Below are 55,874 nucleotides of genomic sequence, written 5' to 3'. Positions count from 1 at the left end.
GCCAAAGCCGATCAGAAAGACGCAAGGCACCATCAACCACAGGCTGTGCACCGTGAACGGATAGGCCAGCAGCGCCAGCCCCGACAGCGCGATCAACCCGCCTGCGGTGCGCAAAAGCCCGCGGTCGGCCACCCGCCCGGTGACCAATGTGCCCAGCACCATGCCCAGACCGAAGACCAGAAACACCAGCGGCTCGGCCCAGGCGGGGGCCTGCGTCACCTCCTGCAAGGTATTGGCAACATAGGTATAAACCGCAAACAGCCCGCCAAAGCCGATGGCCCCGGTCGCCAGCGTCAACAGCACCTGACGGTTGGCCAGCGCCGACAGCTCGCGCAGCGGGGCGCCGCGCGCGCCGCCCGCCTGCCCGGCCGGCGCAAACCAGGCCACCAGACCCGAGGTGGCAAAGGCCAGCCCTGCCGCGATGCCAAAGCCCCAGCGCCAGCCGATCCCCTGCCCGAGCAGGTTCGCCGCCGGCACCCCCAGCAAGGTCGCCACCGTCAATCCCAGCATGACCATGGAAATCGCCCAGGTCCGCCTCCCCACCGGCACCAGACCCGCCGCCATCAGCGCCGCCACCCCGAAATAGGCCCCATGCGGCAGGCCCGACAAAAAGCGGAACAGCAAGAACAACGCGAAATCCGGCGCCAGCGCCGCCGCCAGATTGGCCACCCCGTAAAGCGCCATCAACCCGACCAGCATCGTCTTGCGCGCCAGCCCCGATCCCAGAACCGCCAAGAGCGGCGCCCCGGCAACCACTCCCAGCGCATAGGCCGAAATCGCCTGTGCCGCCGTCGCCGGATCAACCCCCATCTCGGCGGCATAATAGGGCACCAGCGACATTGCCGCGAATTCCACCGTGCCAATCGCGAAGCCGCCCATCGCCAGCGCGGGAATGACAATGCCGATCCGCGGCGGCAACGGCGCCGCCCCGGCGGCGGGCGAAATCATCGTCATCGGACTGTCCTGTCTGTTTGCGCGAACATCACATCTCGCCCGGTGGCGGCGCCCCGGCAAGGGGCGCGGCGGTCATAGCAGCCATGCGGCGCGCACAAGCCCCGCCAGATCCCCCGCGCCCGCCCTTGACCCTGGCTGACCAGTGTACGCAGCCACGTCGGGCCGGAAAGCCCCCGCCTGTGCATCATCTTGCCCCAAATACCCACACGCCCCAGCCACCCGACACCGCCGCAGGGCCACCGCGCCACCCCAGGCCACAATCTGACGAGCCACCCGTCATTTTGACGTGTTTTTCGTCATTCTGACAGCGCACCTTCCCCGCTTTCGCTTTCCCCCGCGCCCCCCATGGGGTATTGGCCTCACGCCCGCGGCGGATGTCGCCGCGGGCATCCAAGTCAAGGAGGCCATGATGGGCTACAAGGTCGTTGTCGTGGGCGCTACGGGGAATGTGGGCAAGGAAATGCTCAACATCCTTGCAGAGCGTGAATTCCCCGTGGACGAAATCGCGGCGCTGGCGTCGCGCAAGTCGCTGGGAACCGAAGTGAGCTTCGGCGACCGAACTTTGAAGACCCAGGATCTGGACACCTTCGACTTCACGGGCTGGGACATCGCGCTGTTCGCCATCGGCTCGGATGCGACCAAGGTCTATGCGCCCAAGGCGGCGGATTCGGGCTGCGTGGTGATCGACAACTCGTCGCTCTATCGCTACGACCCGGACGTTCCGCTGATCGTGCCCGAAGTGAACGCCGATGCGGTGGTGGGCTACACCAAGAAGAACATCATCGCGAACCCCAACTGCTCGACCGCGCAGATGGTGGTGGCGCTCAAGCCGCTGCATGACCGCGCGCGCATCAAGCGGGTCGTCGTTGCAACCTATCAGTCGGTGTCCGGCACCGGCAAGGAAGCCATGGACGAGCTGTGGAACCAGACCAAGGGCCTTTTTGTTCCCGGTCAGGAAGTCGAGCCCAAGGTCTACCCCAAGCAGATCGCTTTCAACGTGATCCCGCATATCGACGTGTTCCTGGATTCCGGCGAGACCAAGGAAGAATGGAAGATGGTCGCGGAAACCAAGAAGATCCTGGATCCCAAGATCAAGGTCACCGCGACCTGCGTGCGCGTCCCGGTCTTTGTCGGCCATTCCGAGGCGATCAACATCGAGTTCGAGGACCATCTCGACTGGGAAGAGGCCACCGACATCCTGCGCGAGGCGCCGGGCGTGCTGGTCGTCGACAAGCGCGAGGCGGGTGGCTACATCACCCCGATCGAATGCGTGGGCGAATATGCCACCTACATCAGCCGCATCCGTCAGGATTCGACCATCGAGAACGGGCTGAACCTGTGGTGCGTCTCGGACAACCTGCGCAAGGGCGCCGCGCTGAACGCCGTTCAGATCGCCGAGGTTCTGGGCCAGCGCTGCCTGAAAAAGGGCTGAGCTTTCCCGAGAAAGTCAGAGGGGGCCGTCCGCAAGGGCGGTCCTTTTCCTTTGGCGGCAGCCCTGTCGTCACTGTCGGATGCCTCCGGCGGGGGTATTTATGGAAAGGTGAAGCCACAGGCGCGCGCTTCCCCTTCATCTTTCTCCAAATACCCATGCAAGGGTGCAAGCGGCGCCTCGGCCGGGACAGCGGGCGGCGAGAACAACCTGCCCCGCCAGCAGCATCAAGCCCCTATCTCTCGCCGCTTCCGCTCATACCACGCCAGCCAGTCACCCACCGCAAGCCGCATTGCCTCCAGCGCGGCGGCGCCCACCGCCTCGCCCACGGCCGTGTGCAGCCCGGCATGGGGCACGCGGCCGGCATGGCAGGCCAGCACCACGCAATCCGTGCCGGTGCCGGTGGCCTGTCCGGTTGCCAGGTGCAGCCCTGCCCCGATCACGGCCGCGGTTCGCGCCTGGACCGCGATGCTCATCGCCTCCAGCTGGGCCGCCTCGGACAGGCCGCAGTCGACCGCGACGAACAGGTTGATCGTGCCATATTCGGCCGGATGCCAGGGCAGGCGCGCGCCCACCGCTTCGGCATTCGACAGGCCTACGGTAGCGATGGCATGGGCGGCGATCCCCTCGACCTCGGTCCGCCCTTCGCGCCAGCCGCCGATATCGCGCGAGGTCATCAGCCCGACCGCCCCCGGCGCGCGGTCCGCCATCTGGCCTGCGAACCAGCCAAGCGCGTCGAACTCGGGGGTCAGGTCGGCATTGCGCACCTCGCGCCACAGGACGCGATCGGACAGGGTCAGCCCGCCCCCCACCGGCGCCCAGCTGAGCATCCGCATCGGGCGTACCAGCCGGGCCTCAAGCCAGGGGCGATCCAGCGTGACGGCAATCATGGAAACACCGACAGCGGCATCAGCACCGGGCCGTCCGCCACCGCGCGATAGGCACGGATGCCAAAGGTGCCTGCCAGGGTCGCATCGTCCAGCACCGCCATCGGCGCTCCGTCGGCCACCACGCGGCCACGGTCCAGCACGACGATCCGCGTGCAATGCCGCGCCGCCAGCCCCAGGTCGTGGATCGAGGCGACAACGCCCCGCCCTTCGGCCGCCAGTGCCGCAAAGACCTGCATGGTGCGGATCTGTTGGGCCGGATCAAGGCCCGCCACAGGTTCATCGGCCAGCACCAGCGGGGTTTCCTGCGCCAGAACGCGGGCGATCAGGGCCCGCGCCAGCTCGCCCCCCGACAGCTCCTGGACGTTGCGGGTGCGCAGAGGCTCCATCCCCATCCGCGCCAGGGCCTGGGCAACCGCGGCGCGGTCCGCCGCCTGCATCCGCCCACCATGGGGCACCCGGCCAAGCGCGGCCAGCACCTCGACCGAGACCGGCCAGGCCACCTCGCGGGTCTGGGGCAGAAAGGCCGCATGGCGCGCCCGCTGTGCCGCCGGCATCCTGGCCAGCGACGACTGCCCGCCATGCTCGACCAGCCCCAGAGCCGCGCGCATCAGGGTTGTCTTGCCCGCGCCGTTCGGCCCGACCAGCCCGACGAACTCGCCGCCCGCCAGCGACAGGCTGGCGCGCTGCACCACCGGCACCCCGCCGCGCGCGACGGTCAGATCGCTCAGCTCCAGCAGGTTCATTCCAGCCCCCGGCGCATCCGAAAGATCAGGTGGAAAAAGAACGGCGCCCCGACGATCGCGGTCAGAACGCCCAGCTTCAGATCGCGGTCCGGGGCAATCACGCGGGTGGCGATGTCGGCCGCCAGCACCACCGCCGCCCCGCCAAGCGCCGAGACCGGCAGCAGCGCCGCAGGCCGCCCGCCGACCAGCGGGCGCAGCACATGCGGCACCACCAGCCCGACAAAGCCGACCGCCCCCGCCACCGCCGTCGCCGCCCCCACCAGCGCCGCCACCCCCAGCACGACCTGCGCCCGCAACCGGCGCAACGGAATGCCAAGCGCCGCCGCCGCATCCTCGCCCAGCGTCAGCGCATCCAGCCCCCGGCCAGTGCCCATCAGCAGCAAGACCCCGACCGCCATCACCGGCGCCGCCAGCCAGACATGCAGCATGGACCGATCCGCCAGCGACCCCATCAGCCAGAACACGATTTCCGCCACTGCAAAGGGGTTGGGCGACAGGCTGAGCACCAGCGAGGTCAGCGCCCCCGCCAGCGCCGACAGCGCCACCCCCGCCAGGATCAGCGTCAGCGCCCCGCCGCGCGGCCCGGCCAGCACGAACAGCAGCCCGACCGACAGCCCCGCCGCCAGCAGCGCCGCCAGCGGCAGCGCCGGGGCAAAGGCCGCCGCAAGGCCCGTCTGCAGCGCCAGCACCGCCCCCAGCGAGGCCGCCGGCGATACGCCGATCAGCCCCGGCTCGGCCAGCGGGTTGCGCAGATAGCCCTGCATCGCCGCGCCCGACAGCCCCAGCGCCGCCCCCACCATCAGCCCCAGCAAGGCGCGCGGCAGCCGGATCTCACGCATGACCAGCACGACCGCCTCGCCCTCGCCCGTCAGCAAGGCGCGCAGCTGGTCCGGCACGCCAACCGCCGCCGGCCCGATCAGCAACGAGGCCGCAAACAGCACCAAGACCAGACCCGACAAGGCGATCACCGTCTTCATGCTGCCGTCCTTTGCCCGCTCGGTGCCGCAAGCTGCCACTGGCGCGCGCACAGCCGGGCACCCCCCGGATACCTTGCCCAGGCGATCATGGGGCCAACTCCTTGCGGGCATCCGCCATCACCGCAACTGCCCGCAAGATCTGCGGAAGCCCGCAAATCCACTCGCCATCCGAAACCATCCGCGCCGCAGCCCGGCCCCGCAAGGCCTCCAATGCCGGATGGTGCAAGATCTCTTCGGATCGTGACGCGCCAGGATAGGGGGCCGAGGTCACGATCATCTCGGGCGCGGCCAGCACCAGCCGCTCCAGCGGCAAGGTGCCACCGCCCGTGACGCCCGCCTCTGCGCCGACATTGGCAAACCCGGCCACGGACAGGATGTCATCGGCCAGCGTGCCAGCGCCGGTCGTATAGCCATTGGGATAATACAGCGCCGCCCGCGCCGCCCGCCCGCCATGGGCGCGCAAGGCCTCCAGCCCCGCGTCGAACTGCGCAACAAGCGCCTCGGCCCGCGCCTCCTGTCCCAGCGCCGCCCCCACGGTGCGCAGATGCTCGGGCACATCGGCCAGCCGCCGCGCGGGGGGCAATTCCACCACCCGAACGCCCAGCCGACGCAACAGACCGACCGATGTGCGCGCGCTATAGGTGCTGGCCAGCACCAGATCGGGGCGCATCAGGAAAATCTGCTCGGCCCCGCCGCGATTGGCCGGATAGGCCGCCGCCTGATCCGCCATCACCGAGGCACGCGGATCGCTGACAATATGCGATACCGACACCAGCTGCCCCGGCTCGGCCAGCAACATGGCCAGCTGATCGGTGCACAGGTTCATCGACACCACCCTCTGCGGCGCCGCGACCGCGGCCGATGCCGCCAGCAGGGTCGCCACCAGCGCGGCCAAACCCCTTTGCCTTTTTGAAAATACCCCGGGGGAAGGCGCCGGTGCAACCGGCGCGCTGGGGGGCAGCGCCCCCCCGACCACGCGGATCACCCGGCGCCCCCGCATCTCAGAAGCGTGTCTTCAGGCCGACATAGACCGCCCGGCCCGAGGTGCCATAGCCCGGAACCGTCTGATAGGCCGTGTCGAGCAGGTTCTCGACCCGCAAGCTCAGATCCATCGTCGGGGTCAGCGCATAGCCAAGGGCCGCATTCACCACGGTGAAATCGGCCACATCCGTGCGCCCCGCCGAATGGCGCAGCGCCAGCGTGCCGCTCAGCCGGTCAGACAGCTTGGCATCCAGCGTCAGCCCCAGCGTGTGCCGCGGCACCCGTGCCAGCTGCGCGCCCGCCGGGGTGCGCGCATCGGTATAGGTATAGGCCAGCGCCAGATCGGCCCGCGCGCCAATCGCCGTGCGCCCCGACAGCTCAAGCCCGCGCCGTTTGGACCGCCCCGCAACATTTTCGTAAAGGTTGGTGAAACCGGCCGGCAAGGGGGTCGCACAGGCATTGGCCCACATGCCGCAATAGGTGATCGCATTGTCCACATCGATATGGAACAACGTCAGACCAAAGCGCGCGCCGCCGGCGAATTCATAATCGGCGCCAATCTCGAAGCTGCGGCTTTTCTCCGGGCTCAGCGCGGCATTCCCGGCAATCCCCCAGGTCGGATCGCCATGTTGCTCGTAAAGCGAGGGCGCCCGGAACCCGGTCGAGGCCGCGCCCCGCAGGACAAGGCCCGGCGCTGCCTGCCAGGCCAACGCGACACGCCCGCTGCCATGCCCGCCAAAGCGCGAATTATGGTCGCGCCGCAGGCTGGCCGAGATGTCCAGCGTCTCGACCGGCCGGAACAGGCCCTGCAGGAAAACCCCGGAAATCCGCGTGCTGCCCCCGCCCGGCAACGAGGCATTGACGGCGGTCTCCTTCATGCTGTCCGCGCCATAGACCAGCGTGAAGGCATTGGAAAATTCAGTAGTGCCCTGATAGCTGAACCCGGTGCGCGCCCCGACAAAGCTGCCGCTTGGCACCCCGGCGGCGAACTGATCGCGCGTCACGCGGTAGCGGGTCATATCGACCACATGGGTCGAATTGCCCACTGCCCATTCCCCGAAAAGCCGCGCGCCCCACTCGCGGCGCTTCTGGGAGTTCGCCGCATCGGCGCCCCAGCCATCATACTCGCTGTCAGTCGTCTGGCCAAAGGCCGAAACACCAAAGGCAAAGGTCTCGCTGACCGTGTAGCGGGTGCCGAACGACAGCCGCGTCGCTTCCATCCCGTCGGCTTCCAGCCCCGGGGTGCGCGGCAAGGTGTCATAGGCCGAAAATCCGTCGGTGCGCCGATGCGACAGGGTGAAAAAGCTCTCCACCTTGTCCGTCTTCCAGCCCAGCGCATAGCGCGCCGCGATGGTGCCACGGCTGCCGCCTTCGATCGCGGCCTCCTGGCTCAGACCGTCCTTCAGCGCCTTGCGACTGGTGATGTTGATCACCCCGCCCACCGCGGCGCTGCCCCACAGTGCCGATTGCGAGCCGCGCAGCACCTCGACCCGGCCGATATCGGCGGTCGACAGCGCGCCAAAATCGAACTCATTCGCGATCCCCGTGGGATCGTCCACCCGGATCCCGTCGATATAGACCGCGACATAGCGCGGCTCGGCCCCGCGGATGCGCAGGCTGGCGGTGGTGCCCGCCGGCCCCGACTGCACGACCCCCACACCCGGCAGGCGCGCCAGATAATCGGCCAGCTGGCTGTCACCAGCCTTTTCCAGATCCTCGGCCGTCACGACAGAGATCGACACCCCGGTGCGCGAGGCTTCCTCGGGGCTGCGGGTGGCGCTCAGGACGATCTCGTCCAGCAAGACGGTTTCGGCATTGGCGGCGCTGACCTGCACAAGGGGCGCTGCGGCAAGAAGGGCAATCAAGGAGGCGGCCTGACGATGCATGGCGGGCTGTCCTGTTCCGGTCGGGCCCATGGGCCCGGTTTGACGAGATGTCATTGGAAGGCACGCCCCCCGCCGACGGTGAGTGCGTCACCACGGGCGGGTTACCGCCTCCGCCCGCGCACCCCGCGCGTCGGAAAGGTGATCACCTCGGCAGGTCTCCTGGCTCGCGGGTCATCGCTCTGGCCAACCTTCCCGAAGCATTGCGCCCCAGTGGCATTCCTGGCCGTCGCTCACCGCCTACAGTTGCGGGGGCAGCCGCGGATTGGGCCAGATGGCCGGACCGCGTTCCCTTTTCATCCGCCGGAGAACCGGACGGAACCGAAGTGCGACCTGAATAGGCGAACCGCCCAAGGTGTCAAGGGCACGCGCGCGCGCCGCCTCGGCAAACCGGGGCAAAGGGAATGGGCTGCCCGTCTTTCGCCTTGATCCAAATATCCCGGGGGGAAAGGCGCGGAACGCGCCTTGGGGGGCTGGCCCCCCCTGCCCGGCCAAAACTAGCCGGACGCCGCGCATCTGGTGCATCTGGAGGCCGCGCGCGGCGGGGGGCCAGCCCCCCGAGGCACCGAATCGCCCCCCGAGACGCACTCGCCTGCCCCCCGGGATATTTGGATCAAGGCGAAAGACGGGCAGCGAAAGGCGAGGCACGCGCCGCTGCGCGATGGTCGGGGTCAGCTGTGTGGCGGGCGGGCAATCGCCGCTCAGGCGGGCACGGGATCGGCGATCCGTCCGTCGACCAGCCGCACCACACGATCGCAGCGGTCGGCCAGCTCGCGCGCATGGGTGACCAGAACCAGCGTCGCCCCGTGCCTGTCGCGCAGGCCGAACAGCAGGTCCATGATCGCCGCTCCGTTGACCCCGTCAAGATTGCCCGTCGGCTCGTCGGCCAGCAGGATGCGCGGGCGCACCACGGCCGCACGGGCCAGGGCCACGCGCTGTTGTTCGCCCCCCGACATCTGGGCCGGGTAATGCCCGGCCCGGCGGCCAAGGCCGACCGCGTCAAGTTCCGCCGCCGCGCGATCGAAGGCATCCGCGACACCGGCCAGTTCCAGCGGCACCGCGACGTTTTCCAGCGCCGTCATGGTGGGAATGAGGTGGAAGGACTGAAACACCACCCCCATATTGGCCATGCGGAACCGGGCAAGCCGGTCCTCGTCCATCGTTGTCAGGTCCTGGCCCAGCGCCAGAACCTGCCCCCCGGTGGCGCGTTCCAGCCCGCCCATCAGCATGAGGAGTGACGATTTGCCAGACCCGGACGGCCCGACCAGCCCCAATGTTTCACCTTGGCCGACATCCAGCGTGATGCCCTTGAGAATTTCCACCGGACCGGCATTGCCGTCCAGCACCAGCCGCGCATCCCGCAAGGAAAGCACCGTGTCGCCCATAAGCCCCATCCTGTCCGTTCTCCGTTCCGTCCGATATGGGGCGGCGCTGGTGGTTCTCAACCTCTCGCTGGCGTTTGGCGCGCCAGCTGTGGCCGATCCGCAGCGCCTTGTCGCCCTGGGCGACAGCCTGACGCAGGGTTATGGCCTGCCCGAAGGCGATGGGTTCGTGCCCCAGCTGGCCCGCTGGCTGGCAGATCAGGGCCGCGATGTGGTGATCAACAATGCCGGCGTTTCGGGCGATACCACGGCGGGCGGGCTGTCGCGGCTGGACTGGACGCTGGCGGAACCCGCCGATGCGATGATCGTCACGCTGGGCGGCAACGACGTGCTGCGCGGCCTTGATCCGGCGGTCAGCCGCGCCAATCTGGATGCGATTCTGGCAAAGGCTGGCGAGCGCCAGTTGCCGGTCCTGCTGGTCGCCATGGATGCGCCGGGCAATTATGGCCCCGACTATCGCCAGCAGTTCGACGCGATCTACCCCGAACTGGCCGCAACGCATGGGGTCTTGCTGGCGCCCAGCTTCCTGTCCCCCTTGCGCGAGGGGGGCGACGATGCCGCGACGATGCAGAAATACCTGCAAGCCGATGGCATCCACCCCAACCGCGAGGGCGTGGCCAGGATTGTCGCGACCCTTGGGCCCCGGGTGATCGAGCTGCTGGACCAGGCGCGCGGGCAGTAAGGCTCTGGCATCCGGCGGCCGGATCGGCAAGGATGCCGCCGTTCAGGAAACGGGGGACAGGATGCTCGACCGTCTGCGCGCCATTACCGGCGCAGGCAATGTGCTGACCGGCGAGGATGCCGCGCGCTATGGCCGCGACTGGACCGGCGCCTACAGCTGGTCGCCGCTGGCCGTGGTGCGCCCCGGATCGACGGCCGAGGTTGCCGCCGTCATGGCCACCGCCCACGAGGCGCGGGTGCCGGTGGTTCCGGTCGCCGGCAATACCGGCCTTGTGGGCGGCACCAAGGCGCCCGGCGCCCTGATGCTGTCGCTGGAACGCATGACCCGGATCCGCGCGCTGAAGCCCGAGGCGCGTATCGTGGTGGCCGAGGCCGGCGTCGTGCTGGCCCGCCTGCACGATGCGGCGGCCGAACAGGACCTGCTGTTCCCGCTGTGGTTCGGCGCGCGCGGATCGGCCATGCTGGGCGGCGCGCTGTCGACCAATGCCGGGGGGTCCAACGTGCTGCGCTATGGATCCACCCGCGGGCTGTGCCTGGGGCTGGAAGTGGTGCTGCCCGATGGCCGGGTGCTGAACCTGATGCAAGAGCTGCACAAGGACAATTCCGGCTATGCGCTGAAGGATCTGTTCATCGGCGCCGAAGGCACGCTGGGCATCATCACGGCGGCCACGATGAAGCTGGTCCCGGCCCCCCGCGCCCATGCCACGGCGACCCTGGCCGCCCCCTCGCTTGCGGCGGCGCTGTCGGTCCTGAACCGGCTGCAAGAGGTGACGGGCGGTCTGGTCGAGGCCTATGAGTTCATGCCCGGCGGTTACATGGACCGGCTGGCCACCATTCGCCCCGATCTGGGCCAGCCTTTCACCCCGCGCCACGAGGTGACCATTCTGGTCGAGCTGGGCGCCACCGCCCCGCGCGATACCGAGCCGCGCCCCGACGGGTCCATCCCGCTGGTCGATCTGCTGGAAGACACGCTGGCCAGCCTGATGGAGGACGGCCATGTCCTTGACGCCGTCGTTGCCCGGACCGAGGCACAGCGCGCCACCATGTGGGCCCGGCGCGAGGCGGCGGCGGAACTTGCGCTGACCCATGGGCCGGTGGTCGATACCGATGTCTGCGTGCCGCTGGACCGGGTGCAGGATTTCCTGACCCGCATGCCCGTGCGGCTGGCCGCGCTGGACCCCAATGCCACCGATCTGACCGTCGCGCATCTGGGCGATGGCAATCTGCACTATACCGTGTTCCCCTCGCAGGATGGGGCCGAGCTGATGGACGCGATCCGCGCGGCCATCGAGGATGTGGTCGCAGAACTGAACGGCAGCTTTTCGGCCGAGCACGGGATCGGGCTGTCCAAGCTGTCCTCGATGCGCCGGCGCAAGGATCCGCTGGCGCTGGAAATGATGCGGGCGATCAAGGCGGCCTTTGATCCCCTGAACCTGATGAACCCCGGCAAGATCTTGCCGGATGCGACCGAGGAGACGCGCGCATGACCCAGCAAACCCGCCAGATCGTCCTGGCCTCGCGGCCCGAGGCCGAACCAGGGCCGGAAAACTTCCGCATGGAACAGACCACCCTGCCTGCGCCTGGCCCCGGCGAGGTTCTGGTGCGGGTGATCTGGATGTCGCTCGACCCCTATATGCGCGGGCGGATGAGCGCGGCGAAATCCTATGTCCCGCCCATCGAGGTGGGCGCCCCGATGACTGCGGGCTGCGTGGCCGAGGTGATCGCCTCGGGCGATGCGGGGCTCAAGCCCGGCGATCTGGTCGAAGGGCGGATGGCCTGGGCCGAACATGCGCTGGTCCCCGTCTCCGAGGTCAAGCGCATCGACCCGGCGGCCGCGCCGCTGGCCGCCTGGCTGGGCGTGCTGGGCATGCCCGGCATGACGGCCTGGACCGGCCTTAACCGGATCGCACAGGCCAAGGCGGGGGAAACCATCGTCGTCTCGGCCGCGACCGGCGCGGTCGGCAGCCTTGCCGCCCAGCTGGCCCGGCGCAAGGGGATGCGGGTGATCGGCGTCGCAGGCGGGCCGGACAAATGCGCCCGCGCCGTGGCCGAATACGGCTGCCACGTCTGCCTTGATCACCGTGCGGCGCCCGATGCGCGCGCGCTTTCGGACCAGATCAGGGAAGCCGCGCCCGATGGCGTCGATGTCTATTTCGAGAATGTCGGCGGCAAGACGCTCGAGGCCGTGCTGCCCCGGATGAACATCCATGGCCGCATCGCCGTTTGCGGCACCATCGCCTGGTATTCGGGCGTCGACAATCCGCCGCCCCTGCCGCCCGTGTGGCGCACCATCCTGACCCGCCGCCTGCGGATCGAGGGGTTCATCGTCTTTGACCACTACGCCCATACCCCGGAATTCCTGGCCGAGGTGCAGCCCCTGGTCGCCGCCGGCGAGATCCGCTGGCGCGAGACCATCGCCGAAGGGCTGGACAACGCGCCCGCCGCCTTCATGGGGCTGCTGCAGGGCAAGAACGATGGCAAGCAACTGGTGCGCATCGGGGCCGATCCGGCCTGATCCTTTGCCGCCTCTGCCCCTTTGGCGCAAACCGGGGGGCAGGCCCGAACGCCGCGCCCTGCCGGGGCGCCCCCGGAGTGCCTGCGGCCTGTCCCGAAGGGATCCGGGGCATGACGAGCCGGGCATGACCGGATCGGGATTCACTTGGTGCCGGGGGCTGCCCCGGCGCTTCCGTCTTTGCCCAGGGGCCCCAGCATGCAAGACCGCCTGACCCAGCTTGAAATCCTTGTCGCCCACCTGACCCGCACAGTCGAGGATCTGTCCGACATCGTTGCCCGCCAATCGCGCGAGATCGACACGCTGAACCGGCGCGTCGGCCTGCTGATGGAACGCGAGGCCGAGCGCGAGGCCGAAGGCGGCGCGATCCCGCTGGCCGATCAGCGCCCGCCGCACTGGTAAGTCGCGCCCCCGCGTCCGGCACGGGCCGGGGCGCCCCCCTGCGCCCGACCTCCCGCCCGAGGCACCCCAGACCGGCGCCAGCGCACTGACAGCCCTTGCACTTCCTTGCGGTTGATGATGCTTTGCGCCCGAAAGGACCGCGCATGGCCGACTGGCGTTCTGGACTGATGCGGGGGCACCGGCTGCCCCCCGTGCTGGCGACCTTCGCGCTTGGCGCGGCAGGGGGGCTGGCAGGCTGGGCTGCGGGTCTTCCGCTGGGTGTGCTGCTGGGGGCGATGATCAGCGTGGCGCTGGCGGCAACCGCGCGGGTCCATCTGTTCGGCGCGCTGCCCGGTGTGCCGCCGCACTGGCGCTATGCGCTGATCCCGATCATTGGCGTGTCGATCGGGGGCAGCTTTCCGGCCGATTTCATCGCCCAGGCGCTGCACTGGTGGCCCACCATGCTGGCGGTGCTGGCCTTTGTGCCGCTGGCGCACTGGGCGTCCTATCACATCTACCGCCGCCTTGGCCGCATCGACCCGCCCACCGCCTTTTTCGCCGCCATGCCCGGCGGTTTCATCGAGGCGCTGGACATGGGCGAGAAACAGGGCGCCGAAATGCAGATGCTGGTGATGCTGCAATTCCTGCGGCTGATCCTGTGCATCGTGCTGGTCCCCATGAGCTTTTCGCTGGTCACCGGCCATGCCGTCGGCAGCGGATCGGGCGTCACCTTGCCCGGCGCGCGCCTGCCGCTGGGCTGGCACGACGGTCTGATCCTGCTGGGCGCCGGGGTCATCGGCTATCTTGGGGCACAACGGCTGAACTTTCCGGCCGCCGTCCTGTCGGGGCCGCTGCTGCTCTCGGCGCTGGCCCATGCCTCGGGGCTGACACAGGCGACGCCGCCCGCGTGGATGATCGTCGTCACGCAATGGGTGGTCGGCACCACGCTGGGCACCCGCTTTGCCGGGCTGGAGCTGCGCCGGCTGTGGCTGGCGATCCGCCTGTCCACGGTGGCGATTGCCGCCTCGATGCTGATCGCGATGGCCATTGCCATCGCACTGTCCGGCCCGGTCAAGGAACCGGCCTCGGCCGTCATCCTGGCCTTTGCCCCCGGCGGGATCAGCGAAATGGCGCTGGTCGCCATTTCGCTGCAGCTCTCGGCGGTCTATGTCACGCTGCACCATCTGGTGCGGATCGTCCTTGCCGTGCTGGTCGCCCGTGCCGGCCTGCGCTTTCTGCCCGCCCATGAAGGAGCCCCCCGATGAACGACGCCCCGCTCAAGGGACTGAAGGTGGTCGAGCTGGCCCGCATTCTGGCCGGGCCATGGATCGGGCAGACGCTGGCCGACCTTGGCGCGCAGGTCATCAAGGTCGAGGCGCCCGAGGGCGACGATACCCGCCGCTGGGGCCCGCCCTTCATTGACCGCCCGCGCGCCGATGGCACGACGGAAAAGGTTGCCGCCTATTTCCACGCCGCGAACCGGGGCAAGACCTCGGTCACCTGCGATTTCGGCAATCCCGACGACATGGCCCGGCTGACCGCGCTGATCGACGGCGCCGATGTGGTGATCGAGAATTTCAAGCTGGGCGGGCTGAAGAAATTCGGGCTGGATTATGAAACCCTGGCCGCGCGCAACCCCGGCCTTGTCTATGCCTCGGTCACCGGCTTTGGCCAGACCGGCCCGCGCGCCGCGCAGCCGGGCTATGACTTCATGGTGCAGGGCCTGACCGGCATCATGGACCTGACCGGCGAGCCGGATGGAGAGCCGCAAAAGGTGGGCGTCGCCTGGATCGACGTGTTCACAGGGCTTTACGGCGTGATCGCCGTGCAGGCCGCGCTGGCCGAGCGCGCGCGGTCCGGGCGCGGGCAGCATCTGGACCTGTCGCTGATGGATACCGGCGCCGCCGTCCTGGCCAATCAGGCGACCAACTATCTGCTGGGCGGCACGGTGCCGCACCGTCTGGGCAATGCGCATCCGAATATCGTGCCCTATCAGGTGTTTCCGGCCGCTGACGGCCATCTGATCATCGCCTGCGGCAATGACCGGCAGTTCACGGCCCTCTGCCGCGTTCTGGGGCTGGACTCGCTGTCCGCCGATCCCCGCTTTGCCAGCAACCCCGCCCGTGTTGCGCACCGGGCCGAGCTGGTGCCGCTGATGACCGCCGCCACCAGCGCCCGCCCCCGCACCGATCTGATCGCCGCGATGGAACGCGCGGGCGTCCCCGCCGGCCCGATCAACACCGTGGCCGAGGCACTGGACGATCCGCAGATCGCCGCCCGCGCGATGCGCATCGCCCCCGAGGGCATCCCCGGCCTGCGCACGCCGATCCGGTTTTCCCGCAGCCCGCTGGTGACGGAAAAGGCAGCCCCTGCCCTGGGCGAGGGCCGCTGGTCCTTTGACTGATCAGGCGATCGGCTTCAGACCTGCCTCGATCGTCGCGCGCTGCCGCTCAAGGAACGGCGGCAAGGACAGCGACTGGCCCAGGGCGTCCAACGGTTCATCGACCGTGAAGCCGGGGGTATCGCTGGCAATCTCGAACAAGGTGCCGCCCGGCTCGCGAAAATAGAGGCTGCGGAAATAATACCGATCCACCTCGCCCGAGCTGCGGATGCCATGCGCCGCGACCCGCTCGGCCCAATGCCGGATGCCGTCCGCATCGGGGGTGCGAAAGGCGACATGATGCACCCCGCCAGCGCCCTGCCGCGCCCGTGGCAGACCAGGTTGGACCGCAACATGCAACTCGGCCGCCGCGCCGCCCGGCCCCATGGCAAAGACATGCACCCGCGCGCCGTCCAGATCATAGGCCCGCTCTTCACGCATGTTCATCACACCTTCCAGCACCGCCCTGGTCGGCGCCAAATCGGGCACGGACATGGTGATCGGCCCAAGGCCGCGGATCTGATGCGCTGCCGGCACCGGGCTGCCGCCCCAGGGATGCGCCGGGCCACTGTCATCGGCCACCAGCCGCAAGCGCTGCCCCTCGGGGTCCTCGAAATCCAGCGAGGCGCGGCCATCCAGCAGCCGCACCTTGCCGCCCAGCCGGCCCGCCCAATAGTCCAGCGCATCGCCCGACACCCGCAGCCCTGTGCGGATCACCGACCGCCCGCCGCGGCGCTCGGGTCCGGCTGCCCCGTCGAAAAAGGTGATGTCGCTGCCAGGACTGGCCAGCCCGTCGGCATAGAACAGATGCCAGACCGAAGTGTCATCCTGATTGACGGTCTTTTTCACCAGCCGCAGGCCCAGCGTTTCGGTATAGAACCGCTTGTTGCCCCCGGCATTCGCGGTCACGGCGGTCAGATGGTGAATGCCTTGCAGGTCCATGATGGCCCCCTTTGCTTTCCCTGACCCCAATATGGCACCGCGATCGCAGCACACCAGCCGTCAGACCGGCCGAACACCCTGTTCAGACTCGCACAGCCAATCCTTTCGCCTTGAAGCAAATATCCTCGGGGGGAATTGGCCGGAACGGCCAAGGGGGGCAAACAGCCCCCCGCGCCATCCCCATACCGCGCACCGCCTGAATGATGCGGCATCCGCACCTTACAGCCAGCGGCGCGCCGCGGCCTCGTCCTCGGCGGTCAGCGCATGCCCTGCGGTCAGCGTCTGGACCGTCACATCAGCCCCAGCCGCCCGCAAGGCGGCCGCCAACGGCGGGGCATCGGCGACATGGGGATCGCGGGCGCCGGTCAGCATCAGCACCCGCGCACCGGCCAGATCGGCGGGGGGCGGCGTCTCCAGCGGTTGCACGGCGCGCAGCAAGACGGCCCGGCGCACGACGTCAGGACAGATCTGAAGGATCGCCGCCAACAGATTGGCACCATTGGAATATCCCAGAAACGCCATGCGCCCTGTCTCCAGCCCATAGCTGACCTGCGCGCCCCGGATAAAGGCGGCAAAAGCCTCGGCCTCGGCCCCGATGTCGGCTTGATCGTAGCGGGTCGGCCCCATGCGGCGGAACCAGCGGTTCACGCCTTCCTCGGTTGACCGGCCCCGCACCCCCAGCAAGGTCGCGCGCGGCGCGATGCGATGGGCCAGCGGCATCAGGTCGGCCTCGTTCCCGCCCGAGCCATGCAGCAAAACCAGCGTCGAGCCATCCGGGTCGGCCGGACGATAGAAGCGGTGGACAAAGGGCAGATCGCGCATCGCAAACCGCTCTTCGCCAGGCAGGGCGAACTGGGGCAGCAGCACCCGCAGATCCTCGGCCCGTGCAGCATCGCCCGGCGGCACCATCAGCACCCGGCCCAGCCGGTCCGGCGCCTCGTCCACCGCCATGCCGGGGCCATCGGTGGCATATTCGATCAGCGTATCCCCAGGCTCGCGCACATAAAGCGACAGGAAATACATGCGGTCATGCACATGGGTCGGGCCGTAATCGGCCAGCGCCAGCCGCATTGCCTGCACCGCCGCCACATCGGGGGCACGAAAGGCGACATGATCGGCCACCCCCGCCCCGGGGATCGAGCGCACAAAGCCCGAAGCCGCGCGCAGATCCACCACATCGGTCTCGGACACCAGCCGCTGCACCGCGCCCGACACCGGACCGGGGCGATAGCCGAAACGGGCCAGAAAGCGTGCCGAATCCTCGGCCATGTCGGTCAGCAGGGTGACACCGCGAAGCCGCGGAAAGGTCCCGCCGCTGACACCGACCAGCTTGACGATCATCCCGTCAGGATCCTTCAGCCGCAGCACCGGCTCGCCAAATTCGCGCACCGGCCCTTCGACAGGCACGCGGGCGGAAAGCGCGCGGGTCAGCCAGTCGCCGATACTGTCCATCGGCACCGCCAGCGCAAGTTCCGCAACCTGCCCCAACCCCGTGCGCCCGCGCCCGCCCGATTGCCAGACCAGAAAGCTGACCAGCGATCCGGGGCTACCCGCCTTGTCGCCATAGAACAGGTGCAGCTGTTCGGCATCTTCATAGCCCCCCGTCTGCTTGACCAGATCAAGGCCCAGGAAGCCGACATAGAAATCGACATTGGCCTGCACATCGGCGGTGATGCCGGTCACATGATGAATGCCGGTGGTCATCGGGGCTCCTTGTCTGTCGGGCGTCCGGGCCGGATGGGCAACCGGGACAGCTGCGATGCCAGACCGGCCTTTGTCGGCGGTCGGGCCATCAGGATATGGCGCCTTGATGGCCACATCGCAACGGACAGATGGGGAGTTGCGCGCGATGACCCCGGTGATGACCGCACGGCAAGGCTTGAGCGCGGGCGCCTGAATTTGCAGCACAATGGTCAGCATTCCTGACCCTGATCCACTTTCCTGCCCCGCCCCCCTTGACGGCGCACGGCTTCGGCGCCATCTGCGCGTGAATGAACGTTCACTCCCGCCGAGATCGACCATTGCCCATGATGTCCTTGTCCGCGCCTGCACCGATTGACCATGCCCCCCGCCCGCGCGAGGCCGAGATCCTTGAAGCCGTGCGGCATGTCTTTGCCGAAAAGGGCTTTGACGGGGCCTCGATGCAGGATCTGGCCCGTGCCGCGGGCATGAGCGTCGGGAACTTCTACCGCTATTTCCCGTCCAAGGCCGCGATGGTCGAGGAGATGATCCGCCACAACCTGCGCGATGCGGAATCGCAGTTTGCCCGTGTCGTCACCGCCCCCGATCCGATCGCGGCGCTGCGGGTGGGGCTTGCCATGCGGGTCAATGCCGCGTCGCAATTTTGCAAGGATGCGCCGCTGCGGGCAGAAATCACCGCGGCTGCGCTGCGCAAACCTGAACTGGCGGCGGTTGTCGGGCGTATAGAGCTTGAAATCACCACCTATCTGGTGCGCGCCTTTGCCATCGCCACGGAACTGGACCTTGAAGATGCCTGGGCACGCTTTGCCTCTCATGCCCGTCTGATCGTGATGCTGATCAAGGGAAGCAGCACGCGCCTGCATGTGCATGATGCCGATGGCGAGGCGCTGACACAGCTGATCTTGCGCCAGATCAATTCCTTGCTAGACGAAGTTGCTGCCGCCTGCCCGGAGAAAGCCAGAAAATGACCTTCCGCCCCGTAACCCGTTCGCTTCTCGTTCTGGCCCTGGCAGGTGCCGCCGGACTATCCCCGGCCGCAACCCTGGCCGAAACCGCCACTGCGGCCACGCCCGAGGCAGCGCCTGCCCCGGTGCTGCCCGCGATCACGGTATCCCCGGTCAAGGTGGCCCAGCTGTCCGACCGCATCTTTGCCGGCGGTCTGGTGCAGGCGCTGGAAACCGTGCAGGTCGCCCCGCTGATCGAAGGCCAGCCCATTCAGGAGCTGCTGGCCGAGATCGGGGACAAGGTGGCCGAGGGCCAGGTTCTGGCCCGCCTGTCCAAGACCACACTGGAGCTCAGCCGCAGCCAGCTGCGCGCCTCGGTCGCCGCTGCCCGCGCCACTGTCGCCCAGGCCGAGGCCCAGGTCGTCGAGGCCGAGGCCGCCGCCGCCGAGGCGCAGCGCGTGGCCGACCGCGCCCGGTCGCTGCGCGATAGCGGCATCGCTGCGCAGGCCTCGCTGGATCAGGCGCAGACCAGTGCGCTGGCCGCCACCGCCCGCGTCACCGTCGCACGCCAGTCATTGGAGGCCGCGCGCGCCCAGACCACCAGCGTCGAGGCGCAGCTTGCCAATGTCGAGCTCAACCTGACCCGCACCGACGTGGTCGCCCCGGTCGCAGGCGAAGTGGTGGCCCGCAACGCGCAGGTCGGGTCCATCGCCTCGGCGGCCGGGCAGCCGATGTTCACCCTGATGCGCGATGGCGCGCTGGAGCTGCGCGTGGAACTGGCCGAGCGCGATCTGATCCGCGTGGCAGCGGGCCAAAGCGCAACGCTGCGCATTGCCGGCAGCCCGCGCACCATCGCAGGCACCGTGCGCCTGGTCGAGCCGACGGTCGACAAGACCAGCCGCCTGGGCCATGCCCGCATCCGGCTGGACGAGCCCGGCGTTCTGATCGCCGGCATGTTCGCCGATGCCGAAATCCTGGTGACTCAACACATGAGCCTTTCGGTCCCCGTCACCGCCGTCAGCACCGGCACCGATGGCACGACCGTGATGCGCGTCGATGCCCAAGGCCGGGTCAGCCGCACCCAGGTGGAAACCGGCATCCGCGATTCCGGGCTGGTCGAGATCGTCTCGGGCCTGTCGGACGGGGATCGGGTCGTGACCAAGGCAGGCGCCTTCGTGCGCGATGGCGACCGGGTGAACCCGGTTCTGGCCGAAACCAATTGAGGGTGCAATGAACTTTTCCGCCTGGGCCATCCGTAACCCTGTCGCGCCGATCCTGGCGTTCTTCATCCTGCTGCTGCTGGGGTGGAATTCGTTCAACACCCTGCCGATCACGCGGTTTCCCAATATCGACGTGCCGCTGGTCTCGGTATCGATGCGCCAGACCGGCGCCGCACCGGCCGAGCTGGAAAGCCAGATCACCAAGGAAATCGAGGATGCCGTTGCCGGTATCTCGGGGGTGAAGAACATCTTCTCCAAGGTGCAGGACGGGGTGTCGACCACCTCGATCGAATACCGGATCGAGGTCCCGACCGACAAGGCCGTGCAGGACACCAAGGATGCCATCGACCGCATCCGCGGCAACCTGCCCGCCAGCGCCGAAGACCCGATCGTCGCGCGCATCGACGTCGAGGGCGCGCCGATCCAGTCCTTTGCCGTCTCGGCCCCCGACATGACCATCGAGGAACTCAGCTGGTTCGTCGAGGATACGGTCAAGCGCGCCTTGCAAGGCCAGCCCGGCGTTGGCCGGATCGACCGTTACGGCGGCGCCGACCGCGAAATCCGCATCGAGCTGGACCCGGTCAAGCTGGACAGCTGGGGCGTGACGGCCCAGGCGGTCAGCAACCAGTTGCGGCTGACCAACACCAACCTTGGCGCCGGCCGTGCCGAGGTGGGGGTCAGCGAACAGGCGATCCGCACCCTTGGCAATGCCGATACGGTGGAGCGCCTGTCGCAGACCATGATCCCGCTGGGCGGCGGGCGTTTCGTGCGCCTGTCGGAACTGGGCGAGATCAAGGACACGTTCGAGGAGCTGCGCAGCTTCTCGCGCTTCAATGGCGATCAGGTGGTGACCTTTGCCATCTACCGGGCCAAGGGCGCCTCGGAGGTTTCGGTTGCCGAGGTGGTGGCCAAACAGCTGGACATGCTGCGCGCGGCGCACCCGGATGTGTCGATCACGCTGGTCGATGACACGGTGTTCTACACCTATGGCAACTACGAAAGCGCACTGCACACGCTGATCGAGGGCGCGGCACTGGCGGTGCTGGTGGTCTTTGCCTTCCTGCGCAACTGGCGTGCCACGCTGATCGCGGCGGCCGCGCTGCCACTGTCGGCCATCCCGACCTTCTGGGTGATGGACCTGCTGGGCTTCTCGCTGAACCTGGTGTCGTTCCTGGCAATCACGCTGGCGACGGGGATTCTGGTCGACGATGCCATCGTGGAAATCGAGAATATCGCCCGACACATCCGCATGGGCAAATCGCCCTTCCGTGCCTCGATCGAGGCGGCGGATGAAATCGGGCTGGCGGTGATCGCGACCACCTTCACCATCATCGCGGTCTTTGCGCCGGTCAGCTTCATGCCTGGCATTCCGGGGCAGTATTTCCGGCAGTTCGGCCTGACGGTGGCGATCTCGGTGTTCTTCTCGCTTTTGGTGGCGCGGCTGATCACCCCGATGATGGCCGCCTATCTGATGCGCGACAAGGACGCCGCCCATGACGACGGCCACAAGGACGGCCCCTTCATGCGCGGCTATCTGTGGTTCGTGCGCCGCTCGACCACGGGCAGCTTCCTGTGGATTCCGGCCCGCTATCTGACGCTGGCAACCGGCATTCTGGTGCTGATCATCTCGGTCCACTTCATGCTCAAGGTGCCGGGCGCCTTCATGCCGCCCGAAGATGTCAGCCGCATCTCGGTCAGCGTCGAGCTGCCACCCGGCACCACGCTCGAGGAAACCGACCGAACCACCTCGGCCATGGTCGCGGCCATCGAGGATGTCGAGGGGATCGAGAACATCTATGTCCTGGGCGGCGCCTCGCCCAAGGGGGACATGGACGTGCGCCGCGCGGCGATCACCGTCGTTCTGGAAAAGCTGGACCACCGGCTGTCCTATCGGCTGGCCACCGTGGCGGGAAAACTGCCGCTGGTCGGGCCGATGGTTCCCAGGATGGAAAGCCACGGCCGCACCCGCCCGCAAAACGTGATCGAGGCCGAGATCTTTGCCCGCCTTGCCGCCATCCCCGATTCCCGCGCGGTCAAGCTGAACGACCGGGGCGAGCGTGACATTTCCTATTCCGTCCTGTCGCAAAGCGAGGCCGACCTCAACGAGGCCGTGCGCCGGCTGGAAGAGGCCCTGTCGGGCGAGCCGCTCCTGGCCAATGTCTCGTCCGAAGGCGCGCTGCCGCGGCCCGAGCTTCAGATCACCCCGCGTCTTGACGAGGCTGCGCGGCTCGGGATCAGCACCGCCGCGATTGCCGAGGCCGTGCGCGTCGCCACCATCGGTGATCAGGATGCGGCGCTGGCGAAACTGTCGATCGACAATCGCCAGGTGCCGATCCGCGTGCGGCTGAATGATGCCGCGCGGTCGGATCTGGCCCGGATCGGCGCGCTGCGGGTGTCGAACGGCGCGGGCGTATCGGTGCCGCTGTCGGCGGTGGCCGATATCCGCATCTCGCAAGGGCCGGCATTGATCGACCGCCTGAACCGCGAACGCCGCGCGGTGATTGGCGCCAACCTGCCCGTGGGCGTCGCGCTTGGCACGGCCACGGACCGGATGAAAGAGATCATGGCCTCGGTCGAGCTGCCGCCCTCGGTGCGCGTCAAGGAGGCGGGCGACGCCGAGGTGCAGGCCGAGCTGATGGTCAGCTTCACCAATTCCATGGTGATGGGCCTGCTGTTCGTCCTGTCGGTGCTGATCTTGCTGTTCAAGTCGGTGATCCAGCCCTTCACCATCCTGCTCTCGCTGCCGCTGGCCATTGGCGGGGTTGCGGCGGCGCTGATCCTGACCAGTTCGGCCCTGTCCATGCCGGTGCTGATCGGGATGTTGATGCTGATGGGGATCGTGACCAAGAACGCCATCCTGCTGATCGACTTTGCCATCGAGATGCGCGTTCAGGGCCTCGAGCGGATGAAGGCCGTGATCGAGGCCGGCCACAAGCGCGCCCAGCCGATCGTGATGACCTCGATCGCGATGTCGGCGGGGATGCTGCCCTCGGCGCTTGGCGTGGGCGAAGGCGGGGCCTTCCGCGCGCCGATGGCAACCGCGGTGATCGGCGGGATCATCGTCTCGACCGTGCTCAGCCTTGTGGTGGTGCCGGCCTTCTATCTGATCATGGACGATCTGTCGCGCCTGATCGGCCGGCTGTTCCGCGGCGTCGTCGGCACCAAGGAAGACGAGCTTCCGGCGCTGCCCCCCGAGGAACTGACCCGCCGCCTGACAGAGGCCGAGGCCGAGCGCGAAAGCCTTGCCGCGCGGCTTGACCGGCTGGAGCTGACCTTGCGCCCACCGCCGCGCAAGGGGCTGAGCGAAGCCGCAGAGTGATCCGCAGACTGGGCAACATGGGGGCGGCGGTGGCAACACCCCGCCCCTTTTCGCATCCCCCGCCACCTGATATGGCGCGCCAGAACCGCAAGCCCCGTGCCTTGTCCCGCACACCCCATCAGGCAGGCAGCACGCCCGCCCCGGCGGCTGCCGACGCGGCCTTTCATCTGTCCTGAAATATCCTCGGGGGTGAATGCGCGCCTTGGCGCGCAGAGGGGGCAGAAAGCCCCCTGCCCGGCCAGCCCCAGACCGCCCCAGATGGGCGCAAAACAAAAGGCGCCCCAAGGGGGCGCCCTGTCAGGCCATGCGGGCCCGGATCGGCCTCAGGCCGAGGCTTCGGTGATGAACTTCACCGCGTCGCCGAAGGTCTGGATGGTCTCGGCAGCATCATCCGGGATCTCGATCCCGAATTCTTCTTCGAAAGCCATCACGAGTTCGACCGTGTCGAGGCTGTCAGCGCCCAGATCGTCGATGAACGAGGCATTCTCCAGCACCTTGTCTTCTTCGACGCCCAGGTGCTCGACAACGATCTTCTTCACGCGGTCCGCGATGTCGCTCATGGTTCTTCCTTTCTAGGGCGGGGCTTTCAGTCCCGCAGTCTGTCCCATATCGTCCGCAGGGCCGGTGTTTTCAACTCTTCGGAGTCACCTGCGATCCGGCAGGGCTATAGCATGTTCGAAGGGCGCCGCAAACTGTTTCCGCCGCCCTGCGGCATGGTTACACCATCGCCATGCCGCCGTTCACATGAAGTGTCGCGCCTGTAACATAGGCCGCTTCCGGGCTGGCCAGATAGAGCACGGCAGCGGCGATTTCCCGCGCATCGCCCATGCGGCCGGCCGGGATCTGCTGCAAGATCCGGCCCTTTTGCTCGTCGTTCAGCTTGTCGGTCATGGCGGTGGCGATAAAGCCCGGTGCCACGCAGTTGACGGTGATCCCGCGGCTGGCAACCTCTTGGGCGAGCGACTTGGACATGCCGATGATGCCAGCCTTGGACGCAGCGTAATTGCCCTGGCCGGGGTTGCCGGTCACACCGACGATCGAGGTGACCGACACGATGCGGCCCCAGCGCGCCTTCATCATGCCGCGCAGGCAGCCGCGCATCAGGCGGAAGCTGGCGGTCAGGTTGACGTCCAGCACCGATTGCCATTCGTCATCCGACATCCGCATGAACAGGTTGTCGCGGGTGATCCCGGCATTGTTGACCAGAATGTCGACGCGCCCGCCCATCAATTCGGCCGCCGCCTTGGGCAGTTCCTCGACCGAGGCACTGTCCGACAGGTTGCAGGTGGCATAATGCGCCCGCTCGCCCAGCTCTTCCTTGAGCGCGACCAGAGGGTCGATGCGGGTGCCTGAAAGCGTCACCGTGGCACCCGCGGCGTGCAGGGCGCGGGCCACCTCGGCGCCGATGCCGCCCGAGGCGCCGGTGATCAGCGCGGTCTTGCCGGTAAGGTCGAACATGGGATCCTCCGTGAGGGTTTTGACTGTGTTAGCCTGCCGGGCGCCTTCGCTCAACCGCCCGTGCAGGTTGGAGGGGGAGACGGGGGGCCGTCTGCCCCCCTCTTGGCCCAAGGGCCAATTCACCCCCCGAGGATATTTGGATCAAGGCGAAAGGATCAGGGCAGTGACGGGGTGGTCAGGCCCAGCCGGGCGGTCAGGGCCGACAGGATGGTGCGGTTAGCCGGCGACCAGTCGGCCGCGCGGGCGGCGAACAGTTCGGCCTGGCTGCGCAAGATCAGCCCGTCGGACAGGATTTTCAGGTGGTTGGCGCGCAGCGTCTCGCCCGAGGAGGTGATATCGGCGATCGCCTCGGCGGTGAGGTTCCTGACCGTGCCTTCGGTGGCGCCCTGACTGTCGACAAGGCTGTATTCGGCAACCCCGGCCTCGCGCAGGAAGTCGCGCACGAGGCGGTGGTATTTGGTGGCAATGCGCAGGCGCTGGCCGTGGCGGGCGCGGAACTGGGCCGCGACCGCATCGAGATCGTCCAGCGTGTCGACGTCGATCCAGCAGTTCGGAACGGCGATGATCAGATCGGCAAAGCCAAAGCCCAGCGGCGCGACCTCGGCCACCTGTTCGGGCCAGTCGGCCAGTTTCTCGCGGATGAGATCCGTGCCGGTCACGCCAAGGTGGATGCGCCCCGCCGCCAGTTCGCGCGGGATTTCGCCGGCCGAGAGCAGCACCAGCTGCACGCCATCGACACCGTCGACCCGGCCGGAATATTCCCGCTCGTCGCCCGAGCGGCTCATGGTGACGCCGCGGGCGCCGAACCAGTCGAAGGTCTTTTCCATCAGCCGCCCCTTGGACGGCACGCCGATCTTGAGGCTCATGCGCGGGCCTCCTTGAGGGTGGCGACGACGCCGGGGCGGATGATGCCGCCGACCGCCGGGATTTCCCGCCCCTGCCCCAGCACCCGCGTCAGCGCGTCATAGCGCCCGCCGGTTGCGACCGGGGGCAGGCCGGGGCGGTCGGAATGGAAGGAAAAGACGAAGCCGTCGTAATATTCCAGCAGGCTGCGGCCGTGGTTCGGTTCAAACGTCACCTGGCTGAGCCAGACGCCCGCGCGTTCCAGCGCCTCGAGCCGCTGGGCCAGACGTTCGACCGCCGGGCGGATCGCCGGCATGTCGACGCCCAGATCCATCAGCCGCTCCAGCGCCTCAGGGGCGGGGGCGGACAGACGCAGCAGGTCGTCGATCAGATCGGCCTCGCGCGCGGGGATCGCCGGGGCGGCGGCATCTTCCAGCAAGGCGGCGGCGCGTTCGGCAATCTCCCAAGGCTCGCGCAGGCCGATCTGGGGCCCGGCGGCCGCCATCAGATCGGCGGGCGTGCCGGTGGCGAGCTTTTCCAGCAGCTTGATGCGCGCCGCCGGCGCCGGAGTGCAGCCCGAATAGCGGTCAAGCAGCGCGCGAAAACGGCGCGGGCGCCAGATATGGCGCATCAGCGCGGCCTTGCGCCGCGGGGTGGCGGTCAGCCCCTCGACCGCTGCCATCAAAAGGCCGATGTCGCCCATTGCCGTCCGAAGGCGCAGGGGGGCCAGCAGATCGTCGAACAGGGCAAAGACCTCGGCCTCGACGGTCTCGGGGGCCTCGCGGGCAAAGACCTCGTAGCCGACCTGCAGATATTCGCTGGCGCGGGGGCCCGCGTGATCCTGGCGGCGGAACACCTCGCCCATATAGCAATAGCGGGCAGGATCGGCGCCATGGGCCATGTGCATCTGCACCACCGGCACGGTGAAATCCGGGCGCAGCATCATCTCGCCGCGCAGAGGATCCCAGGTGACATAGGCGCGGCCGCGAATATCCTCGCCGTAAAGGTCCAGCAAGGTATCGGCGGGCTGCAGGATGTCGGCCTCTATCGGCTGCGCGCCAGCCTCCTGAAAGGCGGCGAACAGGCGCGCGGCCTCGGCGCGGGCGGCGGGGCTGATGGGCATGGGATCAGCCTTCCAGCATCTGGCGCACGGCCTGCACCAGATCGGCGCGCGGAATTTCCACCTGCGCGGGGCGGTCTTTCCATTCTTCCAGCGTGGCGGACTGGGCGATCTTGGCACCCAGCACCAGATCCTTCAGCACGACGACCCCGCGCCCGGCCTCGTCCGTGCCCTGGATGACGGCGACGGGGCTTTGCCGTTTGTCGGCGTATTTCAGCTGGTTGCCGAATTGCTTGGGGTTGCCGAGGTAAACCTCGGCCCGGATCCCGGCGTTGCGCAGATCGGCGGCCATGGCGAAATAGTCGGCCATGCGGTCGCGGTCCATCACGGTGACGACGACCGGACCGGGCGCTTCCGCGCCGACGCGACCCTTGGCGCGCAGGGCGGCCAGCAGGCGATCGACCCCGATGGAGACGCCGGTGGCCGGCACGGCCTGCCCGGTAAAGCGCTTGACCAGATCGTCATAGCGCCCGCCCCCGGCCACCGAGCCGAACTGGCGTTTGTTACCCTTGTCGTCCAGGATTTCAAAGGTCAGCTCGGCCTCGAACACAGGGCCGGTGTAATAGCCAAGGCCGCGCACGACCGAGGGGTCCACCTCGATCCGGTCGGGGCCAAAACCCTGGGCGGACAGCAGCGCGGCGATGGTGTCCAGCTCTTGCACGCCTTCAAGCCCGACAGCCGAGCCACCGACCAGATCGCGCAGCGCCGCCAGCGTCGCAGCGCCGTCAGTGCGCTTGGCGGCCATGAAGGCCATCACCACTTCGGCCTGATCGGCCGACAGCCCGGCCCCCTTGGTGTAATCACCCGACTCGTCCTTGCGCCCCTCGCCCAGCAGGGCGCGCACGCCCGCATCGCCCAGACGGTCGATCTTGTCGATGGCGCGCAGCACGATGCCGCGTTCATGCGCGAACCTGGCGGGATCGGCCGGGTCCAGAACGCCTGCCGCCTCCATCACGCCGTTCAGAACCTTGCGGTTGTTGACGCGGATCAGATAGTCGCCGCGCGGGATGCCGACGCGCTCCAGCGCATTGGCCAGCATGGCGCAGATCTCGGCATCCGCCGCGACCGAAGGGGCGCCGACCGTATCGGCATCGCATTGATAGAACTGGCGAAACCGCCCCGGCCCCGGCTTTTCGTTGCGCCAGACCGGGCCCATGGCATAGCGCCGGTAGGGCGTGGGCAGATCGTTGCGATACTGCGCCGCGACCCGCGCAAGCGGCGCCGTCAGGTCATAGCGCAGCGCCAGCCAGTCGCTGTCTTCCTGCCAGGCGAACACGCCCTCGTTCGGGCGGTCGACATCGGGCAGGAACTTGCCCAAAGCCTCGACGGTTTCCACGCCCGAGGTTTCCAGCGCCTCGAACCCATGCAGCTGATAGACCTCGGCGATGGCATCAAGCATCGCCTTGCGTTCGGTCACTTCGGCGCCGAAATAGTCGCGAAACCCCTTGGGGGTCTCGGCGCGGGGGCGGCGGGGGGCCTTTTCCTTGGACATGGGGCCTCGCTGGGGCATGTTTTGTTGCTGCGGGCTTAACGGATGGGGCGCCGGGGGGCAAGCGGGGGCTCAGCCCAGATGGGCCAGGACCGAGCGTGCCGCGCGCAGGCCGGGGGCCTCGCCACCCTTGCCCAGCCGGTCCATGGTCAGCGCCATGGCCTGCGACTGGGCGTCGCGGGCCGGGCCATCGGGGATCAGCGCGGCCAAGGCCGGGGCGATCAGATCGGCCCGGCAGCGCGGGCCGAGGAATTCGGGCACCGTGCGGCTGTCGGCCACCAGATTGACCAGCGTCACCGTATCCACCCGCAAAAGGCGCGAAATCAGGATCCGGCTGAGCCAGTTCATGTCATAGGCAATGACCATCGGCACCCCGTTCGCCGCCAGTTCCAGCGACACGGTGCCCGAGGCCGCCAGCGCCACCCGCGCCCCGGCAAAGGCCGCGCGCTTGTCCGCAGCATCGGTCACGATCAGCGGCTGGCGCGGCCAGTCGGCCGATAGCTCGCGCACCAGCGCCTCGACGCCGCGCACGGTGGGCAGGACGACCGGCAAGTCGATCTGGCGCAACACCTGACCGATCACCGGGGCAATCCGCGACACCTCGCCCCGCCGCGATCCGGGCAAGGCCAGCAGCCAGGGTTCGGCAAGCCCATGCGCCGCCGCAAACGCCGCCACCTGCGCCGCATCCGCCACAGGCTCGGCCACAACCGGATGGCCGACGAAATCGCAGCTCATGCCGGCGGCTTCCATATAGGGCGGCTCGAACGGCAACAGCGCCAGCACATGATCCACCACCCGTGCCATTTTCGCCGCCCGCCCGGGCCGCCAGGCCCAGACCGAGGGCGCGACATAATGGATGATGCGAAACCCCGGCCGCGCCGCCCGCACGATATGCGCGACACGCAAGCAGAAATCCGGGCTGTCGATGGTGATCAGCGCCCCGGCCCCGCTGTCCAGCACCGCCTGCGCCGTCTGGGCGATACGGCGCTTGAGGTGGAAATACTTGGGCAAGACCTCGGCAATACCCATCACCGACAGCTCTTCCATCGGAAAGAGGCTGGTCAGCCCCTGCGCCTCCATCAGGGGGCCACCGACACCGGCAAACTCTACCCGGGTCAGCGCGCGCAGCCCGGCCATCAGCGCGCCGCCCAGCCGGTCACCCGATGGCTCGCCCGCGATCAGGAACAGCTTCATGGCTCGCGCGACCACAGGAACAGGCCCAGACGGTCGGCCTCGGCCACCATGGCGGCCCGGTCCAGCAGCAGAACACCGCCTGCCTGCCAGACGATCCCGGCAAGGCCCGCGGCGGCGGCCTTGCGCACCGTCTCTGGCCCCAGCGCGGGCAGATCGGCGCGGCGGTCCTGCGCGGGCTTGGGCGCCTTGTAGATCAGGCCCCGCACCCCGGCGGGTCGCAACCTTCCGGCCACCGCCGCCACCCAGTCCAGCATCGCATCGGTGCCCGGCAGCGCCTCGGCGGCCAGACACAGCCCGCCTGCCACGACGCAGCCCTGCCCGACATCAGCCGCACCCAGTGCCTGAACGATCGCCGCCGCCCGCCCGGCATCGCGCCGGTCAAGGTCCGAGGGTTGGACCGACCCCAACACACCTGGCCCGGGAATCAGCCCCGGTGCCACGGCCTCGATGCCCAGAACCTCCAGCCCGGCCTCCTCGATCACTGCGATCACCTCGCGCAGCGTGGCATCGTCGCCCGCCTGCATCGCCGCCAGCAGCCGCGGCACCAGCTGCGCGGTGGCCGGATCGAACAGCGCCGGATCGAGCCGCGGCCGCGTCATGGCGCCGGCCAGCACCACCCCCGTCACCCCAAGATCGACCAGATGATGCAAGAACGGCACCAGGCGTTCAAAGCGGAACCGCTCGGCGGGCAAGGCGATCTCCAGCCCCTCGGGCGCAAAGACCGCCGCCTGCCCAAGCGCCGCCACAACCGCACCGGGCAAGGCGCCCTGCCCTGCAATGACCGCGATTCGCTTCATGTCGCTTCACCTTCTTCCAAATACCCCCGCCGGAGGCATCCGACCCCACCGCCCGCGCCTTCCTTGCAGCTATGCGCCTGTGGCCAGCGTCGATTGGGTATTTTTGGCAAGATGATACCAGGACGGGCGCGCATCATCTTGCCCCAAATACCCCCGCCGGAGGCATCTGCCGCCAGCCACGAGCGCCTTGCCCAGCCTAGCGCGGTGTCAGGAACGAGCGGTCCGAGGCGCCGAGGATGAAGTCGGTGACTTCGCGCACATGTGTGCTTTCGGTTTCCTCGGCCAGCCGCCGCGCGCGATCAAGAAACGCGCCATCGCCTTGCGCCAGCATCTGATAGGCGGCGCGCAGGGCGGTGATCTCGGAGCGGTTCACCCCGCGCCGCTTGAGCCCGACAAGGTTCAGCCCGTCCAGCTCGCCCCGCGGCGCCTGGACAAGGCCAAAGGGAATCACGTCGTTGGTCACCATGGTGACCGCGCCGATGATCGCCCCGCGCCCGATGCGCACCCATTGGTGGATGCCCGACAGCCCCCCGACGATCACATCGTCGCCCAGCCAGCAATGGCCGGCGATCGCCACCTGATTGGCCAGGATCACCCGGTTGCCGACGGTTGCATCATGGCCGACATGCGATCCGGTCATCAGCAGGCAATCGTCGCCCACACGGGTGATGCCACCACCGCCTTCGGTGCCGGTGTTCAGCGTGGCGCCCTCGCGGATGCGGCAGCGCGCGCCAACGATCAGGCGGGTGCGTTCCCCCTTGAACTTCAGATCCTGCGGCACCTCGCCGACCACGGCAAAGGGCCAGATTTCGGTGCCCGGGCCGATCTCGGTCCAGCCGGTAACGACGACATGCGATTTCAGCACCACGCCTTCGCCCAGCGTGACCTCGGGGCCGACGAGGGAAAACGGGCCGATCACGCAGCCGGGGCCGATCACGGCCCCCTCCTCGATCACCGCGGTCGGATGGATCTGCGCGCCGGGGTCGATGGCCATGGCTCAGCCCTTTGCCACGTCGAACATCGCGGTAAAGGTCGCCTCGCAGGCGAGTTCGCCGCCGACCATGGCGCGGCCTTCGAACTTCCAGACCCGGCCGCCCCCGCGCAGCGCCTTGACATGCAGTTCCAGCACATCGCCCGGCACCACCTTGCGGCGGAACTTCGCGGCCTCGACCCCCATGAAGAACACCTTGGCGTTCTTGTCGACCAGATCCATCGTCAGGCCCACCAGGATCCCCGAGGTCTGCGCCATCGCCTCGATGATCATCACGCCGGGCATGATCGGCAGGCCGGGAAAATGGCCGGTGAAATGCGGCTCGTTATAGGTGACGTTCTTGATGCCCACGCAGGACTCGCCGACCACGATGTCGCGCACCTTGTCCACCAGCAGGAACGGGTAGCGGTGCGGAATGATCCGCATGATGAGATCAAGATCGGCTTCGGTGCGAGGGGCCTCGGTCATCACATATCCTTCCAGCGACACCGCGCCTGGCGCGGCATGAGGTTTGCTAGCAACTCAGGCCCCGGCTGTCCAGCAACGGCCGTCAGGGCGAGGCCGGCTGGGCGGGGGGCCCGGATTCGGGACGCGGCAGGCTGCTGCCATCCCCGACCAGATCGTCCATGCGCGCGATGGCCGCATCGGTGATGTCGATCTCGCGAAAGCCCAGAACGATCGCCTCTTCGGCAATGATCGCCAGCGCGCCGCGTTCCTGCATCACCTGCGCCAGCACCTGATTGGCCACGTCGCGAAAGCGCAGCCGTGCCTCGTCGTGGCGCTGATAGATTGCGCGCTCCTTGGATTTCTGCGCGTTCCGGTGGTCTTCGACCTCGGTGTTGAAGGCATTGGCCAGCGCGCGGAAATCTTCGGCCGACAGGCTGGGGCGACGTTCGGTCAGGTCTTTTTCGCGGCGGGCAAGCTCGGCCTCGATCTCGCGGTTTTCGGTCGCAAGGGCCTTCTGTTCGGTCTCGAGTTCAGCCAGCAGGGCCTGGCCATAGCGCGAGCCGGAGAACAGCCGCGCCTCGTCCAGGGTCACGAAGGGCATCTGGACGGTGCCTTGCGACAAGGCGCCCTGGTCTGGCACCGCTGTAACCTGCGCAGGCGCGGCCGAAGCGGCGGCCAGCGCCATCACCAGTGCAGCAAGGCCAAAGGCCGGGCGACGCATCAGAACTTCGTCGAAATCGTCAGGTCGAAGTTCTGAACCTTGTCGTAGGTCTGCTTCTTGATTGCCCTCGAGAAGTTGAACCGCAGCGGCCCAAGCGGGGTATCCCACAGCAGCGACAGCCCGACCGACGAGCGCAGGCGCAGCTTGTCATCCACGGTGCCCGTGGCGCCGACGGTATCGTTCAGGCCCCAGACCGAGCCGATATCCATGAACACGCCGCCCCGGATGCCGTATTCTTCGGGCAGACCCAGCGGGAAATCGGCCTCGAACCGCGCAACGGCGAAGTAGTTGCCGCCCAGCGGGTCGTTCTTGCCTGCCGTGGTATCACGCGGGCCAAGGCCAAAGGGTTCGAACCCGCGCAACTTGCCGTCCAGGAAATACCGCTCGCTCACGCGGGTGCCATTGCCGCCCGACGTGGCCAGGGCGCCGGCCTCGAACTGGGCACGCAAGGTCACATCGCCATTCAGGATCTTGGTCTGGGTGCCGGCGAACAGTTCGGACTTGAGGAACTTGAGGTCGCCGCCAAGCCCATACAGATCCTGGCTGAAGCGGAACACGTTGGTCGTCTCGCCCGAAAGACCGCCACGGCGGTTGTCCCAGCTGTACATGTAGCCGACCGCCGAGCCCACCAGCGAGCCGCGGGCCGCCTCGCGCGCAAGGATCGGGCTGGACAGCGGCGCAGTCGTCTGTTCGACGTTGAAAATCCGCGACTTGTTCAGCGTATAGCGGGTTTCAAGCCGCGAGTTCTGCGAAATCGGGAATTCCAGCGCCAGACCGACCTGGGCAAAGCGCGAATCCCAGGTGGAATAATTCGCCTCGGACTGCGTGTAGATCCCCGAGAAGGTGAACTTCAGATCGCGTCCCAGAACCGCCGGCTCCGAGAAGGTAAAGGACGAGCTGGCATCGTTCGCGCCGATGTTCAGATCGACCGCGACATACTGACCCCGGCCAAGGAAGTTTGATTCCGACAGCCCCACCGTCAGGCCGACCCCGTCGGACTTGCCATAGCTGGCCCCGAACGACAGCGAGCCGGTGGGCTTTTCCGCCACCGTCGCCTTGACGATCACCGACTCGGCGCTGGTGCCTTCGACGGCTTCGACACTGGCGGTTTCAAAGAAGCCAAGCGCACGGATGCGTTCGGCCGCCTCGCGCACTTCGCGCGCGTTCAGCGGGTCGCCCTCGACGGTGCGGAACTGGCGACGGATCACCTGATCCATCGTGGTCGTGTTGCCCTCGATGTCGATCCGCTCGACGAAAATCCGCTCGCCCCGGACCAGGGCAAAGTCGATGTCCAGCCGGCGCTCGGCATCGTTGCGCTTGATGCGCGGCTCGACGCGCAGGAAGTTGATGCCCTTGCGCGAGGCCAGAGACTCCATCCGGGCGATGACGGTTTCCACATCCGATGGCGTATAGATCGCGCCGGGCCGCAGCCGCAGAAGCGGGGCGTAATCCTCGGCGTTGACACCGTCGATTTCGGACACCACGCGGGTGTTGCCAAAGCTGTATTGCAGCCCCTCGCGCACGGTGAAGGTGACGAAGAACCCGTCACGTTCACGCGCCATTTCCGAGGTGGCGTCCATCACCTGAAAGTCGATGTAGCCGCGCGACTGGTAGAAATCCTTGAGCAGCTGCTTGTCGACGTCGATCCGCTCGGCAACATAGGTGTCCGAGCTGATGAGCTGGCGCAGCAGGCCGGCCTGCTTGGTCTGCAGGACCTGGCGCAGGCGGCGATCGGTAAAGGCACGGTTGCCGACAAAGGACAGGCGCTCGACCTCGACCACCTTGCCCTCGGCGATTTCAAAGACCAGATCGACGCGGTTGTCGCTGCGCCGGATGATCCGCGGCTCGACCCGGGCGGCCATGCGGCCGGCGACCGAATAGGCCTCGGCAATCGTGGCGGCATCGGCTTCGGCCACCGACGGCGAATAGACCTTGCGCGAGCGCGATTCGATCAGCTTGGTCAGATCTTCGGCCTTGAGGCGCTTGTTGCCTTCGAAGTTGACGACGTTGATCGTGGGGTATTCCTTGACCGTGATCACCAGCGTGCCGCCCCGCGGCGTCAGGCTGACGCTTTCGAAAAGGCCGGTGTTCACAAGGCGCTGGTAGGCATCGTTCAGATCGGCGGCCGACATGGCATCGCCCCGGCCGATGCGGGCATGGCCAAGGATCGTGCGCGGCTCGATCCGCTGGTTGCCTTCGATCGTCACGTTGGAAAAACGGTAGCCCTGCGCCGACACCGGAACCGGCACCGCCGCAATCCCCACCGCCGAGGCCAGAAGAACCGCCAGAACCCCTGAACGCATCCGCGACCGCGTGCGCGCCTGATCCCGGAAGCCATCAAATACAGTCATAGACAAACCCCCCGGTCGTCGCGTGATTGACCCCTGACTAGCCCGAACGGGGGGGCTTGTCAAAAGGCCAAAGGCGCGGCCCTTTCGGGTCCGCGCCTTTCGTCAAGCCATGCTGAAAGGATTACAGCCGCGTCAGCGCCGAGCCCAGAAACGCACCAGCCAGCAAACCCACGATGATGGTCCCCAGCGAGAAGAACCGGTCCCAGTTCAGGTTCACGATCAGCGAGAGACTACGATAACCACTGGTAAGAGTCTGCATGATGACACTCCGCGTTCAGGGCAAGGCCGGGCACACAGACCCGGTTGGCCCCGAAATAGCCGCAGATTATGGCCGGATTTGGGCACAATCACGGACAGAACAGGTCATTCGTCAGCGCAAAGACCATCAGCGTCAGCAAGAGCGCCAGCCCGCCCGTCATCAGCCCGCGCAAGGCGCGGTCGCTGGGCGGCTTGCCGGTCACGGCTTCCCAGGCGTGGAACACAAGGTGCCCGCCGTCCAGCACCGGCACCGGAAACAGGTTCATCATGCCCACCGCGGTCGAAAGCATCGCGATGAACCACACGAAGGTCATCGTGCCCTGCGCCGCCGCATTGCCCGAGCTTTCGGCAATCCCCAGCGGGCCCCGCAGGTTGCAGCTGGAAATCGCCCCGGTCACCATGTGCCACAGGCCCGAAAGCGAGGTCTGCACGATCATCCCGGTCTGACGCACGCCCAGCCACATCGCCTCGAACGGGCCGGCGCGGCGGGTTTCGGGCTCGAACACCAGCCCGCCGGTCAGACCGATCAGCCAGCGCGTTTCGAACCCGCCATCGGGCACCGGCAGATCCACCCGGCGCGGGGTCAGCGTGACGGGCTGCGTCTGCCCGCCGCGCCAGACCTCCAGCGTCTGCGGAGCGCCATCGGACTCGCCGATCATGGTGCGCAGTTGCGAAAAGGCATGGATGGGCGTGCCGTTGACCGACAGGATCACATCGCCCGCCTTCAGCCCGGCATCCTGCGCCGCCGAATCGGGCTGCACCAGATCGGCCAGCGGCGGAAAGGGGAACGGCCCGGTCAGCTCCATCACCTGCCCTGCGCGGTCGACGGTATAGGAGACCTCGGCCACCGGGGTCAGACCATCGGCCACGGTGTAGAAATCTGACAGGCTGCCGACCGGCTTGCCATCAAGGGCGGTGATCAGATCGCCCGGCTTCAGCGCCTGGGCCATCGGCAGCGGCTTGACCTTGCCGACGCGCGCCTCTTCGGTGGCGATCCCGCTCCACAGGGCGATGCCGGCAAAGATCAGGATCGACAGGGCAAAGTTGAACACCGGCCCCGCCGCCACCGTGGCCGACCGCGCCCACAGCGGCGCGCCATGCATGGTGTCGCGCCGTTCCTCGGGGCTCATGGTATCGAGCGCATGGTCGTCCCGCCCCGAGGCGGCATCGGAATCGCCCTTGAACTTGACATAGCCGCCAAAGGGCAGCGCGGCGATCTGCCAGTGGGTGCCGTGCCGGTCGGTCCAGCCGGCGATCTTCGGGCCAAAGCCAAGGCTGAACACATCCGCCTTGATCCCGCACCAGCGGCCCACGATGTAATGGCCGTATTCATGCACCGCCACGATGACCGACAGGGCGGCGACAAAGGCAACCAGCGTCCAGATCGCATTGCCGAAGGATGGAAGCTGCGCCAGAAAATCCATTGTCTATCCTTGTCCTGCCCGTGCGCGGACGATTTCATCCGCCGTCTGGCGGGCAAGGTCGTCCATCTGCAGGACCTTCTCAAGGCTGTCCGGGGCATTTCCAAGGCCACAATCGCGCGAGATCCTGTCCAGCACCTGTTCGACCAGCCCGGCCATGTCCATGAAGCCGATCCGCCCGGCGATGAAATGATCCAGCGCCGATTCCTTGGCCGCGTTGAAGGCAGCCCCCGCCAGACCGCCTGCCGCCATCACATCGCGTGCCAGCCGCAGCGCGGGATAGCGCGTCTCGTCCGGCACTGAAAAGCTCAGGCTGGTCAGCTTGCGCAGGTCCAGCCGCGCGACCGGCAGCGGTGCGCGCTCGGGCCAGTGGAGCGCATAGCCGATGGCATGGCGCATGTCGGGCTGGCCCAGATGCGCCATCACCGCGCCATCCTGAAAGGCCACCAGCGCATGAATGATCTGCTCGCGCTGGATCACCACGTCGATCTGCGCAGGATCAAGCCCGAAGAATTCGCGCGCCTCGATCACCTCCATGGCCTTGTTGAACATGGTGGCACTGTCGATCGTGATGCGCTGGCCCATGGCGAAATTCGGATGGGTGCTGGCCTCGGCCACGGTGGCGCTGGCCAGGCGTTCCATGGGCCAGTCGCGGAACGCCCCGCCCGAGGCGGTGATGGTCACGAGTTCCACCGCCGAAACCGGCTCGCCTGCAAGGGCCTGAAAGACAGCGGAATGTTCGCTGTCGACCGGCAGGATGGTTGCGGCATTGGCGCGGGCGGTCTCCATCAGCAGGGGACCGGCGCAGACCAGCGATTCCTTGTTCGCCAGCGCCAGCGTGCCGCCGCGTTCCACTGTGCGCAAGCTGGGCACAAGGCCCGCCGCGCCGACGATCGCGCTCATGGTCCAGTCGGCGGGGCGCTCGGCTGCCTCGGCTATCGCCTGCGGGCCCGCGGCGGTCTCGATCCCGGTGCCGGCCAGCGCCTCGCGCAAGGCGGGCAGGCAATCGTCATGGGCGGTCACGGCCAGTTCCGCCCTGAGCGCGATGGCCTGCTGCGCCAGCCGCGCCACATTGCGCCCGCCGGTCAGCGCCACCACCCGATAGGCGCCCGGCGCGCGGGCGATCAGATCGACGGTGTTTTCCCCGATTGACCCGGTGGCACCGAAGATGGAAATGCTGCGCATCGTCTCAGCCCCCTGCTGCGGGCATGAAAGGCAGCGCCAAGTCGATCAGCAGCGCCGCAGGCACCGCAAAGGCCAGCGCGTCGAAACGGTCCAGCAAGCCGCCATGCCCTGGAATGAGGTTCGAGGAATCCTTGACGCCTGCCCGGCGCTTGATGGCGGATTCGGCAATGTCGCCCATCTGCCCGGCAAAGGCGACAATCGGCAAGATCCACAAAAGCTGCGCCCCGCCCCAGCCGGCGGCCATGAAGCCAGCCCCGACCAGCGCCGCGCCGATCCAGCCGGCGACTGTGCCGCTCCAGGTTTTTTTGGGGCTGATGGCCGGCCAGAACTTCGGCCCGCCGATCAGCCGGCCCGCAAAATACCCGGCGACATCCGAGACCACCACGACCAGCAGCACACACAGTGCCGCCGGCAGCCCCACCCCGTTGCGCAACGCCACAAGGCCGATCCCGGTCAGCACGATCACCAGCGCATAGACGGCAAACACCGCCCGGTCCCGGCGCGGGGTCAGCGCCCCGACCAGCGAGGGCAGCAGCAGCGCCAGCGGGGCAAGCGACAGGCCGGGCGACCAGAAATGCCACATGGCCCAGTAATTCAGCACCAGAACCGCCGCCGCCAGAACGCCCAGCAGGACCGACACATCCGCGCCTGCCCCGCGCGTCATGCGCGCCAGTTCCCACATCATCAGGCCAGGGGCCACGATGCCCAGCAGCACCAGCGGCAGCCCGCCCGCCACGATCGCCCCGCCACCAACCGCCACCATCACGATGGCCGACAGCACCCGCGCGCGCAGATCGGCCCAGCGTTGCGGATCACCGCTCATGCCGGAGCCACCCCGCCAAAGCGCCGGTCGCGCCCGCCGAAACGGGAAAGGATACGCTCCAGCTCGGCCGGGGAAAAATCGGGCCACAGCGTTTCGGTGAATTCATATTCGGCATAGGCCGCCTGCCAGAGCAGGAAGTTCGACACCCGCGTCTCGCCGCTGGTGCGGATCACCAGATCGGGGTCGGGAATGTCGGCGGTGTCCAGCATGGCCGACACCGTCGCCTCGGTGACATCGGCGGGGTCAAGCCGCCCCTCGGCCACCTCGCAGGCGATCTTGCGGCCCGCGCGGATGATCTCGTCGCGCCCACCATAGTTGATGGCCACGGTCAGGTTCAGCCTTGTGTTGTTCGCCGTGCGCGTCTCGATCCCGGCCATCAGCCGTTGCAGCCGGTCATCCAGCCGCGAACGGTCACCGATGAAGCGCATCCGCACGCCTTCGGCCGACAGCCGGTCAGCCTCGCGTTCGATATAGCGCGAGAACAGGCCCATCAGGCCCAGCACTTCTTCGGTCGAGCGTTTCCAGTTCTCGGTGGAAAAGGCGTAGATCGTCAGCCACTTCACCCCCAGATCGGGGGCGCAGCGGACGATTTCCTTGACCCGTTCGGCCCCCTTGCGGTGGCCGACCAGTCGGGGCCAGCCCCGGCTGGTGGCCCAGCGGCCATTGCCGTCCATGATGATCGCCACATGCTGCGGCGCCCGCTTTTCCGACGACATCGGCCTGCCCTCCCGCTGAAGCCAGACCGGCTCAGACCTGCATGATCTCGGCTTGCTTGCTTTCCAGCGCCTTGTCGACGGCGGCAATCATCTTGTCGGTCAGGGCCTGCACCTCGTCGGCATACATCTTCTGCTCGTCTTCGGGCATGCCGTCGGCCTTGGCCTTCTTGATCTTGTCCATCCCGTCGCGGCGCACGTTGCGGATGGCGACGCGGGCATGTTCGGCATAGCCGGCAGCCACCTTGGTCAGTTCCTTGCGGCGCTGCTCGTTAAGTTCGGGGATCGGCAGCATGATGATGGTGCCGTTGAGCTGCGGGTTGATGCCAAGGCCGGATTCGCGGATCGCCTTTTCCACCTTGCCGACCATGCCCTTGTCCCAGACGTTGATCGTGACCATGCGCGGCTCGGGCACGTTGACGGTGCCCAGCTGGTTGATCGGCGTCATCTGGCCATAGGCCTCGACCTGGATCGGCTCCAGCATGTTGCCCGAGGCGCGGCCGGTGCGAAGCGATGCGAATTCCGTGCGCAGGCTGGCCATCGCGCCTTCCATGCGGCGCTCCAGATCGTCGAGGTCGATCTCCAGATCATCGGACATGAGAGTTTCCTTCCTTGGCCTGCATCTTTCTGCCCCCTCGTCCGGGGGTGCCCCGCCTCTATAGGCGAAGGCAGGCTCTGGGTACAGGGGGTGGCGGGCCTCAGCCCTTGACGGTGGTATAGGTGCCCTGCCCGGCCAGAATGCCGCGGAAACCGCCCGGCTCGTCCAGGCTGAACACGATGATCGGCAGGCGGTTGTCGCGCGACAGGGCAATCGCGGTCGCGTCCATCACGCCCAGGTTCTTTTCCAGTGCCTCGTCATAGCTGACGGTGTCATAGCGCTTGGCGTCAGCGAACTTCTTGGGATCCTTGTCATAGACCCCGTCGACCTTGGTGCCCTTGAACACCGCCTCGCAGCCCATTTCATTGGCGCGCAGCGCGGCGGCCGTGTCGGTGGTGAAGAACGGATTGCCGGTGCCGGCGGCAAAGATGCAGACCCGCTTCTTTTCCAGGTGCCGCACGGCGCGGCGGCGGATGTAGGGCTCGCAGACCTGATCCATCGGAATGGCGCTGATCACGCGGGTAAAGACGCCCAAGGCCTCCAGCGCCGATTGCATGGCCAGCGCGTTCATCACCGTCGCCAGCATCCCCATGTAATCGGCCGTGGTCCGCTCCATCCCCTGGGCGCTGCCGGCAAGGCCGCGGAAGATGTTGCCGCCACCGATCACCATGCAGATCTCGACGCCCAGGGCGTGGCAGGCCTTGACCTCTTGCGCGACGCGCTGGACGGTCGGCGGATGCAGGCCAAAGCCCTGATCGCCCATCAGCGCCTCGCCGGAAATCTTCAGCATGACCCGTTTGTAGGCCACGCCGCCGCGCGCCTGATCCGCCCCGTCGATGGTGCTCATGCCTGCCTCTTGCATCTGGTGTGATCCGGTGGTGACCGCCAGGGGCATCAGAATCCCCCGCCCGGTTGACTGGCGCGCAAAATGTCGGAAAACGGCGCCATGATCAACGCAGATCCCGATCTTGTGTCAAACTGGCTGGACACTGTGCCGGCAGACCGCCCCGTGCTGATCGCCGGCCCCACGGCCAGCGGCAAGTCCGGGCTGGCCCTGGCCCTTGCGCGGGCGCAGGGGCGGCAGGTGGTGAATGCCGATGCGCTGCAGGTCTATTCCTGCTGGCGCGTGCTGACCGCGCGGCCCACGGCCGCCGAGGAAGCCATGGTCCCACATCGACTTTATGGCCATGTGGGCCCCGATCAGGACTATTCCGTCGGCCACTGGCTGCGCGAGGTCGCCGCCCTTCTGGACAAGGATCCCCGCCCGGTGATCGTGGGGGGCACGGGGCTTTATTTCACCGCGCTGACCTCGGGCCTTGCCGACATCCCGCCCACCCCGGCCGCCATTCGCGCGCTGGCGGATCGGCGGATCGCCGCCGAAGGCGCCGCGGCGCTGCTGGTCGAACTGGATGCGGCGACGGCCGCGCGCATCGACCGCCTGAACCCCGTGCGCATCCAGCGCGCCTGGGAGGTGCAGGCCGCCACTGGCCGCGGGTTGGCGGCCTGGCAAGATGATACGGGTCCGCCCGTCCTGCCGCTGGAGCGCGCCCATGCGCTGGTGCTGCGCCCGGACCCCGACTGGCTGGGCGCGCGAATCGATCAGCGATTCGGATACATGATTCGCGAAGGCGCGCTGGAGGAAGTCCGCGCCATGCTGTCCCAATGGGCACCAAACCGCCCATGGGCCCGCGCCATCGGCGCGCCCGAGCTGGTTGCACATTTGCAAGGCGCCATGACACTTGATGTTGCGGTTGCCGCCGCCTGCACCGCTACCCGTCAGTATGCCAAGCGTCAACGGACCTGGATGCGCAACCGTCTGGGGCATTGGCCGGCGATCTCGCTACCCTGATGCGGCGGCGCATCAGGCGGGCCTTTGCTGGTGAAATCGCAGAATTCACTTGGGTCTCAATACGTTCGCGGGCTAAGTTCGGGTAAAACCAGAACGGACAAAACAATGCCCGAGCAGACCACTACAGTTTCACAATTGCGACTTGTCGCGATTCCGCGCCTTGCCGCCGGCGGTCGCTGGCGGGTCGAGGCCATGCGATCGCTGTCCGAACCCATGCTGCTGTGGTTCACCCGCGGCCAGGGGCGCATCACCGTTGCCGGCGTGACGCGCGGCTATGGTCCGAACAACGCGATCTTCATTCCCGCCGGCACCATGCACGGCTTCGAGGTCGGTCAGCACGTCTTTGGCACCGCGGTCTTCTTTGGCCGCGAGACCGACCTGACCCTGCCCGACAAGGTCCAGCACCTGCGCATCCGGGAAAATTCGGCCCAGGTCGAACTCAACCTGATCCTCGATTCCATCGGGCGCGAGCAGAACAGCGACAAGCCGGCCCATGACCGGGCGACCCGGCACTATCTGGGCCTGCTGTCGGTCTGGCTGGAACGTCAGGTCGTCAGCCACCCGCCCGAAGATCTGCCGCACCCGGAATCGGCGCGCAAACTCGCCTCGCGCTTTACCCAGCTGCTGGAACGCGACTTCCGCTCGGGCCATGGCGTGGCCGACTATGCCGCGGCGCTGGGGGTTACGCCCACGCATCTCAGCCGCGTGTGCCGCACGACGACCGGGCGCTCGGCCAAGGCGATCCTGTCGGACCGCGTGCTGTTCGAGGCGCGGCGGATGCTGTCCGATACCCGCACCCCGGTGCAAGAGATCGCGCAAGGGCTGGGCTTTACGTCAGCCGCCTATTTCACCCGGGCGTTCCAGCATCACACCGGCAGCACCCCCACCGACTTCCGCCGCGCCGCCCGCGACGAGGCCGCACAGGCCGCCACAGCCAAGCCTTCCGGCGCCGCCACGGCCAAGCCCTCCGGCGCCGCCATGGCCAAGCCGACCGGACCGGCCGGCCTTGCCCCCCGCCCCGCACTCACCCGCGCGCCAATCGCGCCGATCGGCAGCCGCTTCCGCTGATCAGCCCTTGCAGCTGCGCCCGCCACCCAAGGGCCGGGCGCAGCCCAAGGGCCGGTTCGGCGCAACAGCGCCCCCTTCATCTGTCCAGAAATATCCCGCAGGGGGTCCGGGGGACGCGAAGTCCCCCGGCGCCGACCATCCCGCACAAGCGCCGGGGGCTCAGCCCTCGGCCAGCCATTCCCACGGGTTGGTGAACTCGCCCAGAACCTGCGCCAGCGCCGCCTCGTCCACCGCGCCGGTGCGGCGCAGCCGGGCGACCAGACCGCGCTTCTTGTCCTCGGCAACGGTGACGACTTCGGCCGCCAGCCCCGCCTTGGCCAGCGCCTCGTTATAGACCCGCGCGATGGCAGTACGGCGCAGATCGGGCTTGAAGATCTTGCCAACCGCCGTCTTGGGCAATTCGGGCAGGATCTCCAGATGCTTGGGCACTGCGGCGCGTTCCGTGATATGGGTGGCTGCAAACTCCATCAGCTCGGCGGGGCTCGCCTGCTTGCCCGCCACCAGCTCGACATAGACACAGGGCAGCTCGCCCGCGCGGGCATCGGGCTGGCCGATCGCCCCGGCAAAGGCCACGGCCTCGTGCTTGAGCAAAGCCTCCTCGATGACCGCGGGGTCGATGTTGTGCCCGCCGCGAATGATCAGATCCTTGGCCCGGCCGGTGATCCACAGATAGCCATCCGGGTCGATCCGGCCCAGATCGCCGGTGCGCAGGAACCGGCCTTCGGCAAACAGATCGCGGTTCTTGTCGGCCTCGGTATAGGTCGATCCTTCGAACACGCCGGGGTTGGCGACACAGATTTCCCCCACCTCGTCCACCGCGCATTCGCGGAACGCGCCGTTGGTGCGCTGAAGGATCCGCACATGGGTATAGGGGAAGGGAATGCCGACCGATCCGATCTTTTTCGCGCCTTCGACCGGGTTGCACGACACAAGGCAGGTTGCCTCGGTCAGGCCATAGCCTTCGGCGATCTCGACGCCAGTGGCGGCCTTGAAGCGGTTGTAAAGTTCGACCGGCAAGGGCGCCGAGCCCGAGATCGCCATCCGCAGCGTCGAGACATCGGCATTCACCGGGCGCTGCATCAGGGCCGAGATCGCGGTCGGCACCGTGATCATGAAGGTGACCTTCCAGCGTTCGATCAGCTTCCAGAAATTGTCGAACACCCCGTCACCGCGATAGCCGGCCGGGGTCGGGAACACGACATGCGCGCCTGAACAGATCGCCGACATCAGGATCGGATAGGCGGCAAAGACATGGAACAGCGGCAGCGGGCAGATCAGCACGTCCCTGGACGTGAACAGCATCTCGGCGCCCAGCCAGCCGTTGTAGATCATGCCGGAATATTTGTGCTGCGCGACCTTGGGCATCCCCGTGGTGCCGCCGGTATGGAAATAGGCCGCCACCCGGTCCCCGGTGCTGTCGGCAAAGGTCAGCCGGTCGGCCGGCTGGCGGGCGCATTCGGCGGTGAAGGATTTCACCACCGCCGTGTGATGCACCGGGTTCTTGGGCCGCACCAAGGGCACGATCCAGCTTTTCGGCGGGGTCAGATAGCGGTTGAGGTCAATCTCCAGCACTGTCTTGACGCCGGGGGCAAAGCGCACGGCCTCGGCCACCTTCTGGGCCACATCGGTCTTGGGAAAGGCTTTGAGCGTGACGACGACCTTGGCCCCCGTCTCGCGCAGGATGGCCGAGATCTGTTCTGGCTCCAGCAGCGGGTTGATCGGGTTGACGATCCCCGCGACCGAGCCGGCCAGCAGGGTGATCGCGGTTTCAAGGCTATTGGGCAGCACATAGGCCACCACGTCCCGCTCGCCCACGCCAAGGCTGCGAAACAGGTTGGCAGCCTGCGTCACACGGCCCAGCATCTCGGCCCAGGTCAGCGTCTGGGCCGGATCGGATGCGCCCGACAGCAGCTGGAACGTCACAGCAGGATTGTTCGGGTGGCGCCGCGCCACATCGGACAGAAAGCCATGCATCGTGGCAGGGATCTTGCGCGCGGCCCAGGGCATCTCCTGTTCAACGGCATTGCGGTCGTCAATCGTGGCGAAACGCGCCATCGTCAGTTCTCCCCCCTGAACGATCTCCTTGTGAAGAAAATGGGCAGTTTCCCCTAGCCTTGCAAGCATGACGCTGCGAGAAGGCCGGGCCGCGCGCCCGGCCCCGCGCAGGGTCGGCCCCCGGGCCTGCGCAGTCCCTGACAAGATCTTGTCAGGGTCGGCCGGCATCGGCCTGTTCGCCGTGAAGGTCTGGGGATCGCGGATCGCATTGCCCGGCGTCTTCCCGGGAATGGCCGACGGCCTGTCGCCCGTGACGCGGCAGCGCGACACCGACGCCGGGTCGCCATCGTGATCGGCCTCGACCGTCGCGGCGCCTCGGACATGGCCGGCGGAATGACGCCCGGCCCGGCTGTCGCCCCGCAGAGGGCGCAGTCAGCCCGCAGTCAGCCGCTGGACAGGGGGAAAATCGCCCTCTCGCGTCAGGCCGCGTCAGAGGCCGCGAATTGCAGGCGGGCAAGGCGGGCATAAAGGCCACCTTGCGCGACCAGCTCGTCATGGGTGCCAATCGCAACGATCCGGCCATGATCAAAGACAACGATGCGGTCGGCCTGCTTCACCGTGGCCAGCCGGTGCGCGACGACCAGCGTGGTGCGCCCCTGCGACAGGCGGGCAAAGGCCTGCTGCACCAGTCGTTCGGATTCGGCATCCAGCGCGCTGGTCGCCTCGTCCAGAAGCAGAACCGGCGCATCGCGCAACATGGCGCGGGCAATGGCGATCCGCTGTTTCTGGCCACCCGACAGCATCATGCCACGCTCACCGACCTGGGTGTCATAGCCCTGCGGCAGCGCCGCGATGAACTCATGCGCGGCGGCGGCGCGGGCGGCGGCCTCGACCTCGGCGTCGCTGGCCTCGGGGCGGCCAAAGCGGATGTTCTCGCGGGCGGTGGTGGCAAAGATCACCGGATCTTGCGGCACCAGCGCCAGCGACTTGCGGAAGTCGGATCGCGCCATGTCGCGCAGGTTCACCCCGTCCAGCAGAACGCGGCCCTGTTGCGGGTCGTAAAAGCGCAGCAGCAGTTGCAGCGTCGTCGTCTTGCCCGCGCCCGAAGGACCGACAAGCGCGACCGTCTCGCCCGGTTGCACCGTCAGGCTGATGCCATCCAGCGCCGAGCTGTCCGGCCGGGTCGGATAGCGGAAGGACACATCCTCGAACCGGATCTCGCCCCGCACGGGTTGGGTCAGCGCCTTGGGGGCAGCAGGATCGACCACGCTGTCGGTGACCTCGAGCAATTCGACCAGACGCTCGGTCGCGCCGGCGGCGCGTTGAAGTTCGCCCCAGATTTCGGACAGGGCGCCGACGGCCCCGGCGACCAGCACGGCATAGATCACGAACTGGACCAGCTGCCCCGCGCTCATGGTTCCCGCGCGCACATCGTTCGCGCCGATCCACAGGACGCCGACAATGCCGGCAAAAACCAGGAAGATCACGATCACTGTCATCACCGCGCGGGTGGCGATCCGGCGCAGGGTGGCGCGGAAACTGGCCTCGGTGATGCGGGCAAAGGCCTCACGGCTGCCGGCCTCGTGGGTAAAGGCCTGAACGGTCTGCACCGCTTGCAGCGTCTCCGAGGCATTGCCCGAGGATTGCGCGATCCAGTCCTGCGTCTCGCGGCTCAGGGCGCGCAGGCGGCGGCCCAGCACGATGATCGGCACCACGACCAGCGGCACGATCAGCAACACCAGCCCCGTCAGCTTGAGCGAGGTATAGCCCAGCAGCACCAGCCCGCCCACCAGCATCAACAGGTTACGCAGCGCGACCGATACCGACGATCCGATCACCGACAGGATCAGCGTGGTATCGGTGGTCAGGCGGCTGATCACCTCGCCGGTCATCATGCGCTCGTAGAAGGCCGGCGACAGGCCCAGCAGGCGGTCGAACAGCGCGCGGCGGATATCGGCCACCACCCGTTCACCCAGCCGGGTCACCACATAGAACCGCAGCCCGGTGCCGATCGCCAGCAAGGTCGCAAGTCCCAGCGCGGCGGCGAAATAGCTGTCCAGCAGCGCCGCCCCCTCGCCGAACCCGTCGACCACGCGGCGCACGGCAATCGGCAGCGCCAGCGTGACACCCGCAGTCAGGGTCAGCGCCAGACCCGCCACCAGCGCCTGGGCGCGATAGGGCGCCAGGAACGGCGCAAGGCCCCGCAAGGCACCTACGCGTTTCGAGGTGGCACGATCGGGCAAGGGTTGGGGATTGCGGGCCATCGAACTTCCATCTGCTGCGCGTCGGCCCGGTTTACGCGAGATGGCGCCCCCGGAACAAGCCTTTCAGCCGTGCCGATCCGTCGCAGCCTGGCGCAGACACTGGCGCGGCTCGGCGCCCGGTTCCAGATCGCAGACCGCGCCGCAGGTCGCGCAGGCCCAATGCCCTGCCCCGCCGCGCCGGTCCAGACGCCAGCGGCAATGGCGCGTCAACGTCGCGCCGCGGCCATGCCACCAGAAGATCAGCCCGATCAGCGGCACCAGCAGGATCAGCAGAATCGCCATGCGCCATCCCCTTTCGCCCTGCCATCGCCCAGCCAGACCACAAGGTCAACCGACCCCGAAACGACGAAGGCCCGGGAGACCCCGGGCCTTTCGGCAGACAGCCAAAGGCGGCGGTCAGTCGAAATAGGCGTACATCTGGTCCAGCGGGCTCAGATCGGCCGGGGCCGCCTTGGGCTCGGCCACGACGGGCGCAGGCTGGTTCCAGTAGGACAGCGAGGCCATCGCAGCCTCGATCGCCTTGGGGTCGACCGCAGGGGCCGGATACAGCGGATGGTTCAGAGGGGCAGTCATGTCAGCTTTCCTTTGCGGTTTTCCTCCCGCAGCGCCCATATAGGCGCCCGCCCCCGCCCCGACCACGACCAATGGCGCAACCTTGCCATGCTGCAGGCGCAAAGATGACGCTGCGTTGCAGAAATTGACAAGGCCGCGCTCCGGGGGAACGCGGCCTTGCAGATGTCGGGCACCACGGGCAGAGCGCCCCGCGGCTGGATCAGACCACGCGGTCGACCATCATCTTCTTGATCTCGGCAATCGCCTTGGCCGGGTTCAGCCCCTTGGGGCAGGTCTTGGCGCAGTTCATGATCGTGTGGCAGCGATAGAGCTTGAAGGGGTCTTCCAGCTCGTCCAGGCGCTGGCCGGTCGCCTCGTCGCGGCTGTCGATGATCCAGCGATAGGCATGCAGCAGGGCCGCCGGGCCCAGATACTTGTCGCTGTTCCACCAGTAGCTCGGGCACGAGGTCGAGCAGCTGGCGCACATCACGCATTCATAAAGACCGTCCAGCTTCTTGCGGTCCTCGATGGACTGGCGCCATTCCTTGGCCGGGGTGTTGGTCTTGGTTTCCAGCCAAGGCATGATGCTGGCGTGCTGGGCATAGAAATGCGTCAGGTCGGGGATCAGATCCTTGACCACCGGCATGTGCGGCAGCGGATAGACGCGCACATCGCCCTTGATCTCGTCAAGGCCATAGATGCAGGCCAGCGTGTTGATCCCGTCGATGTTCATCGCGCAGCTGCCGCAGATGCCTTCGCGGCAGGACCGGCGGAAGGTCAGCGTGGCATCGACCTTGTTCTTGATGTAGAGCAGCGCATCCAGCACCATCGGGCCGCAATCGTCCATATCGACGAAATAGGTATCGACGCGCGGGTTTTCGCCGTCATCGGGGCTCCAGCGGTAGATCTGGAACTTGCGGACGTTCTTGGCACCTTCGGGCTTCGGCCAGGTCTTGCCGGTGCGCAGTTTCGAGTTCTTCGGAAGGCTGAACTGGACCATGGGTCGGTTCCTTCAGTTTCGCAATGCGGAATAGGGCCGCGTCGGCGGCAGCCCGGAGCGGCGGATGACGCAGGACTGCCAGACCTCTTGCGGGTCGCGGCCAAGCAGGTAGTCGGAGGTGATTTCCACATCCAGCAGCCCATGCCGGCGCCCGCCAGAGCCCATGCCCAGCTCGAGCGTGCCACGGGGGCGCTCGGCCAGGCGGGCCTGGTCACGGCAGTGGCGTTCGGCCTGCGCAACCGTCTCGGGCCCGCAGGCTGCCAGCAGCAGCACGGCCCCGGTCATGGTGGCAGGCCAGCAACGCATCAGAACTTCCGTTCTGCGGGGGCGATCTTCTTGAGCGAGATGCCGCCTTCTGCCTCGGTTGTCAGCGGATCGGTGTGCACCGGACGATAGTCCAGCGTCACCTTGTCGCCATCGACCCATGCCAGCGAGTGCTTGCGCCAGTTCGCATCGTCGCGGTGCGGGTGATCCTCGTGCGCATGGGCGCCGCGGCTTTCGGTCCGGGCATGGGCGCCATAGATCGTCGCCAGCGCGTTCGGCATCAGGTTCGCCAGTTCCAGCGTTTCCATCAGGTCGCTGTTCCAGACCAGCGAGCGGTCGGTGACCTTCAGATCGTTCATCTTGCCGGCGATCCTGGTCATCTCGCGCTCGCCCTGGGCCAGCGATTCCTCGGCGCGGAACACGGCCGCGTCACGCTGCATGGTGCGCTGCATCTCCAGCCGCAGATCGGCGGTCGGGATCGCGCCCTTGGCATGGCGGAAGTCATCGAAGCGCGACAGGGCCTTGTCGACCTCGACCTTGTTGGTCGAGGGGATGGCGCTGGCCCGGTCGATCACCTGACCCGCGCGGATCGCGGCAGCGCGGCCAAAGACCACAAGGTCGATCAGCGAGTTCGAGCCCAGACGGTTCGCACCGTGCACGCTGGCGCAGCCGGCCTCGCCCACGGCCATCAGGCCGGGGAACACGGCATCGGGGTTCTCGGCGGTCGGGTTCAGCACCTCGCCCCAATAGTTCGTCGGAATGCCGCCCATGTTGTAGTGCACGGTCGGCAGAACCGGGATCGGTTCCTTGTTGACGTTGACGCCCGCAAAGATCTTGGCCGATTCCGAAATGCCCGGCAGCCGTTCCGCCAGCGTCGCCGGCGGCAGGTGGTTCAGGTGCAGGTGGATGTGATCGCCATTCTTGCCCACGCCCCGGCCTTCGCGGATCTCCAGCGTCATGCAGCGGGACACATAGTCGCGCGGCGCCAGATCCTTGTAGTGCGGCGCATAGCGTTCCATGAACCGCTCGCCATTGGCGTTGGTGAGGTATCCACCCTCGCCCCGCGCGCCTTCGGTGATCAGACAGCCCGAGCCATAAATCCCGGTCGGGTGGAACTGCACGAATTCCATGTCCTGCAGCGGCAGGCCAGCCCGCGCCACCATGCCGCCACCGTCGCCGGTGCAGGTATGGGCCGAGGTCGCGCTGAAATAGGCCCGGCCATAACCGCCAGTCGCCAGCACCACCATTTTCGCGTTGAACACATGGATCGTGCCGTCATCCAGCTTCCACGCAACGACGCCCGTGCAGACGCCATCGGTGACGATCAGATCCAGGGCGAAATATTCGATGTAGAACTCGGCCTGTTCTTTCAGCGAGCGACCATAGAGCGTGTGCAGGATCGCATGGCCGGTGCGGTCGGCAGCGGCGCAGGTGCGCTGCACGGGCGGGCCTTCGCCGAATTCGGTGGTGTGGCCCCCGAACGGACGCTGGTAGATCTTGCCTTCCTCGGTCCGGCTGAAGGGCACGCCATAGTGCTCCAGCTCATAGACTGCGGCGGGGGCGGAACGCGCGAGATATTCCATCGCATCGGTATCGCCCAGCCAGTCCGATCCCTTGACGGTGTCGTACATGTGCCACTGCCAGTTGTCCGGCCCCATGTTCGACAGCGAGGCGGCAATGCCGCCCTGGGCGGCAACGGTGTGGCTGCGGGTCGGGAACACCTTGGTGATACAGGCGGTGCGCAGGCCCTGTTCTGCCATGCCAAGGGTGGCACGCAGGCCCGCGCCACCGGCGCCGACCACCACGACGTCATAGTCGTGCGTTTCGTATGCGTAAGCTGCCATTGTCATCCGTCCTCAGAGCGCGATCCGGGCCAGAGCGAACAGCCCCGTCGCAATGATGGTGTAGCTCAGCGCCTGCACGGCGATCAGCGAGATCTTCAGGCGCGTGCCGCGGACATAGTCTTGCAGCATCATCTCGGCGCCCTTGGCAAAGTGGCGCATCCCCACCACCAGCACGAGGGCGGTCAGGATGGCCGCGAAGGGATGCGAGAAGGTATCCAGCACCTCTTGCCGCGTGCCGCCCAGGGCCGAGCCGAAGATATAAAGAAAGGTCGGCACCAGGAAGGCCAGGCCAACGGCCGAAACCTGCATGTACCAGTGGTGTTCGGTCCCGTGACGGGCGGCGCCTTTGCCTTCGGCGCGCTTGCGGTCGGTCAGATAGCGCATCGCGGCCTCCTCAGACGATCAGCAGGGTGATGACGGTCAGCACGACCGAACCGATGACGCAGGCCCAGCCCAGCTTTTCGGCGGTCGGAATGTCAAGGCCGCGGCCGGCATCGTAATAGAGGTGCCGCAGCCCGGCCAGGAAGTGATACCACACGGCCCAGAGCGAGCCGAGGAACACCAGCTTGCCGAACCAGCTGCGGATCACGGCATCGGCAAAGGCAAAATATTCGTCCCCCGTCGCGGCGGCCAGCAGCCACCAGACCGACAGCACCGCCGCGACGACCAGCCCGTTCCCGGTGATCCGCGTCAGGATCGAGGAGATCGAGGTCATCTGCGGCCGGTAGTACGGCCCGATCATGAATGGGGAAAGGGGGCGTTCCACCCGTTTCGGCTCGGCCATCGCTCGGCTCCCTTTTCGCTGGCGCCCAGGAAGCGGGCGCTGACTTCCGCCTCTTCTTTACCGCTTTTCACGCCACTGTCACGGGGCAAGCTGCTGCCCGGACTTGCATTCAGGCGCTAACATGCGAAAAAGCCGGATTTGTGATCACGATATTTTTGCCAGTGATCACAACGACCCGCAAACGAAAGGGGCCGCGACTCGGCGTCGCGGCCCCCCGGCAAATCCTCAGATCAGGATCACTTGAACGAGAAGGCGTAGTCCACCGCCAGAACCGCGACACCCTTGGTGGTGTCGGTGTCGTTCCAGCTCAGACCCAGCGAGAGCGCATCGTTGATCGCGTAGCTGCCGCCAACCGACCAGTACTTCATGCCGCCCTTGGTGACCTTGCCATAGACCGCGCCCATCGAGAACTTGTCGGTCAGCGCATAATCGGCCGAGATCGACAGGTTGTAGGCCTTGGTCGGGTTGGTGGTCTTGGACGGGTTGTACTTGACCTTGGTGCCCAGGCTCAGCTTGTCGGTCGGCGCCAGGCCCAGCTGGACGATGATGTCGCCGCAGCAATCGTTCTTGGGGTTCTGATAGTAGTAACGGGTATAGCCGACGTCATAGCTGAACATGCCGACTTCGCCGCGATAGCCGGCGTAGAGGTCGATTTCCGACGACGAGCCGACGATGGCCTTGTCGGTGTTCGACATCCAGGCGCCAAAGTAGAAGCCGCCGACTTCACCCTCGACCCAGGGCTGGAAGGCGATTCCCTTGGTCTGCTTGATGCCATCTGCAACATACTGGCTGGCCAGCGTGGCGCCGGCCGAGAACTTCAGCTCTTGCGCGGCGGCAAGACCCGGAACCGCAATGGCCAGAGCAAGGGCAGAAGTGGCGATGATCGAACGCATGATGTTCCTCGGTTGCATGTCATTGAGGTAACGAAACCATGTCGCCCGATCGGCTGCCAGAGGCGCCCGTTGCCTCCGATGCTGCGCCTGCACAGGTGATGCAACGGCGCCACGCCCCTGCGCTGCGACCGCCAAGCCGCAGCGCAGAATTCGGAAAAACCGCCCAAATTTCAGGCGGCTAGAGAATTCACGACTGGATCAGACGGGAATCAGCGCCCAGTAGTCCAGATCCAGCAGCACCTCGGGGGCGTATTTCCCGTCCGCCCCTTTCAGCGCAAAGGGCGCCGCCCCCTGCTTGACCGCCACCAGCCGCAGCCGCAGCGCGCCCACGCCGGGCGCCGCCGTCTCGGCCTTGTCCAGAACCTCGGACCAGGCCTTGACCGTATCGCCCGCAAAACAGGGATTGGCGTGGGCCCCCGCGTTCAGCGCGACCATCATCTGCGCATTGGCCAGCCCGTTGAACGACAGCGCCCGCGCCATCGAAATCACATGGCCACCATAGATCAGCCGCCGGCCATCCTCGCGGAAGGTCGCATCGAAATGCACCTTGGCGGTGTTCTGCCACAGGCGGGTGGCAATCATGTGCTCGGCTTCCTCGATGGTCACGCCATCGACATGGTCGATCTTCTCGCCCACCGCATAATCGCCCCAGCGGTGCCGCTCGCCCGCCAGCGCGAAGTCATAGGCGGAAAAGTCCAGCCCCTCGGGCACCACCAGCTCCTCGGCCGGCACGACCTTGCGCAACTCGGGCACCACCGCCTCGGGCGCGGGGGCGTCCAGGCGGTTCTTGCGCACCATCACCCAGCGCACATAATCCAGCACCACCTCGCCGCGCTGGTTCATGCCGCGGGTGCGCACATAGACATTGCCCGACTTGCCGTTCGAGTTTTCCTTGACCCCGATCACGGTGGATTCGGACCGCAGCGTATCGCCCGGATAGACCGGCTTCAGCCAGCGCCCCTCGGCATAGCCAAGGTTCGCCACCGCATTCAGGCTGACATCCGGCACCGTCTTGCCAAAGACCACATGGAACGCGGCCAGATCGTCGATCGGGCTTTGCGCCAGCCCGCAGGCCCGCGCGAATTCATCCGAGGAGTAAAGCGCATGGCGCGCCGGATACATCGCATGATACAGCGCCCGCTCGCCGCCCGAGACGGTGCGCGGCACCGCATGAACGATGGTCTCGCCGACCCGATATTCCTCGAAAAACCGCCCCGGATTGGTCTTCATCCTGCCCTCACGCTGCAACGGCGCCGGCCCCATGACGCGGCCCGCCCTTTCATCTGTCCATAAATATCCCCGGGGGTCCGGGGGGCGGGCCCCCCGGTCCCGTCAACAGAGCCGGGCGCGCCGGCCTAATGCTCGCCCAGCTTGGTCTCGGGCGTGTAGATGCCCGGCACTTCCTTCACCACGGCCTGCGCACAGCGCATCACGCCGCGCGCCGCGTCAAAGGCATACGAGGGCGAGCCCTGCAGCTCCCAGCCCTTGTTCAGCGCCGCCGTCACCTTGTGGCAAAAGGCCGAGGTGTCGTCCTCGGTCAACAGTCGATAGAGTTTCATCGCTTCACCCGAACGCCGGATAGCCCAGCATGTAATGCACGCCTGCAATGGCGCCATAGACCAGAACAGTGCCCAGCAGCGCGAAGATTTCCATCTTCGCCCCCTTGCCCACCGGCGGCACCCAGGGGCCTGCCCGGTTGATCACCGCCATCTCGACCAGCGCCCACAGCCCGATCCCGCCGAACAGCACCAGCGAGGGCGCATCGCCATTGACCAGCAGATGCGCCAGCATCCACAGGACGACGCCCCACAACATCGGATGGCGCAGCCGACGCGCCACCGCCGTCTTCATGCCGGACGCCGCGAACAGATAGACCGAGACCAGCATCAGAAGGTTGTTGATGCCGACCAGCGCCGGGCTGCGGCCCCACCAGAAGGCGCCATCGGCCCCGCGATAGCCGATCACCATCAGCACCAGCGAGACCAGCAACAGCGCCGTGACCATGGCCCTGCCCTGCCCCCCCATGCCGGCACGCGCCGCAGGCGCCACCCTTTTGAAAAGATGGGCGCCCCACCACAGGGCCAGTCCGAGGATCAACAGGGTCATGGCGTGCCTTTCGCTTGTGCCGGCCTCAGCCCGCCGACAGGGCCGCGATCGCCTCGGCCTTGGCCAGCGTCGCTTGCGCGGTCACGATATGCAGATTCTCGACGATCTTGCCATCCACAACCGCAACGCCCTGCCCGGCCGCCTTGGCCGCGTCAAAGGCCGCGATCTGGCGGCGGGCCAGATCGACCTCGGCCTCGGACGGGGCAAAGACCTCGTTCGCCACCGCCAGCTGGTCGGGGTGGATCAGCGTCTTGCCATCAAAGCCCATGTCACGGCCCTGGGTGCATTCCGCGCGCAGGCCCTCGACATCCTTGAAGGCATTGTAGACGCCATCGACAATCGTCACGCCATGGGCGCGGGCGGCCAAAAGGCACAGGCCCAGCCCGGTGATCATCGGCAGACGGTCGGCGCGAAAGCGGGTGCCCAGATCCTTGGCCAGATCGTTGGTGCCCATCACCATGCCCACCAGCCGCGGATGCGCGGCAATCTCGGCCGCGTTCAGCATCCCCAGCGGGGTTTCCATCATCGCCCACAGATCGACACCGGGGATCAGCGCTGCCACGGCCTGAACATCGGCGGCCGAGTTCACCTTGGGGATCAGGATCGCCTCCAGCGGCACGCCGACCATCGCCGCCACATCATCGGCGCCCCATTCGGTATCCAGCCCGTTGATGCGCACGATGCGCGCGCGCTGGCCGTAATCGGCCGTGCGCAGCGTTTCGGCCAGCAGGGCGCGGGCGCGGGGCTTCTCCTCCATCGCCACGGCATCTTCCAGATCGAAGATGATCGCGTCGGCCGCCAGGCCCTTGGCCTTTTCCAGCGCGCGCTCTTTCGAGCCGGGGATATACAGCACCGAACGCCAGGGGTGCGACAACCGATCCATGATTCCCTCCAGGCAATATTGTTGCGCCAAAGATCACGTTTGCGACCGATCACGCAAGGCCCTTTCTGCCGCAGCGCGGCGAACGGGCCATTAACGCCGCCTTTCCCCCTGCGGCGCAGGATGGGCACATGCGCCCTGATGGCGCCGCAATCCGACACCCGCTTTCCTGAAAGGCAGACCGATGGACAAGCTCTTCGCCCTCTCGCTCGGCTTTGCCGGGCTGATCCTTGCCACCCATGCCGGCCACGGCCAGCCGGCCCCCGATTGCGGACCCCGCGCCCAGGTGCTGGCGGTGCTGGCCGAAAGCTATCAGGAAACCCGCCGCGGCCTTGGCCTTGCCGGCCGGCAGCAGTTGGTCGAGCTCTTTGCCTCGGACCGCACCGGAAGCTGGACGATCACCGTCACCCTGCCCGATGGCCGGATGTGCCTGATCGCTGCCGGCCAATCCTGGGAAAGCCTGGCCGATCCGCTACCGGCCCGCGGCAATCCGGCCTGACCTGCAAAGCGGTGCGCCTCCCTCCCCCCTCGTGGGGGAGGGATGGGGAGGGGGGGCGCCAGCGGACCCGGCTCAGATGTGCAGCGCGCGGCCGTAGGCGTCCAGCACCGATTCGTGCATCATCTCGCTCAGGGTCGGGTGCGGGAAC

The 55,874-nt window shown here is 67.3% G+C and carries 55 protein-coding genes and 1 riboswitch (2 of these 56 cut by a window edge); of the genes, 13 read left to right on the top strand and 42 right to left on the bottom strand.

Annotation, left to right across the window (positions count from 1 at the left end):
- A protein-coding gene (locus tag G481_RS0100840) for an MFS transporter (protein ID WP_028028316.1) crosses the window boundary here: on the bottom strand, nt 1–954 show its 5' portion. It extends 243 nt beyond the left edge of the window; only the first 954 of its 1,197 coding nucleotides appear in the window; its start codon is at nt 952–954; the stop codon falls past the left edge of the window.
- Between the two features lie 409 nt (nt 955–1,363).
- Between G481_RS0100840 and G481_RS0100835 the strand changes: the two genes are divergently transcribed.
- Nucleotides 1,364–2,386 (top strand): aspartate-semialdehyde dehydrogenase, encoded by a 1,023-nt coding sequence (locus G481_RS0100835; protein ID WP_028028315.1) that lies wholly within the window; start codon nt 1,364–1,366, stop codon nt 2,384–2,386.
- A 224-nt stretch (nt 2,387–2,610) separates the two neighbouring features.
- On the opposite strand, the gene G481_RS22470 is transcribed toward G481_RS0100835, so the two are convergent.
- The 6 genes from G481_RS22470 to G481_RS0100805 form a co-directional block, all read right to left on the bottom strand.
- Nucleotides 2,611–3,273: an adenosylcobinamide amidohydrolase gene (locus G481_RS22470; RefSeq protein ID WP_051294219.1), complete on the bottom strand. Its 663-nt coding sequence runs from the start codon at nt 3,271–3,273 to the stop codon at nt 2,611–2,613.
- A complete protein-coding gene (locus G481_RS0100825; protein WP_028028314.1) occupies nt 3,270–4,016 on the bottom strand; it encodes an ABC transporter ATP-binding protein in 747 nt (248 codons plus the stop codon). Before G481_RS0100825 ends, G481_RS22470 begins: the two co-directional genes overlap by 4 nt.
- Entirely contained in the window at nt 4,013–4,993 is a 981-nt protein-coding gene (locus G481_RS0100820; RefSeq protein ID WP_028028313.1) for a FecCD family ABC transporter permease, read from the bottom strand. Before G481_RS0100820 ends, G481_RS0100825 begins: the two co-directional genes overlap by 4 nt.
- Before the next feature lie 85 nt (nt 4,994–5,078).
- Nucleotides 5,079–5,819, bottom strand: a complete 741-nt coding sequence (locus G481_RS0100815; protein ID WP_425402449.1) for an ABC transporter substrate-binding protein — start codon at nt 5,817–5,819, stop codon at nt 5,079–5,081.
- A 175-nt stretch (nt 5,820–5,994) separates the two neighbouring features.
- Entirely contained in the window at nt 5,995–7,860 is a 1,866-nt protein-coding gene (locus G481_RS0100810; RefSeq protein WP_028028311.1) for a TonB-dependent receptor plug domain-containing protein, read from the bottom strand.
- Between the two features lie 132 nt (nt 7,861–7,992).
- A riboswitch (cobalamin riboswitch) is annotated at nt 7,993–8,198 on the bottom strand.
- 360 nt (nt 8,199–8,558) lie between these two features.
- Nucleotides 8,559–9,242, bottom strand: a complete 684-nt coding sequence (locus G481_RS0100805; protein WP_028028310.1) for an ABC transporter ATP-binding protein — start codon at nt 9,240–9,242, stop codon at nt 8,559–8,561.
- Here G481_RS0100805 and G481_RS0100800 point away from each other — a divergent pair.
- The 6 genes from G481_RS0100800 to G481_RS0100775 all read left to right on the top strand — a co-directional run bounded on the left by G481_RS0100800 (nt 9,232) and on the right by G481_RS0100775 (nt 15,217).
- Complete coding sequence (locus G481_RS0100800; RefSeq protein WP_425402446.1) at nt 9,232–9,921, top strand: arylesterase; 690 nt, start codon at nt 9,232–9,234, stop codon at nt 9,919–9,921. The genes G481_RS0100805 and G481_RS0100800 overlap by 11 nt on opposite strands.
- A 61-nt stretch (nt 9,922–9,982) precedes the next feature.
- Nucleotides 9,983–11,407 carry an FAD-binding oxidoreductase gene (locus G481_RS0100795; RefSeq protein WP_028028308.1) on the top strand — a complete coding sequence of 475 codons (1,425 nt, stop codon included), beginning with the start codon at nt 9,983–9,985 and terminating at the stop codon, nt 11,405–11,407.
- On the top strand, nt 11,404–12,435 hold the full coding sequence (locus G481_RS0100790) for an NADP-dependent oxidoreductase (RefSeq protein WP_028028307.1): 1,032 nt from the start codon (nt 11,404–11,406) through the stop codon (nt 12,433–12,435). The genes G481_RS0100795 and G481_RS0100790 overlap by 4 nt, the downstream gene beginning before the upstream one ends.
- 195 nt (nt 12,436–12,630) lie before the next feature.
- Nucleotides 12,631–12,834 carry a SlyX family protein gene (locus tag G481_RS0100785; protein WP_028028306.1) on the top strand — a complete coding sequence of 68 codons (204 nt, stop codon included), beginning with the start codon at nt 12,631–12,633 and terminating at the stop codon, nt 12,832–12,834.
- A 143-nt stretch (nt 12,835–12,977) separates the two neighbouring features.
- Entirely contained in the window at nt 12,978–14,078 is a 1,101-nt protein-coding gene (locus G481_RS0100780; RefSeq protein WP_051294218.1) for an AbrB family transcriptional regulator, read from the top strand.
- Nucleotides 14,075–15,217 carry a CaiB/BaiF CoA transferase family protein gene (locus G481_RS0100775; RefSeq protein WP_028028304.1) on the top strand — a complete coding sequence of 381 codons (1,143 nt, stop codon included), beginning with the start codon at nt 14,075–14,077 and terminating at the stop codon, nt 15,215–15,217. The genes G481_RS0100780 and G481_RS0100775 overlap by 4 nt, the downstream gene beginning before the upstream one ends.
- On the opposite strand, the gene G481_RS0100770 is transcribed toward G481_RS0100775, so the two are convergent.
- Entirely contained in the window at nt 15,218–16,135 is a 918-nt protein-coding gene (locus G481_RS0100770; protein WP_028028303.1) for a ring-cleaving dioxygenase, read from the bottom strand.
- A 219-nt stretch (nt 16,136–16,354) separates the two neighbouring features.
- Nucleotides 16,355–17,839, bottom strand: coding sequence for a VOC family protein (locus tag G481_RS0100765; protein ID WP_028028302.1), 1,485 nt, complete (start codon nt 17,837–17,839; stop codon nt 16,355–16,357).
- Between the two features lie 323 nt (nt 17,840–18,162).
- Between G481_RS0100765 and G481_RS0100760 the strand changes: the two genes are divergently transcribed.
- From G481_RS0100760 to G481_RS0100750, 3 genes are read left to right on the top strand one after another with little or no spacing between them, the layout of a single operon-like run.
- On the top strand, nt 18,163–18,804 hold the full coding sequence (locus G481_RS0100760) for a TetR/AcrR family transcriptional regulator (protein ID WP_245594901.1): 642 nt from the start codon (nt 18,163–18,165) through the stop codon (nt 18,802–18,804).
- Nucleotides 18,801–20,003: an efflux RND transporter periplasmic adaptor subunit gene (locus G481_RS0100755; protein ID WP_035024723.1), complete on the top strand. Its 1,203-nt coding sequence runs from the start codon at nt 18,801–18,803 to the stop codon at nt 20,001–20,003. Before G481_RS0100760 ends, G481_RS0100755 begins: the two co-directional genes overlap by 4 nt.
- A 7-nt stretch (nt 20,004–20,010) precedes the next feature.
- Nucleotides 20,011–23,319, top strand: coding sequence for an efflux RND transporter permease subunit (locus tag G481_RS0100750; protein ID WP_028028299.1), 3,309 nt, complete (start codon nt 20,011–20,013; stop codon nt 23,317–23,319).
- Between the two features lie 323 nt (nt 23,320–23,642).
- On the opposite strand, the gene G481_RS0100745 is transcribed toward G481_RS0100750, so the two are convergent.
- The 18 genes from G481_RS0100745 to pyrH all read right to left on the bottom strand — a co-directional run bounded on the left by G481_RS0100745 (nt 23,643) and on the right by pyrH (nt 40,575).
- The gene (locus G481_RS0100745; RefSeq protein WP_028028298.1) at nt 23,643–23,879 is read right to left on the bottom strand and encodes an acyl carrier protein; all 237 of its coding nucleotides are present in this window, start codon (nt 23,877–23,879) and stop codon (nt 23,643–23,645) included.
- A gap of 157 nt (nt 23,880–24,036) precedes the next feature.
- Nucleotides 24,037–24,777, bottom strand: a complete 741-nt coding sequence (gene fabG / locus G481_RS0100740; RefSeq protein ID WP_028028297.1) for a 3-oxoacyl-[acyl-carrier-protein] reductase — start codon at nt 24,775–24,777, stop codon at nt 24,037–24,039.
- 155 nt (nt 24,778–24,932) lie between these two features.
- A complete protein-coding gene (gene hisG / locus G481_RS0100735; RefSeq protein WP_028028296.1) occupies nt 24,933–25,643 on the bottom strand; it encodes an ATP phosphoribosyltransferase in 711 nt (236 codons plus the stop codon).
- The gene (locus G481_RS0100730; RefSeq protein ID WP_028028295.1) at nt 25,640–26,743 is read right to left on the bottom strand and encodes an ATP phosphoribosyltransferase regulatory subunit; all 1,104 of its coding nucleotides are present in this window, start codon (nt 26,741–26,743) and stop codon (nt 25,640–25,642) included. The genes hisG and G481_RS0100730 overlap by 4 nt, the downstream gene beginning before the upstream one ends.
- A 4-nt stretch (nt 26,744–26,747) precedes the next feature.
- Nucleotides 26,748–28,232, bottom strand: a complete 1,485-nt coding sequence (gene hisS, locus G481_RS0100725) for a histidine--tRNA ligase (RefSeq protein WP_028028294.1) — start codon at nt 28,230–28,232, stop codon at nt 26,748–26,750.
- 69 nt (nt 28,233–28,301) lie between these two features.
- Nucleotides 28,302–29,423, bottom strand: a complete 1,122-nt coding sequence (lpxB, locus tag G481_RS0100720) for a lipid-A-disaccharide synthase (protein ID WP_028028293.1) — start codon at nt 29,421–29,423, stop codon at nt 28,302–28,304.
- Nucleotides 29,420–30,220 (bottom strand): LpxI family protein, encoded by an 801-nt coding sequence (locus G481_RS0100715; protein ID WP_028028292.1) that lies wholly within the window; start codon nt 30,218–30,220, stop codon nt 29,420–29,422. The genes lpxB and G481_RS0100715 overlap by 4 nt, the downstream gene beginning before the upstream one ends.
- Before the next feature lie 196 nt (nt 30,221–30,416).
- Nucleotides 30,417–31,214: an acyl-ACP--UDP-N-acetylglucosamine O-acyltransferase gene (gene lpxA / locus G481_RS0100710; RefSeq protein WP_035024719.1), complete on the bottom strand. Its 798-nt coding sequence runs from the start codon at nt 31,212–31,214 to the stop codon at nt 30,417–30,419.
- Nucleotides 31,215–31,217: 3 nt separating this feature from the next.
- Nucleotides 31,218–31,679, bottom strand: a complete 462-nt coding sequence (gene fabZ / locus G481_RS0100705) for a 3-hydroxyacyl-ACP dehydratase FabZ (protein ID WP_028028290.1) — start codon at nt 31,677–31,679, stop codon at nt 31,218–31,220.
- An 82-nt stretch (nt 31,680–31,761) separates the two neighbouring features.
- Entirely contained in the window at nt 31,762–32,379 is a 618-nt protein-coding gene (locus G481_RS22465; RefSeq protein WP_051294217.1) for an OmpH/Skp family outer membrane protein, read from the bottom strand.
- Complete coding sequence (bamA, locus tag G481_RS0100695; protein WP_084450543.1) at nt 32,379–34,730, bottom strand: outer membrane protein assembly factor BamA; 2,352 nt, start codon at nt 34,728–34,730, stop codon at nt 32,379–32,381. Before bamA ends, G481_RS22465 begins: the two co-directional genes overlap by 1 nt.
- Nucleotides 34,731–34,851: 121 nt before the next feature.
- Nucleotides 34,852–34,989: a hypothetical protein gene (locus G481_RS26325; protein ID WP_169728706.1), complete on the bottom strand. Its 138-nt coding sequence runs from the start codon at nt 34,987–34,989 to the stop codon at nt 34,852–34,854.
- An 88-nt stretch (nt 34,990–35,077) separates the two neighbouring features.
- A complete protein-coding gene (gene rseP, locus G481_RS0100685) occupies nt 35,078–36,412 on the bottom strand; it encodes an RIP metalloprotease RseP (protein WP_028028288.1) in 1,335 nt (444 codons plus the stop codon).
- Nucleotides 36,413–36,415: 3 nt separating this feature from the next.
- On the bottom strand, nt 36,416–37,594 hold the full coding sequence (dxr, locus tag G481_RS0100680) for a 1-deoxy-D-xylulose-5-phosphate reductoisomerase (protein ID WP_028028287.1): 1,179 nt from the start codon (nt 37,592–37,594) through the stop codon (nt 36,416–36,418).
- 4 nt (nt 37,595–37,598) lie between these two features.
- On the bottom strand, nt 37,599–38,417 hold the full coding sequence (locus G481_RS0100675) for a phosphatidate cytidylyltransferase (protein ID WP_028028286.1): 819 nt from the start codon (nt 38,415–38,417) through the stop codon (nt 37,599–37,601).
- Nucleotides 38,414–39,133 carry a polyprenyl diphosphate synthase gene (gene uppS, locus G481_RS0100670; RefSeq protein ID WP_028028285.1) on the bottom strand — a complete coding sequence of 240 codons (720 nt, stop codon included), beginning with the start codon at nt 39,131–39,133 and terminating at the stop codon, nt 38,414–38,416. Before uppS ends, G481_RS0100675 begins: the two co-directional genes overlap by 4 nt.
- Nucleotides 39,134–39,164: 31 nt before the next feature.
- Nucleotides 39,165–39,728: a ribosome recycling factor gene (gene frr / locus G481_RS0100665; RefSeq protein ID WP_028028284.1), complete on the bottom strand. Its 564-nt coding sequence runs from the start codon at nt 39,726–39,728 to the stop codon at nt 39,165–39,167.
- Between the two features lie 100 nt (nt 39,729–39,828).
- Entirely contained in the window at nt 39,829–40,575 is a 747-nt protein-coding gene (pyrH, locus tag G481_RS0100660; RefSeq protein WP_051294216.1) for a UMP kinase, read from the bottom strand.
- Nucleotides 40,576–40,674: 99 nt separating this feature from the next.
- Here pyrH and miaA point away from each other — a divergent pair, with 99 nt between their 5' ends.
- Complete coding sequence (gene miaA / locus G481_RS0100655) at nt 40,675–41,577, top strand: tRNA (adenosine(37)-N6)-dimethylallyltransferase MiaA (RefSeq protein ID WP_245594900.1); 903 nt, start codon at nt 40,675–40,677, stop codon at nt 41,575–41,577.
- Nucleotides 41,578–41,682: 105 nt separating this feature from the next.
- A complete protein-coding gene (locus G481_RS22460; RefSeq protein WP_084450541.1) occupies nt 41,683–42,645 on the top strand; it encodes an AraC family transcriptional regulator in 963 nt (320 codons plus the stop codon).
- Nucleotides 42,646–42,804: 159 nt separating this feature from the next.
- Here G481_RS22460 and G481_RS0100645 read toward each other — a convergent pair whose 3' ends face one another.
- From G481_RS0100645 to G481_RS0100575, 14 genes are all read right to left on the bottom strand, one after another.
- Nucleotides 42,805–44,700: an acyl-CoA synthetase gene (locus G481_RS0100645; protein ID WP_028028281.1), complete on the bottom strand. Its 1,896-nt coding sequence runs from the start codon at nt 44,698–44,700 to the stop codon at nt 42,805–42,807.
- Between the two features lie 419 nt (nt 44,701–45,119).
- A complete protein-coding gene (locus tag G481_RS0100635) occupies nt 45,120–46,904 on the bottom strand; it encodes an ABC transporter transmembrane domain-containing protein (protein ID WP_028028279.1) in 1,785 nt (594 codons plus the stop codon).
- Nucleotides 46,905–46,967: 63 nt separating this feature from the next.
- Complete coding sequence (locus tag G481_RS0100630; protein ID WP_028028278.1) at nt 46,968–47,186, bottom strand: hypothetical protein; 219 nt, start codon at nt 47,184–47,186, stop codon at nt 46,968–46,970.
- A 114-nt stretch (nt 47,187–47,300) separates the two neighbouring features.
- Nucleotides 47,301–47,477 (bottom strand): hypothetical protein, encoded by a 177-nt coding sequence (locus tag G481_RS25795; RefSeq protein WP_154664486.1) that lies wholly within the window; start codon nt 47,475–47,477, stop codon nt 47,301–47,303.
- A 199-nt stretch (nt 47,478–47,676) separates the two neighbouring features.
- Nucleotides 47,677–48,456 carry a succinate dehydrogenase iron-sulfur subunit gene (locus tag G481_RS0100620; protein ID WP_028028277.1) on the bottom strand — a complete coding sequence of 260 codons (780 nt, stop codon included), beginning with the start codon at nt 48,454–48,456 and terminating at the stop codon, nt 47,677–47,679.
- A 12-nt stretch (nt 48,457–48,468) separates the two neighbouring features.
- Nucleotides 48,469–48,762: a hypothetical protein gene (locus G481_RS0100615; RefSeq protein ID WP_028028276.1), complete on the bottom strand. Its 294-nt coding sequence runs from the start codon at nt 48,760–48,762 to the stop codon at nt 48,469–48,471.
- Nucleotides 48,762–50,564, bottom strand: coding sequence for a succinate dehydrogenase flavoprotein subunit (gene sdhA, locus G481_RS0100610; RefSeq protein ID WP_028028275.1), 1,803 nt, complete (start codon nt 50,562–50,564; stop codon nt 48,762–48,764). Before sdhA ends, G481_RS0100615 begins: the two co-directional genes overlap by 1 nt.
- Before the next feature lie 12 nt (nt 50,565–50,576).
- Nucleotides 50,577–50,948 (bottom strand): succinate dehydrogenase, hydrophobic membrane anchor protein, encoded by a 372-nt coding sequence (sdhD, locus tag G481_RS0100605; protein WP_028028274.1) that lies wholly within the window; start codon nt 50,946–50,948, stop codon nt 50,577–50,579.
- A gap of 10 nt (nt 50,949–50,958) precedes the next feature.
- On the bottom strand, nt 50,959–51,348 hold the full coding sequence (gene sdhC, locus G481_RS0100600; protein ID WP_028028273.1) for a succinate dehydrogenase, cytochrome b556 subunit: 390 nt from the start codon (nt 51,346–51,348) through the stop codon (nt 50,959–50,961).
- A gap of 236 nt (nt 51,349–51,584) precedes the next feature.
- Nucleotides 51,585–52,241 (bottom strand): TorF family putative porin, encoded by a 657-nt coding sequence (locus tag G481_RS24940; RefSeq protein WP_051294215.1) that lies wholly within the window; start codon nt 52,239–52,241, stop codon nt 51,585–51,587.
- Nucleotides 52,242–52,439: 198 nt separating this feature from the next.
- Entirely contained in the window at nt 52,440–53,471 is a 1,032-nt protein-coding gene (locus tag G481_RS0100590) for a MaoC family dehydratase (protein ID WP_028028272.1), read from the bottom strand.
- 125 nt (nt 53,472–53,596) lie between these two features.
- A complete protein-coding gene (locus G481_RS0100585) occupies nt 53,597–53,800 on the bottom strand; it encodes a DUF1737 domain-containing protein (protein WP_028028271.1) in 204 nt (67 codons plus the stop codon).
- Between the two features lie 4 nt (nt 53,801–53,804).
- Nucleotides 53,805–54,347, bottom strand: a complete 543-nt coding sequence (locus G481_RS0100580; protein WP_028028270.1) for an NnrU family protein — start codon at nt 54,345–54,347, stop codon at nt 53,805–53,807.
- Between the two features lie 25 nt (nt 54,348–54,372).
- Entirely contained in the window at nt 54,373–55,230 is an 858-nt protein-coding gene (locus G481_RS0100575) for an HpcH/HpaI aldolase/citrate lyase family protein (RefSeq protein ID WP_028028269.1), read from the bottom strand.
- Between the two features lie 181 nt (nt 55,231–55,411).
- Between G481_RS0100575 and G481_RS0100570 the strand changes: the two genes are divergently transcribed.
- Entirely contained in the window at nt 55,412–55,726 is a 315-nt protein-coding gene (locus tag G481_RS0100570; RefSeq protein WP_028028268.1) for a hypothetical protein, read from the top strand.
- 72 nt (nt 55,727–55,798) lie between these two features.
- Here the strand turns inward: G481_RS0100570 and lpdA are convergent, their stop codons facing one another.
- Nucleotides 55,799–55,874, bottom strand: the end of a protein-coding gene (gene lpdA / locus G481_RS0100565) for a dihydrolipoyl dehydrogenase (RefSeq protein ID WP_028028267.1). The gene runs 1,322 nt beyond the window's last position; only the last 76 of its 1,398 coding nucleotides appear in the window; its start codon lies off the right edge, out of view; its stop codon occupies nt 55,799–55,801.

It is taken from the genome of Gemmobacter nectariphilus DSM 15620 (assembly GCF_000429765.1).
Taxonomy (GTDB): Bacteria; Pseudomonadota; Alphaproteobacteria; order Rhodobacterales; family Rhodobacteraceae; genus Wagnerdoeblera; species Wagnerdoeblera nectariphila.
This window is presented reverse-complemented; position numbering and strand designations above follow the sequence as displayed.

What these genes read in the sequence shown, in the direction of transcription:
- G481_RS0100835 (WP_028028315.1), top strand. Translation starts at nt 1,364, where the DNA reads ATGGGCTACAAGGTCGTTGTCGTGGGCGCTACGGGGAATGTGGGCAAG.
- G481_RS22470 (WP_051294219.1), bottom strand. Translation starts at nt 3,273, where the DNA reads ATGATTGCCGTCACGCTGGATCGCCCCTGGCTTGAGGCCCGGCTGGTA.
- G481_RS0100825 (WP_028028314.1), bottom strand. Translation starts at nt 4,016, where the DNA reads ATGAACCTGCTGGAGCTGAGCGATCTGACCGTCGCGCGCGGCGGGGTG.
- G481_RS0100820 (WP_028028313.1), bottom strand. Translation starts at nt 4,993, where the DNA reads ATGAAGACGGTGATCGCCTTGTCGGGTCTGGTCTTGGTGCTGTTTGCG.
- G481_RS0100815 (WP_425402449.1), bottom strand. Translation starts at nt 5,819, where the DNA reads ATGAACCTGTGCACCGATCAGCTGGCCATGTTGCTGGCCGAGCCGGGG.
- G481_RS0100810 (WP_028028311.1), bottom strand. Translation starts at nt 7,860, where the DNA reads ATGCATCGTCAGGCCGCCTCCTTGATTGCCCTTCTTGCCGCAGCGCCC.
- G481_RS0100805 (WP_028028310.1), bottom strand. Translation starts at nt 9,242, where the DNA reads ATGGGCGACACGGTGCTTTCCTTGCGGGATGCGCGGCTGGTGCTGGAC.
- G481_RS0100795 (WP_028028308.1), top strand. Translation starts at nt 9,983, where the DNA reads ATGCTCGACCGTCTGCGCGCCATTACCGGCGCAGGCAATGTGCTGACC.
- G481_RS0100790 (WP_028028307.1), top strand. Translation starts at nt 11,404, where the DNA reads ATGACCCAGCAAACCCGCCAGATCGTCCTGGCCTCGCGGCCCGAGGCC.
- G481_RS0100785 (WP_028028306.1), top strand. Translation starts at nt 12,631, where the DNA reads ATGCAAGACCGCCTGACCCAGCTTGAAATCCTTGTCGCCCACCTGACC.
- G481_RS0100780 (WP_051294218.1), top strand. Translation starts at nt 12,978, where the DNA reads ATGGCCGACTGGCGTTCTGGACTGATGCGGGGGCACCGGCTGCCCCCC.
- G481_RS0100775 (WP_028028304.1), top strand. Translation starts at nt 14,075, where the DNA reads ATGAACGACGCCCCGCTCAAGGGACTGAAGGTGGTCGAGCTGGCCCGC.
- G481_RS0100770 (WP_028028303.1), bottom strand. Translation starts at nt 16,135, where the DNA reads ATGGACCTGCAAGGCATTCACCATCTGACCGCCGTGACCGCGAATGCC.
- G481_RS0100765 (WP_028028302.1), bottom strand. Translation starts at nt 17,839, where the DNA reads ATGACCACCGGCATTCATCATGTGACCGGCATCACCGCCGATGTGCAG.
- G481_RS0100760 (WP_245594901.1), top strand. Translation starts at nt 18,163, where the DNA reads ATGATGTCCTTGTCCGCGCCTGCACCGATTGACCATGCCCCCCGCCCG.
- G481_RS0100755 (WP_035024723.1), top strand. Translation starts at nt 18,801, where the DNA reads ATGACCTTCCGCCCCGTAACCCGTTCGCTTCTCGTTCTGGCCCTGGCA.
- G481_RS0100750 (WP_028028299.1), top strand. Translation starts at nt 20,011, where the DNA reads ATGAACTTTTCCGCCTGGGCCATCCGTAACCCTGTCGCGCCGATCCTG.
- G481_RS0100745 (WP_028028298.1), bottom strand. Translation starts at nt 23,879, where the DNA reads ATGAGCGACATCGCGGACCGCGTGAAGAAGATCGTTGTCGAGCACCTG.
- fabG (WP_028028297.1), bottom strand. Translation starts at nt 24,777, where the DNA reads ATGTTCGACCTTACCGGCAAGACCGCGCTGATCACCGGCGCCTCGGGC.
- hisG (WP_028028296.1), bottom strand. Translation starts at nt 25,643, where the DNA reads ATGAGCCTCAAGATCGGCGTGCCGTCCAAGGGGCGGCTGATGGAAAAG.
- G481_RS0100730 (WP_028028295.1), bottom strand. Translation starts at nt 26,743, where the DNA reads ATGCCCATCAGCCCCGCCGCCCGCGCCGAGGCCGCGCGCCTGTTCGCC.
- hisS (WP_028028294.1), bottom strand. Translation starts at nt 28,232, where the DNA reads ATGTCCAAGGAAAAGGCCCCCCGCCGCCCCCGCGCCGAGACCCCCAAG.
- lpxB (WP_028028293.1), bottom strand. Translation starts at nt 29,423, where the DNA reads ATGAAGCTGTTCCTGATCGCGGGCGAGCCATCGGGTGACCGGCTGGGC.
- G481_RS0100715 (WP_028028292.1), bottom strand. Translation starts at nt 30,220, where the DNA reads ATGAAGCGAATCGCGGTCATTGCAGGGCAGGGCGCCTTGCCCGGTGCG.
- lpxA (WP_035024719.1), bottom strand. Translation starts at nt 31,214, where the DNA reads ATGGCCATCGACCCCGGCGCGCAGATCCATCCGACCGCGGTGATCGAG.
- fabZ (WP_028028290.1), bottom strand. Translation starts at nt 31,679, where the DNA reads ATGACCGAGGCCCCTCGCACCGAAGCCGATCTTGATCTCATCATGCGG.
- G481_RS22465 (WP_051294217.1), bottom strand. Translation starts at nt 32,379, where the DNA reads ATGCGTCGCCCGGCCTTTGGCCTTGCTGCACTGGTGATGGCGCTGGCC.
- bamA (WP_084450543.1), bottom strand. Translation starts at nt 34,730, where the DNA reads ATGACTGTATTTGATGGCTTCCGGGATCAGGCGCGCACGCGGTCGCGG.
- G481_RS26325 (WP_169728706.1), bottom strand. Translation starts at nt 34,989, where the DNA reads ATGCAGACTCTTACCAGTGGTTATCGTAGTCTCTCGCTGATCGTGAAC.
- rseP (WP_028028288.1), bottom strand. Translation starts at nt 36,412, where the DNA reads ATGGATTTTCTGGCGCAGCTTCCATCCTTCGGCAATGCGATCTGGACG.
- dxr (WP_028028287.1), bottom strand. Translation starts at nt 37,594, where the DNA reads ATGCGCAGCATTTCCATCTTCGGTGCCACCGGGTCAATCGGGGAAAAC.
- G481_RS0100675 (WP_028028286.1), bottom strand. Translation starts at nt 38,417, where the DNA reads ATGAGCGGTGATCCGCAACGCTGGGCCGATCTGCGCGCGCGGGTGCTG.
- uppS (WP_028028285.1), bottom strand. Translation starts at nt 39,133, where the DNA reads ATGTCGTCGGAAAAGCGGGCGCCGCAGCATGTGGCGATCATCATGGAC.
- frr (WP_028028284.1), bottom strand. Translation starts at nt 39,728, where the DNA reads ATGTCCGATGATCTGGAGATCGACCTCGACGATCTGGAGCGCCGCATG.
- pyrH (WP_051294216.1), bottom strand. Translation starts at nt 40,575, where the DNA reads ATGAGCACCATCGACGGGGCGGATCAGGCGCGCGGCGGCGTGGCCTAC.
- miaA (WP_245594900.1), top strand. Translation starts at nt 40,675, where the DNA reads ATGATCAACGCAGATCCCGATCTTGTGTCAAACTGGCTGGACACTGTG.
- G481_RS22460 (WP_084450541.1), top strand. Translation starts at nt 41,683, where the DNA reads ATGCCCGAGCAGACCACTACAGTTTCACAATTGCGACTTGTCGCGATT.
- G481_RS0100645 (WP_028028281.1), bottom strand. Translation starts at nt 44,700, where the DNA reads ATGGCGCGTTTCGCCACGATTGACGACCGCAATGCCGTTGAACAGGAG.
- G481_RS0100635 (WP_028028279.1), bottom strand. Translation starts at nt 46,904, where the DNA reads ATGGCCCGCAATCCCCAACCCTTGCCCGATCGTGCCACCTCGAAACGC.
- G481_RS0100630 (WP_028028278.1), bottom strand. Translation starts at nt 47,186, where the DNA reads ATGGCGATTCTGCTGATCCTGCTGGTGCCGCTGATCGGGCTGATCTTC.
- G481_RS25795 (WP_154664486.1), bottom strand. Translation starts at nt 47,477, where the DNA reads ATGACTGCCCCTCTGAACCATCCGCTGTATCCGGCCCCTGCGGTCGAC.
- G481_RS0100620 (WP_028028277.1), bottom strand. Translation starts at nt 48,456, where the DNA reads ATGGTCCAGTTCAGCCTTCCGAAGAACTCGAAACTGCGCACCGGCAAG.
- G481_RS0100615 (WP_028028276.1), bottom strand. Translation starts at nt 48,762, where the DNA reads ATGCGTTGCTGGCCTGCCACCATGACCGGGGCCGTGCTGCTGCTGGCA.
- sdhA (WP_028028275.1), bottom strand. Translation starts at nt 50,564, where the DNA reads ATGGCAGCTTACGCATACGAAACGCACGACTATGACGTCGTGGTGGTC.
- sdhD (WP_028028274.1), bottom strand. Translation starts at nt 50,948, where the DNA reads ATGCGCTATCTGACCGACCGCAAGCGCGCCGAAGGCAAAGGCGCCGCC.
- sdhC (WP_028028273.1), bottom strand. Translation starts at nt 51,348, where the DNA reads ATGGCCGAGCCGAAACGGGTGGAACGCCCCCTTTCCCCATTCATGATC.
- G481_RS24940 (WP_051294215.1), bottom strand. Translation starts at nt 52,241, where the DNA reads ATGCGTTCGATCATCGCCACTTCTGCCCTTGCTCTGGCCATTGCGGTT.
- G481_RS0100590 (WP_028028272.1), bottom strand. Translation starts at nt 53,471, where the DNA reads ATGAAGACCAATCCGGGGCGGTTTTTCGAGGAATATCGGGTCGGCGAG.
- G481_RS0100585 (WP_028028271.1), bottom strand. Translation starts at nt 53,800, where the DNA reads ATGAAACTCTATCGACTGTTGACCGAGGACGACACCTCGGCCTTTTGC.
- G481_RS0100580 (WP_028028270.1), bottom strand. Translation starts at nt 54,347, where the DNA reads ATGACCCTGTTGATCCTCGGACTGGCCCTGTGGTGGGGCGCCCATCTT.
- G481_RS0100575 (WP_028028269.1), bottom strand. Translation starts at nt 55,230, where the DNA reads ATGGATCGGTTGTCGCACCCCTGGCGTTCGGTGCTGTATATCCCCGGC.
- G481_RS0100570 (WP_028028268.1), top strand. Translation starts at nt 55,412, where the DNA reads ATGGACAAGCTCTTCGCCCTCTCGCTCGGCTTTGCCGGGCTGATCCTT.